The following is a 56880-nucleotide window of genomic DNA, read 5'->3' as shown; positions in this document are numbered from 1 at the left end:
GGATCGCGATGCCGCTGCGCCAAGAGCCCTGGGGCGAGCGGGTGTTCCACCTCGCGGACCCCAACGGCGTGCTGATCCAGCTGGTGGAGTGGGTGCCGCCCGCCGGTGCCTGACGGCCGTCGCGCCCCACACCCTCCTCTTGTTCCTCCTCCTTTCCTCCTGTTCCTCCTGTTCCTCCTTCTGTCGTGCAGGTCACTCAGCCGGACCTGTCACACGGATCGGGTCTCCGGTGTCTTGTGCCCGGAACCCCTTGAAACGATGGGAAGCACACCATGAACGAGAACACCGAAGTGACCGTCATCGGCGGCGGATACGCCGGCGTCATGGCCGCGAACCGTCTGACGAAGCGCGGCGACGTGACGGTGACGCTGGTCAATCCGCGTCCGGACTTCGTCCACCGGATCCGCCTGCACCAGCTGGTGGGCGGCTCGGACGCGGCGGTCATCGCCTACCGGGACGTGCTGGCCGAGGACGTCCGGCTGGTGGTCGACACCGTGGCGCGGATCGACGCGGAGGACCACAGCCTGGCGCTGGCCTCGGGCGGCACGCTCGGCTACGACTACCTGGTCTACGCCGTGGGCAGCGGCAGCGCCGACCCGGGCGTTCCCGGAGCGGCCGAGTTCGCCTACCCGCTCGCCACCCTCGAGGACGCGCAGCGGCTGCGCCCGGCCCTCGACGCGGCCCCGCCAAGAGCCGCGGTGACCGTGGTCGGGGCCGGACCGACCGGCATCGAGACCGCCGCCGAGCTGGCCGAGCAGGGCCGTGCCGTCACCCTGGTCTGCGGCGGGGTGCTCGGCCCGTACCTCCACGCCCGGGGGCGCCGCTCGGTCGCCGGGCGGCTGAACCGGCTCGGTGTGCGCGTCCTGGACGGCCCCGGCACGGAGGTGACCGCCGTCGGCCGCGACGCCGTGCAGCTCGCGGACGGACGCGAGGTGCCGAGCGGGGTGACCATCTGGGCCGCCGGGTTCGCCGTGCCGGACCTGGCCGTGCGCAGCGGGCTGAGCACCGACGCGGTGGGCCGGCTGCTCACGGACGAGACGCTGACGAGCGTGGACGACGTACGCATCGTCGCGGCCGGCGACTCGGCGGCCCCGTCGGGCCTGCCGCTGCGGATGAGCTGCCAGGCCGCGATGCCCTTGGGTGCGCGCGCCGCCGACACGGTGCTCAGCCGGATCGCGGGCGAGGAACCGGCCACCCTCAACCAGCCGTTCGGTGCCCAGTGCATCAGCCTGGGCCGGGGTGACGGCATCTTCCAGTTCGCCAAGCGGTCGGACGTCGCGGTGTGGTTCAAGGTCGACGGCCTCCTGGGCGCCAAGCTCAAGGAGACCGTGTGCAAGTACGTCCCCAAGCACCTGGCCGACGAGGCGGAGAAGCCCGGCTCGTACAGCCTGCACCTCAAGTCAGGAGGTGCAACGCGCCGGCAGCTGCTGGAGGCCCGAGCGGACGGGGCGCAGGCCGCCCCGGAGCGGGTCGCCTAGGCCCCTCAACCCCCCTTGAGGATCGCAATGATGATCAAGGTAGACTCCCGCGCTGTTCGATAACCGCCGGGTTATCGCCGGGGAATTGGGGGAGCCGGTGGAGCTGCGGGACATCGAGATCTTCCTGGTGCTGGCCGAAGAACTCCATTTCGGCCGGACCGCGGAGCGGTTGCGCGTCTCCCCGGCGCGCGTGAGCCAGGCCATCAAGAAGCAGGAGCGGCGCATCGGCGCCGAACTGTTCAGCCGCACCAGCCGGACCGTGCGCCTGACCGAGATCGGCCGGCAGCTCCGTGACGACCTGCAACCGGTGTACGCGGGCCTGCACGCATCCCTGGATCGGGCCAGGCTGGCCGGCCGCGGCATCACCGCGCAGCTCCGCGTGAGCATGCTGCCCTTCAACGTCGCGGATCTGCACCCCTATTGGAAGGCATTCAGGTCCCGATACCCGCAATGGGGACTGCAGATCCGCCAGACGACCTTCACCGACGTGTTCGGCCAGCTCCGTTCCGGGGCCATGGACGTCGTCGTCGCCTGGCTACCGGTGGACGAGCCGGACTTCACCGTCGGCCCGACGCTGTGCACCGACTCTCGTGTCCTTGCCGTGGCCGCCGGCCATCAGCTCGTGGGACGGGACTCCGTGCCCCTCGAGCTGCTCGCCGACTTCCCGCACAGCACGGCCCTCGGCCTGCCGGACTACTGGGAGGACAGCTACCTGCCCTTCCACACCCCGCGGGGCCGGACGATCGAACGCATCACGTCCGCGGACACCGCCCATGACCTGATCAGCATGGTCGGCATGGGCGAGATCATCCACAGCTTTCCCGGCCATGTCACCCGGTACTGGGGTGGCATGCCGAACATCCGGTGGATTCCCATCCCCGACCTGCCGGTCATGTCCTTCGCCCTGGTCTGGCGGACCGAAGCCGAGAACGACCTCGTCCGCGCCCTGGCCGACACGGTGAACGATCTCGGCACGTTCCGCTTCTGACCCGGCGCGCAGCAGATCCGGCCCGCAGCCGACCCTGCCCACGGCAGGCCCGGTCCACAACCGCCCCTGCCCACCGCACGCCCGGTCCACAGCCGCCTCTGCCCACCGCAGGCCCGGCCCGCAGCCGACCCGTCCCCGGCGCGCCCCCGGCGGACCGGCCTGCGACGCGACGTAGCGTGGGCCGGGGCCGATCGCCGAGGGCCCCATCACCCTGAAGCGAAGGTGACCGCGCATGATGCGGGAGCAGGGAAACAGCCCGGACGTGATCGTGGTCGGTGCGGGCGCCGCCGGCCTCGCCTGCACCGCGGACCTGCTGGCAGGAGGGCTCCGCGTCGGCCTGTTGGAGGCCTCGGACGCCGTCGGCGGGCGCATGCGCACCGACCGTTCCTCCGGCTTCGTCACCGACCGCGGTTTCCAGGTGCTCAACACCGCGTACCCGCAAGTCAAACGCCGCCTCGCACTCCGCCCCCTGCGCCTGCGGCCCTTCACCCCGGGCGTGCTCGTGCACACGGGTGGTGGCCGGCTGCTGCGCTTCACGGATCCCACCCGGCGGCCGCGCGAGAGCCGCGACCTGCTTCCGGGCCGGCTGGCCACGGCCCGTGACCTCGCGGCGCTCGGAATCCTCACGGCGCAGGACACGCTCCTGCCTCCGCGTCTGCTGCGCGCCCGGCCCGACCGGACGACCCTCACCGCGCTGGCCGAGGCCGGGATCTCCGACGGGCTGGTCGAGACCTTCTTCAGGCCGTTCCTGTCCGGGGTGTTCCTCGAAGACGGCTTGGAGACCTCGTCCCGGTTCTTCCACCTGGTCTGGCGCAGCATGGTGCGCGGCACTCTGTGCCTGCCCGCCGACGGCATCGGAGCCGTCCCCGCCCAGCTCGCCGGCCTCCTTCCCCCGGGCGTTCTCAGCACCGAGACCCCTGTTTCCCGGCTGACCGACGACGGGGTGGCCCTGGCGGACGGTACGGAACACCGTGCCCGGGCCGTCGTCGTCGCCACCAACCCGGCAGCGGCGGTCCGGCTGCTGCCCGGGCTGAGCGTGCCCGCGGGGCGTACGGTCACCACCCTGTACCACGCCGCCGACCGCTCGCCGCTTCGAGAGCCCACGCTGCTGGTCGACACGAAGCGCCGGTTCCTCAACACCTGCGTGCTCAGCGAGGTGCACCCCGGCCACGCCCCCGACGGCCGCGCACTCATCGCCACCTCCGTCCTCGGGGCACCCGATCCCACGGAGGAGGCGGTGGTCCGGTCCGCGCTCGCAGAAGCGTACGGAGCCGACACGGACACCTGGCAGCTGGTGAGCCGGCACACGGTGCGCGATGCGCTGCCCGCCATGGCCCCGCCCCTTCCGCTGATCCGGACGACCAGGTGCGGCCCACACCGGTACGTCTGCGGTGACCACCGGGCGACCGGCTCGCTCCAGGGCGCTCTGGCTTCCGGGTCCAGGGCCGCCCGCGAGGTCCTCGCGGACTTCGCCCGCTGAACCCGTCACACGCCCCGGACGGTTCGTCACTTCGCGGGCCGCCCGAATGCTTCTATACGCTGGCCCGGTGGCCAATACGGATGTGCGAAATTCCAGCGGAGGTGTCCCGGAAGGGAACGGTGAGGTGGGCCTGCACGCGTTCGCCGTGCAGTTGAGGCGGCTGAACGGGGAGGTCAACCGCCTGGTCCACGGATTCGCGCACGATCAAGGACTGCACCCCACGGACGTCCAGGCCCTGTCCGTCATCCTCGACAGTCCCGCACCCCTCACTCCCGGCCGGCTGCGCGAGCACCTCGGCCTCACCTCGGGCGCCGTCACGGCCTGCCTCGACAGGCTCGAGCGCGCCGGCCACATCACCCGCTCCAGGGAGAGTGCGGACCGCCGCGTCGTCCACATCCGCTACGCGGAGGGGGGCAGGGCAGCGGCCCGCTCGTCCTTCATGCCCCTGGCCGAGGCCACCGACAGCGCCCGCCACCGGTTCAGCGAGGAGGAACTCGCGATCGCCCTGAGGTTCCTCACCGCCTTGAACGAGGAACTCGGCGACCTGCGGGCTCCGGGGCGCTGAGTCCTCGGGCCGCCCGGCCCGCATCCGCGCATCCGCATCCGCACATCCGCGTCTGCATCCGCACCGGCCCTTCCCGGAGAAGAACAGAAGTACGCGCACGCAGCGGCGGCCCTCCTGACCTCCGTGATGCCGTCGCCCGCTAATCTATTTCAATCATTGAGATTGTTAACTGTTGAGATAAATCCACAGGAGCGCCATGTCCGCCTCTTCACGGTCCACCCGATGGCTGATCCCTGTCGTCCTGCTCGTCGCCTGGCTGCTCATCGGAGGCGGACTGGGCCCGTACGCGGGCAAGCTCGGCGAGGTGGCCACCAACGATCAGACGGCCTTCCTGCCCCGCAGCGCGGAATCCACCCGGGTCGTCGAGGCGCAGAAGGCCTTCAGGCAGAACGAGAGCCTGCCCGCGGTCGTGGTGTGGACCGCGAAGACGCCGGGCGGGAAGCTGGGGCCCCGGCAACAGGACGACGCCACACGGGCCTTGACCGGTCTCGGCAACGGCGGCCTCGCGGCCGGCCCGTCCTCCCCCGCCGTCCTCTCCGCCGACGGGCAGGCGCTCCAAGGCGTCGTACAGCTCGAGCCCGACCTCGGAGAGGAGCTGCCCCGGGCCCTGGAGGAGATCTCGGCGGCCGCGGCGACGGTCCCCGGGACCGTCGCGCAGGTGGCCGGCCCGGCGGCGAGTCAGGCCGATCTCGCCGACGCCTTCGCCGGGATCGACGGACTCCTGCTGGGCGTCGCCCTCGCCGCCGTCCTGCTGATCCTCCTGCTGGTCTACCGCAGCCTGCTGCTCCCCCTGGTGATCATCGTCGGTGCCGTCTTCTCCCTGGGACTCGCCTGCGCGATCGTCTACGTACTCGCCGACCGTGGCATCGTCCGCGTCGACGGGCAGGTGCAGGGCATCCTCTCGATCCTCGTGATCGGCGCGGCCACCGACTACGCCCTTCTGCTCACGGCGCGCTTCCGCGAGGAACTCCAGGCCCGCTCGGACCGGTTCGCCGCGGTACGGGCGGCCCTGCGGCGGTCGGTCGGCCCCATCACGGCGAGCGTGGGCACCGTCGCCCTCGGCCTGCTCGCCCTGCTCCTGAGCGACCTGACCAACAACCGCGCCCTCGGTCCCGTGGGGGCCATCGGCATCGTGTGCGCGGTGCTGAGCACCCTCACCTTCCTGCCCGCCGCCCTCGTCCTGCTCGGCCGCGCCGCCTACTGGCCCGCCAAGATCGGCCACACCGCCGACGACAGCACCGGCCACGGAATCTGGAAGACCGTGGCGGCCGTGGTGGACCGTGCCCCGCGCAAGGTCTGGGCCCTCAGCCTCGCCGTACTCCTGGCCTGCGCCGCCTTCGCCCCCACGCTCAACGCCAAGGGCGTGCCGCTGGAGGAGATCTTCGTGAACGACGCCCCGTCGGTGGCCGCCCAGCAGACCCTGAGCGAGCACTTCCCCGGCGGATCGGGCAACCCGGCCGTCGTGATCGCGGACGCCGGCCGGATCGACCAGGTCAAGCGGGCGGCCGAGCAGACCGAAGGCGTCGACGCCGTCACCCCCCTCACCGCACCGGGGCCGGCGGGCGGCCCCCCGCTCGTGGCGGACGGGAGGGTCCGCCTCAACGCCACGCTCGAAGCACCCGCGGACAGCAGGTCGGCACAGCAGACCGTCGTCCGACTGCGCCAGGCGGTCCACTCCGTACCGGACGCCCACGCGATCGTCGGCGGCTACAGCGCACAGCAGTACGACACCCAGCGCACCGCCGAGAACGACCGCAAGCTCATCATCCCCGTGGTGCTCGTGATCATCCTGATCATCCTCGCCGGACTGCTGCGCTCGGTGCTGATGCCCGTGCTCCTCGTCGCCACCGTCGCCCTCAGCTTCGTCGCGACCCTGGGCATCTCCGCGATCGTGTTCCAGCAGCTCCTCGGGTTCAGCGGCACCGACTCCTCCGTCCCGCTGTACGGCTTCGTCTTCCTGGTGGCCCTCGGGGTCGACTACAACATCTTCCTGATGACCCGGGTCCGCGAGGAATCCCTTCTGCACGGCACCCGCCGGGGAGTACTGAGAGGACTCGTGGCCACCGGCGGCGTGATCACCTCCGCAGGTGTCGTCCTCGCCGCCACGTTCGCCGCGCTCGGCGTCATCCCGCTGGCGTTCATGCTCCAGATCGCCTTCATCGTGGCCTTCGGTGTGCTCCTCGACACCCTCGTCGTCCGGTCGCTCCTGGTACCGGCCCTCGTCAGGGACATCGGCCCGGCGGCATGGTGGCCCGGATCGCTCAGCCGCGCCACCGGCGAGAAGCATTGAACCGGGCACCGGGCGGGCAGGACACCACCATGGACAAGTCCTCTGCCGGAGACCGGAACCTACGGGCCCGGCTCGGCTCGACGCTGTTCAGCCGGGTGGCGGGTCCATCCGGCCCCGCCAACCGCGCACGGATCCACACCGCACCCGGCCCCAGGTGGTTCGGCCCCGACCGCCCCATCCGCACGGTCCACGGCGACGCCTCGATGTTCATCGGAGGGCTCGGCGCCCTCCTGCTCCAGTCCCTGCATCCGCTCGCCATGACCGCCGTGGCGGCACACTCCGACTTCCGCGGCGACCCGTGGGGCCGGCTCCAGCGCACCAGCACCTTCCTGGCCGTCACCACCTACGGCACGGCTCAGGACGCACAGCTCGCCGTCGACAGGGTCCGAGCGGTCCACGAACGGGTGAGGGGCACCACAGCGGAGGGCGACCCCTATCGCGCGGCCGACCCCCACCTCCTGGGCTGGGTGCACGCCGCGGAGGTCGACAGCTTCCTGCGCGCACACGAGCGCTTCGGAGCGCACCCGCTCGACGCGGCCGGATACGACGCCTACGTCGCGGACACCGCGCGGGTGGCGACGGCCCTCGGCGTACTGGACCCACCACGCGACAGGGCGTCGCTACAGTCCCTTCTGGCGCGGTACCGGCCGGAGTTGCGGGCCACGCCCGAAGCCCTCGACGCGGCACACTTCCTGCTCCGCCGTCCGCCGCTGCCCTGGCCGGCCAGGGCCCCGTACGCCCTGCTCGCCGCGAACGCGATCGCCCTGCTGCCCCCGTGGGCCCCGGGCATGCTCGGCCTGCGCCCCGCGACCGGCCCGGTGGAGATCTGCGTATCCCTGTCGGGGCACGCCCTGACACGGACCATCCGGTGGGCGATGTCCCCGCCGCCCCCATCGCCCCGACCGCCCCCACCGCCTAGCTGAGCCATCGCGCGCGGACTGGTCGACAGCTCCGCCCTCCTCCCCCGGGACTCCCTGAACTCCCTGAACTCCCTGAACTCCCTGAACTCCCCCCGGCAGCCGCCGCCATGCGGGGTACTCGTCCGCAGCGTCGCCCTCCCCGGGACCGGCCCAGGCGCTAGTCATAGGAACATGAGCAACGAAAATGCACCCCCCGACGCCCTGAAGGCGAAGCACCGCGCGATGTGGGCACTGGGCGACTACCCCTCCGTGGCGTCGAACGTCGTCAACGAGCTGGGTGGCGAGCTGGTACGGGCGTGCGGCATCCGCCAGGGTGACCGCGTCCTCGATGTCGCGGCGGGGTCCGGGAACGCGTCCATCCCCGCGGCCCTCCTCGGCGCCGAGGTCATCGCCTCCGACCTCACGCCCGAGCTCCTGGAAGCCGGCCGCCGGCTCGCGGAGACGCACGGCGCCCGGCTGGAATGGCGGGAAGCGGACGCGGAGGCCCTGCCCTTCGCGGACGGCGAGTTCGACACGGTGATGTCCTGCGTCGGCGTCATGTTCGCCCCGCACCACCAGGAGACGGCCGACGAACTGGTCCGGGTCTGCCGACCGGGCGGCACCATCGGGCTGATCAACTGGACCCCCGAGGGGTTCATCGGGCAGATGTTCGCCACGATGCGCCCCTACGCTCCACCGCCGCCGCCCGGTGTCCAGCCGCCGCCCCTGTGGGGCGACCCGGACCACGTGCGCACCCTGCTCGGGGACCGGGTGATCGACTTCGACGCCCGGCGGCAGACGCTGCGGGTGGACCGGTTCGGGCGGCCGGAGGAGTTCCGGGAGTACTTCAAGGCCCGCTACGGGCCGACCATCGCCACGTACCGCTTCGTGTCCGAAGACCCCGAGCGGGTGTCCGCCCTCGACGCGGCCCTCGACGACCTGGTCACGAGGCACCTCGTCGACGGAGCCATGGACTGGGAGTACCTCCTGGTGACGGCCCGGCGGGCCGACTAGGCCGCCTCCCCGGGCCGCCCGGAGGCTACTGGTGGTCGGGCACGTACTTGTAGCCCACGCTCCGCACCGTGGAGATGCGGCCCCGATAGAGGGGGCCGAGCTTGCGGCGCAGCCGGGCCACGTGGACGTCGACGGTGCGGCCGTCGCCGACGTGCCCGTACCCCCAGATGCCCGAGATGAGCGCATCCCGCGTGTGAACGGTGTGCGGGTGCGTCACGAAGTGGGACAGAAGGTCGAACTCCAGGTAGGTCAGCTCCAGTTCGCGCCCTGCGACCTCGACCAGCCGACGTTCCCGATCGACCTGGATGGCATCGTCGGAGCGGACGGGCCCGGAGTGGGGAGCCAGGTCCGGATCGGGAGCCTGCGACGCCCTCCGCTCGAAGGGACGGATCTCCGGGCGCACACCGTGCGAGCGCATCAGCGCCACCGGGTCCACGTCCGCCGGGAGGAACACGAGGTACCCGACGCGGCCGCCGTCCGTTCCATGGGCGGGTACGACGGCCGGGCGGTCACCGACCAGCTGGAGTCGGGGGGCAGGGGAACGCCGGATGGCGGATGCGGGAAGTGCGGTGGTCACGATGAGCCCCTTCGGCTGCTCGGAGTGGACTGCGGATGCCGGGCGTTCGGCCACGACCGGGCATGGCGGATCCATGACGGATCCGACGGGGAGGGCCGGGCATGCCGTACACGCGGCGGACCCCAGCGGCTCGGCGGGAGGGTCGGCGGGACCAGCGCCAGGAGAACCGCTGCCGGGAGGAGAGGGCATACGGAGAGAAGCGGTGGCCGGAACGCCTGCGCGCGACGCGGAAATGCCCTGTCGGAAACCCTAGACGGGTCGGCAGACGGCGCTGGCCACGAGACGGAAGTCAACGTGCCTGCGGCGTACGAGCAACGGCTGCGACGGGGACATGGGCACATCGTGGGGTGCTCCACGCGCCCGCGTCAACACTTCCCTACTGATTGCATGGGAAACGGCACCCTCCGGCCGCACCTTCACCGGGCCCCGACCCTGCGTCATCTCCCATGCCGAGACGGGACTGTCCGCCATACGGTCGCGCACTTGCCTGGAAGGCCGCTTCCGACAAGTATCCCTATCAATCCGATGGGAAAGGTGGGGATACGGTGAAGCCCCGCCCGAGCGCCTCCCGCTCCACCTGGCGAGCAACCGGCCGACACGCCCAACGACTTTCCGGAGTAGCCGACATGACCACCGCCACCCCCCATGGCACCGCTGTCCGCCCAGCCCCAGCGCCACGCGGCGATGCCCGGGCGTGTCGGTGACTCCCATGCCGACGACACCGAGCACCGTGGGCCGCCGGTCCGCCGACGAGCAGCGCCGGGCAGCGCTCCTGCGCACCGCCCACGACGTGGCGGACGATCTCGCCGCGGACGCCATCTTCCGCGACCGGGCGGGCAGGCCGCCGACCGACGAGGTGGCCCGGCTGCGGGAGGCCGGCCTGCCGGCCGCCCTCACCCCGCCCGGGCCGGGCCGCGGAGCGGACTGGCGCACCGGATGCACCGTCATCCGGAAGCTCTCCACAGCGGACAGCTCCGTCGGCGACGTACTCGCCCGCCACTACGTACACGCGTGGAGCGGACGCTTCTACGCGAGCCATCACCACGCGACCGCCCTCGAGGAGCAGTCGGTTCGCGAGCAGTGGCTGTGGACCGGCGCCATCCGCACCGCGGCACCCGACGAGGACACCGGCGGGCCGGACCTCACACTGCAGCCCCGCAACACCGGCTACGTTCTGAGCGGGCGCCGTTTCGTGGACACGGCGGTGTCCATCGCCGACCAGATCGTGGTGGACGCCGTCTGCGGGGTGACCGGAGACGTCCTGGTCGTACGGATCCCACCCGGCGTTCCGCGCATGACCATCGAACCCGCCCACGACCGCCTCGGGCAGCGCGTGGTCGGCGCCGGCGAAGTGGACTTCGACCGGGTCACCGTGACGCCCGGTCAGGTACTGGGCCGCCGCCCGTACGACGAGGAGCCGACCGCTCCCTTCACCGCACTCGCCGATCCGGCGCTCCGGCTCGCCCTGTGCCACGTGGGCCTCGGCATCGTCGAGGGCGCCCTCACCGAAGCACGCGACCTCAGCAGGGGCGGTCACGCATACCGACTGCCCGGTGCGGACCCGGACCTCTTCCTGACGTACGGCGAACTCGCCTCCGCCGCCCAGACGGCCACCGCCGTGGTCGACCGGGCGACCGAGGTGATGGCGCAGGCCCTCGAAAGGGGTGCGCAGCTCGATGCCGAGGAGCCCGCGGGCATCGCCGCCCTGGTCGCCACGGCCGAGACGGTGACGTCGAAGGCCGCCCTGCACATCACGGCGCGCGTGCTGGAACTCGCCGATGCCCCCGGCCTGGACCGCTTCTGGCGCAACGCCCGCGTCCTGACGGCCCACCACCCTGCCGCGCACCGTCTGCGCTCCATCGGCGAGCACTACCTCAACGGCTCCCACCGTGCGGTGGCGGCGGCCTTCCACTGACGCGAGGCACCCGTGCGGGGTACGGATCCCCTGCCGCGGGGGGGATGCTCGCACCCGCCCCGCGGCAGGCGGCTCACCCGCGGCGGACGCCGGACGCGGGCATGCGGGATAATGGCCGCATGCGGATCTCAGCCAGGGCGGACTACGCGGTACGTGCCGCACTGCAGCTTGCCGCGTCACAGGATGACGGGCCGCTGAAGGCCGAGGCCATTGCCGACGCCCAGGACATCCCGCACAAGTTCCTCGAAGGCATCCTGAACGACATGCGCCGAGGCGGTCTCGTGCTGAGCCAGCGCGGCGGCAACGGCGGCTACTGGCTGGCCAAGCCCGCCGGATCCATCAGCATCGCGGACGTCATCCGCGTCGTGGACGGACCGCTCGTCTCGGTGCGCGGGGTTCGCCCTCCCGACCTGGCGTACACCGGCCCCGCCCAGGCCCTCCTCCCCCTGTGGATCGCGCTGCGGGCCAACGTGCGCGAGATCCTCGACGGCGTGACGCTCGCGGACGTCGCGTCCTCCGACCTGCCTCCGGCCGTGTCCGCCCTGTCCCGCGCCCCTGACGCCTGGACCAATCCTTAAATCTCACCCCCCGCCCCACCTGCGGTTTCTCACATCTAGAGATCAATCGGTCCAGCATGTGGTCGTTCTCTTGGGGTGCGGCTTCCTGTCTGCCAATATGCCTACCAACCAGGTGGGAAAACTAGGAATCAGGAGGTGAGGCGGCCGTGCAGACACTGCGACGCGCTGGCCGGATCCTGTCCCTGACCTCCCGCCGGCACATCGACCTGGTCCGTACCTCCAGCGCCATCTGTCAGCCTTCCTGACACCGGCCAAAGGGGCCCGGTATCCCGTGTGGAGCACCACCGGGGCACTGAGCGCCCCTCACGGCCGGCAGGCTCGGCCCCTCGGCCGACATCGCCACCCGCATGCTCGAGCGACAGCGATCCCGCCGACCGGCCGGGTGCGACTGCCGCGCGTGCCGACGGCTCCGCGTCGCCGCCTGCGTACCGCTTCGTCCCCGTACTTCCCGTCTCCGTCATTCCCTCCGTGCCTCCTCGGCCGCCCGTGAAAGGACACCTCCGTGTCTGCCGCCAGACCGCTCACCGCCCTGCGTGCCGTAGCCCTCACAGCTGCGCTCCCCCTGCTGCTCACCGCCTGCGGCTACGGTTCCGAGGCCAAGAAGGACGACGCTCCGAAGGCGAACGTCGCCGCCGACGCCGGCAAGAAGCTGTCGGCCTCCGAGGTCCGCATCGGCTACTTCCCGAACCTGACCCACGCCACCGCGCTGGTCGGTCTCCAGGAGGGCCTGATCGCCAAGGAACTCGGCGCCACCGCCATCAAGCCGCAGTCCTTCAACGCCGGCCCCTCCGAGATCGAAGCCCTCAACGGCGGCTCTCTCGACATCGGCTTCATCGGCCCCTCCCCCTCGATCAACGCCTACGTGAAGTCCAAGGGCTCCAACCTGCGGATCATCTCCGGCTCCGCCTCCGGCGGCGTCAAGCTCGTCGTGAACCCGGCGAAGATCAAGACCCTGGACGACCTCAAGGGCAAGAAGATCGCCACCCCCCAGAAGGGGAACACCCAGGACGTCGCGTTCCTCAACTGGATCGCCGAAAAGGGCTGGACGGTCGACCCCGAGTCCGGCAAGGGCGACGTCTCCGTCGTCCGCACCGACAACAAGGTCACCCCCGACGCCTTCAAGTCCGGCTCCATCGACGGCGCCTGGGTCCCCGAGCCCACCGCCTCCAAGCTCGTCTCCGACGGCGGCGCCGTGCTCCTCGACGAGACCACCCTGTGGCCCGACAAGAAGTTCGTGATCACGAACATCATCGTGTCCCAGAAGTTCCTCAAGGAACACCCGGACGTCGTCGAGGCCGTGCTCAAGGGCACCGTCAAGACCAACGAGTGGATCAACGCCAACCCGGACAAGGCCAAGGCCTCCGCCAACGCCAAGCTCGCAGCCGAAGGCGGCAAGCCCCTCGACGCCAAGGTCATCGACCCCGCCTGGCCCAGCATCCTCATCACCAACGACCCGCTGGCCGCAACGCTGAAGACCCAGTCCGAGTGGGCCGTCAAGGCCAAGCTCATCGAGAAGCCCGACCTCAACGGCATCTACGACCTGACGCTCCTCAACAAGGTCCTCAAGGCCGCCGGCCAGCCCGAGGTCTCCGACGCCGGCCTCGGCGCCAAGTAACCCCGTAATCCAGCAACCCCAGGAGGTGACGACCATGGCCACCACGCTCGCCAAGGCTGCCGAGGGCACGGTAGCGGAGCAGACGCACGCCGCACGCATCGAGCACGTCTCGAAGTCCTTCTCCGGCCCGGCCGGATCGCAGCTCGTCCTGGACGACATCAGCCTCGATGTCGCTCCCGGAGAGTTCGTCACCATCCTGGGTGCCTCGGGGTGTGGAAAGTCCACCCTGCTCAACCTGGTCGCCGGCCTGGACAAGCCGTCCGCGGGGTCCATCGAGACCCCCGGCGGCCGTCCGTCGCTCATGTTCCAGGAGCACGCCCTCTTCCCGTGGCTCACCGCGGGCAAGAACATCGAACTCGCCCTGCGCCTGCGCGGGGTGCCCAAGGCCGAGCGCCGTCCGGAGGCCGAGCGGCTGCTGGAGCTGGTCCGGCTCTCCGGCTCGTACGGCAAGCGGGTCCACGAGCTGTCCGGCGGCATGCGCCAGCGCGTGGCCCTGGCCCGGGCGCTCGCCCAGGACAGCCAGCTGCTGCTGATGGACGAGCCGTTCGCGGCGCTCGACGCCATCACCCGCGACGTGCTGCACGGCGAGCTCACCCGCATCTGGGAAGAGACGAACCTGTCCGTCCTGTTCGTCACGCACAACGTCCGCGAGGCCGTACGGCTCGCGCAGCGCGTGGTCCTGCTGTCCTCGCGCCCCGGCCGGGTCGCCAAGGAGTGGACCGTGGGCATCCCGCAGCCGCGCCGCATCGAGGACGCGGACGTCGCGGAGCTGTCCCTTGAGATCACTGAACACCTGCGTGGGGAGATCCGCCGCCATGGCCAGCACTGAAACGAAGGCGAAGACGGACGACCTCGCGGGACTTGAGGCCGGCCTCGACGCGCTCGACGCCGTCCAGACCCACCGCACCCCGGTCCGCGAGGTCCTCGTCAAGAAGGTCCTGCCGCCGGTCATCGCCGTCGGCCTGGTCCTCCTCGTCTGGCAGATCCTCGTCGCGGCGAAGGTCACCGACGAGACCAAGCTCCCCGCCCTGTCCTCCGTCTTGGACAGCCTGTCCGACATGTGGGCGAAGGGCACCCTGCTCGAGGTCATCTGGACCAGCGTCTCGCGCGGTCTGCTCGGCTTCCTGATGGCCCTGGCCATCGGCACCCCGCTCGGCCTGCTCGTCGCCCGGGTGAAGTTCGTCCGTGCCGCGATCGGCCCGATCCTGCAGGGGCTGCAGTCGCTGCCCTCGGTCGCCTGGGTGCCGCCGGCGGTGCTCTGGTTCGGGCTCAACGACGCGATGATGTACACCGTCATCCTGCTCGGCGCCGTCCCGTCGATCGCCAACGGCCTCGTCTCCGGCATCGACCAGATCCCGCCGCTGTTCCTGCGGGCCGGCCGCACCCTGGGCGCCACCGGCCTGCGCGGTGCCTGGCACGTGGTCATGCCGGCCGCGCTGCCCGGCTACCTGGCCGGCCTCAAGCAGGGCTGGGCCTTCTCCTGGCGCTCCCTGATGGCCGCCGAGATCATCGCCAGCTCGCCCGACCTGGGCCTGGGCCTGGGCCAGCTCCTCGAAAACGGCCGCAACAACATCGACCTGCCCGGCGTGTTCCTCGCGATCATCCTGATCCTGGTCGTCGGCATCGCGATCGACCTGCTGATCTTCAGCCCCGTCGAGCGGTGGGTGCTGCGCACCCGCGGCCTGCTGGTCAAGAGCTGACCACCGTGCCGGCGCGCTCCGCTCACTCCCCCGCCCTGCTGGTCATCGCCCACGGCAGCCGCGACCCGCGGCACGCGGCGACCGTGCACGCCCTCACCCGGCGGGTACGGGCGCTGCGGCCGGGGCTGCGTGTGGAGACCGCGTTCCTGGACTTCGACACCCCGACCGTCGACCAGGCGGTGGCCTCGCTCTACCTGTCGGGCGTACGCGAGATCGTGGCGCTCCCGCTCCTCCTGACGCGGGCGTTCCACGCGAAGTCCGACATCCCGGCGGTACTCGCCGGAGCCACGTCCCACCTGCCGGACCTCTCGGTCCGGATCGCGGATGTGCTCGGCCCGTCGCCGCTGCTGCTGGCGACCCTGGAGCGCCGGCTGTGGGAAGCCGGCCTCACCCCGGCGGACCGCGCCACCACCGGTGTGGTGCTCGCGTCCGCCGGTTCCTCAGACCCGGAGGCGATCGCAGTGATCGCTGAAACCGCGCGGGAGTGGCGGCACACCGGTTGGTGCGCCGTGCGGCCTGCGTTCGCCTCCGCTGCTCTTCCCCGGACGGAGGACGCCGTACGCGCACTGCGCGCGGAGGGCGTCCGCCGGATCGCGGTGGCCCCCTACGTCATCGCCCCCGGCCGGCTCCCCGACCGCATCGCGGCGGGCGCCGAAGCCGCGGGCGCCGACGTGATCTCGGCCGTCCTGGGCCCCTCCCCGGAACTGGCCCGCCTGCTGCTCCGCAGGTTCGACACGGCCACCGCGTCCCCGGCCCGCATCCCGGCCCTGGCGGCGTAGCCGGGACCGTCCGAGCGGCGCCCGGTGCGAGGCCCGGACGCCGCTCGCGGGTCATTGGGCGGGGCAGACCGACATGATCACCCGCAGGGTCGAGATCTTGTTCTGCAGCGCGGCACCAGACGCGAAGCCTGCGGTGACCTCAGGATGCGGGGGGAAACTCGCGTTCATCCGTTCGTCGTTCTCGCGCACATCCGCCGCCGTCTTGGTGTCGAGGGCATCCGCCTGCCGGTTGAGCTCCGACCGGATGCCCGCCTCGGACGCCTCCCCGGCGGCGGCCCTGAGCCTTGAGGCCAGCACCCCGGTCTTTTGCGACAGTTCGTCATACGTACGCTGAGCAACGCTGTCATACGCCTCCACCGCCGCGTACGCCGGTTCGCAGCCCGCGGGCATGTCGTTCGCATTCGCCACCACGACCACCGTGGTCGCCGCCACCACCACGGCAGCGGCGGCCGCGGAGGCACCGGCCTTGGTGGAGACGGTGGCGACGATCTTCCCGAAGAAGCCGAACGTCTTCCCGCTCTCGACCGCGACCGCCCCGAGCGCCGGGGCGAGCAGCACAGCGGCGCCCGCGGCGGTGCCCGCCTTGTCGCCGTCGAGGAGGTCGCGGGTCAGCTTCTCGGCCCGGTCGTGGAACGTGACGTCCTTGCTCATGCCGCCCCGCGCGGCCGCCATCCGGCCCAGCCCGTAGAGCTGGAGCGCCAGCTGCCCGCGCCCTTCGGTCAGGGCCCGGGGTCCGGCGGTCCGCACGAATCGCGAGGCGAGCGCCCACTGCTCCTCGCGGACCAGCGCGCGGGCGACGGTCAGGAAGAGGTACGCGTCCGGCCCGGGGCCCGACGGTCCGTCCTGGCGCGCCAGCGCCGCGAGCAGGCCCTCCGCCGCCGCGGTCGCCGCGGCCGGAGCCCACTCCTGGTGGTGGACGGCCGCGGCGGCGTCCTCGGTGATCCAGTACCTCCCGCCGAACTGCTTGACCATGCGCCGGTCGTCCAGCTCCTCAACGGCGGCGCCGTCCTGTGGATAGCCGGTGACCGGAGCGATCCAGGCGGCGGGAAGCGCCGTGCCGAACGTCGCCAGTGCGAGCAGTACGCGACGTGCGGGCTCGCTCAAGGCGACGGCCAGCGCTTCCGCCTGGCGTCGTGGACTCAGCAGCGCCGGATCGATGGGAGCCGGCTCGTCCCACGGTTCGCCGTCCCCGCGGACGCGCCGCTCCCACTGGTCGAAACCCTTGATGAACTGGGCGTACTGGCAGATCCGTTGGGGCGCGCCACCCGACTCGTTCCACACGTGGTCGAACTGCAGGTTCTGCAACCCCGCCGGGCCGAGCGGGAGCCCCACTTCGGCACTGAGCAGTTCGACGGCGGCGGTACGGGACAGAGGCCGGACGAGATGGGTCGCGCCGGTGTCGGGCAGCGTCGCGTAGGGGGAGGTGAACAGGAACGTGCAGCCGGAGAAGGTCTCGAGGAGCCGCGTCAGATCGCTCTGCGGCAGGACGCAGTCGACGACGGTGACGTGCACGCCGGAGAAGTCCGCGGCGGACAGGGCCGCGCGCAGCTGCGTCTCGTCGACGGACCGCAGAAAGTGCGTGCCGAAGAACGCCCCGGCGAGTCGCCCGTACAGCGCCGGCAGTGACTCCGCCTCTTCCGCCCCGGTGCGCGGGTACAGGACGTGGCCGCGACGCCCCCGGGCGGCCAGCTCCCGGTGCACCGCCGCGGCCAAGGCCTTCTTCCCGACCCCCGGCTTCCCGTGCAGCTGCACGCTGCGGCCGTCGTCGAGCTGCGCGACCACGTCGTTCACCAGCGTGTCCCTGCCGAACAGCTTGCTCCGGCCCGCGGCCGGCAGCAGCGGCGGCTGATGCGGAGTGATGTCACGGAGGCTGGTGATCTCGACGAGGGCGTTCCCGTCGTAGATGACGCTGATGCTGTGGGAGCCGGTGTTGACTATGCCCTTCACGTCGCCGTGCACGACGACTCCCGCGTGGTCATGGCCGGCCTCCACGCGGCCCCCGGAAGCCGGCACGCCGCTGTCGCCCGTCACCGGCGCTGGATGTTCGTCGCGCCGTCTCCGGTCGAGACGATTCCCGAGACGTTCCCGCTCACCGCCACGCCTCCGGCTCCGCTGCTCAGGGCGGGGCCGGGCGCGGGGAGCAGCGCGGCGATCTCGTCGACGAGCGCGGGGTCAGCGGCGAGGGCGCGCCTGATCTGCAAGCGCAACGCTGCGAGCGCGTCCGGATCGGCGGGATCGGCGGCGAGGTCCGTCACGGCCCCGTCGATCGCGGCCGGATCGGCGGCTCCACTCCGAATGCGGGCGAGCAGCCGCCGGCCGAGCCGTACGGTGGCTCCTGCCGCCTCGTCCTCGGCCCGTCGCAGCACAGCAGCGCCGTACACGGCCACCGCCGCCCCCGCGGCAGGAACGATCTGACCGAGCATGACTTCGATGTTCGACACGTAGACCCCCGTCTGATGGCGCGTTCACCGAGTTCTGATTGCGCCTGGCTGAGTGAAGTCACCCTTGGAATAAGGGGAGTTCACCAGTACAGCCCCTGACGCCTCACAGTGCCAGCCGAATCGCGCCACCATGCCGCCGCGTGACGGACAAGTCCTCGTGGAGACGAGCCCGGGCCGATGCCGGTCCGAGGGGGGTCACACCCGCGCCGCGGCCTCGTCGGCCAGGGCCGTCAGGTCCGAGGCGGACATCGCCCCGGGCGGCAGGCCCTCCCGAGCGAAGATGTTCGCCGCGTGCCGCAGCGTGTCGTTGACCGGTGTCGCCACCCCGTGCAGCCGCCCCAGCAGCACGACCTCCCCGTTGAGGTAGTCCGCTTCCACCGACCCCGTCCCCCGCGCCAGGCTCTGCCAGGACGAGCCGCCCCGCACCGCCCCCGCCGGTACCTCGACCTTGCCGTCGCGCGCCGCCGACTGCTCCGCGTCCGAAGCCCAGTCGATCCCCGCGGCGGCGAAGGCGGCCTTCGCCTCCCGTACGGCCCGCAGCAGCAGCGCCGCCTTCGCGGGCTCGGGCTCGGGGCCGGTCGTCGCCTGGATCGCGTTGCCCAGGTTGCCCAGCAGCTTCGCGTACTTCCACCGCATCACGTCCTCGACGACCGGCGCCCCGAACCCGGCCTTCTCCAGGTCGGCCGCGATCCGCCGGACGGGCCCGTCGGCGCCTCCGGCGGCCTTGCCGAGGTGCAGGATCCCGGTCAGCGGCGCGCAGAGCGCCGAGACGACCCCCGGCTCCAGGAAGGTCGCCGGCAGCCACACGCAGACCCCGTACACGCGCGCGAAGCGCCGTAGGGCGAGGCGTTCGCTCTCCACGCCGTTCTGCGCGCACAGCACCGGCAGCCGCTGTGCGGCCGTACCGCCGCCCGCGACCTCCGCGTCGGCCCACGCGTCGAGCGCGGCGAGCGCGTCCTGGGTCTTCACGGTCAGCAACAGCACGTCGTCGGGGCGCAGTTCGCCCAGCTCGGCCGGCCCCGTGACGACGGGCAGCCGGTGCACCCGCTCCCCGTCCGCCGTGGTGAGCCGCAGCCCGTCGGTCCGCAGGGCCTGCGCGTGAGGCCCGCGCGCGACGAGGACGACCTCGTTGCCCGACTCCGAGAGCCGTCCGCCGATGGTCGCGCCGATCGCTCCGGCGCCGATGATGATGTAACGCATGCCCACGAGCCTGGCACATCCGCGGGCCTGGGTTACGGTCGGGCCATGTCTGTTGACGTGGTTGAGACGTTCGCCCTCGGCGGGGACCTTCCCGTACGCCGCCTCGGACTCGGCACCGGCGGCCTGGTCGGAGCCGGCTACTGGGGCCCGCGCGCCGCCCGCCCCGCATCGGTCGCGCTGCTGCGCACCGCCGTCGCACGCGGGGTCACCCTGATCGACACCGCCGACAACTACGGCCCGCACCTGGCCGAGGAGCTGGTCGCCGAGGCCCTCCACCCGTACGGGGAGCAGCTGGTGGTGTCCACCAAGGGCGGGGTGGTGCGCACCGGCCCCGACCAGTGGCACGCGGCGGGCCGCCCGGAGGACCTGCGCTCCATGTGCGAGGCGAGCCTGCGCAGGCTCCGCCTGGACCGGATCGACCTCTACCAGCTGCACCGCTTCGACCCGGCCGTCCCGCCGGCGGAGCAGCTGGGCACGCTGGCCGAGCTCCGGGCGGAGGGCAAGATCCGCCACATCGGGCTGAACACGGTGACGGCGGGCCAACTCGAGGAGGCCCTGTCCGTGGTCCCGGTGGCCTCGGTCCAGAACCCGTACAACCTCCTGGACCGCTCCTCTGCGGCGCTCCTCGCCCTGTGCGAGGAGCGCGGCATCGCCTTCCTCCCCTACTACCCGCTGGGCAGCGGCGCCCTGACCCGGGAAAGCGCCGCGGCAATGACGGCGGTCGCCGGCGAACACGGCGCGTCCACCGGCCAGATCGCCCTGGCCTGGCTCCTCCAGCACTCCCCGGTCCTCTGCCCCACCCCGGGCACCGGCTCCCCCGACCACCTTGCGGAGAACCTGGACGCGGCAACGGTCCACCTGACCCCGCAGGAGGTATCCCTGCTGGACGCGCTGACCGGCTAGTGCTGTGACCGGGAAGGTTTGCCGGCCACAGCACTAGGGCCTGTCGGGTGTGGACAACCGGTCACCGAGAGCGGCCCCGGCCATGGCCAGACCGCGCTCGGCGGCGCGTCGGAGCAGGAGCATCGCCGCGTCGCCGTCCTCGGTCCGTTGGGCAAGGTTGAAGGCCGCATGGGCGTCGCCACCTTCCGAGGCCGCACGGAACAACGCGACCGCCCGGGCGGGTTCCGCCTCCACGCCGACACCTTCGGCGAGCAGGTAGCCGTACGTCCGCTGCCCGGCCGGGTCGCCCGCTTCGGCCGCCGCCTTGGCGTACGAGACGGCCATCGGCAGGGCCGACTCGTGGAAGTACTCCAGGAAGATCCCGGCGAGCAGCGCGGCGGCCCGCGCGGATCCACCGTCGGCGAGTTGCCTGATCGGCCCGGCCACCTGACTCGCCAGCCGTGCGCCGTCCGCGCTGCCGCGCACGGCGGCGGCGACCCCGGCGTGTCCGGCGGCCACCCAGTCCTCCGCCTCCACGGCCGCACGGGCCAGCTCCAACAGCTCCGCCACGGCGGGCGGTATCGGCACGTCGCACGGCGGGTGCAGGGGCTCGCTCATGCGGAAAAGATACGCAGGATCCCGGTCTGATCGGCCTCCGCCCCGGCCCCGGGACCTCCGCCGTCCCGGTCTCAGGGCCTGGTCAGTTCGACGAGCTTGGCTACCGTGTTCCAGTTGCGGGTGGTCACGTCCAGGCCCTTGACCACCGCCGGCTTGGCGAGGGCCTCGCCGAGTTTGGAGCGGCCCAGGCCGTTCGGGGCGTAGAGGTAGATGACGCGGTCGCCCACGCGGTACTCCTCCGGGAGGAACGCGGGGGCGTCGATGGAGGCGAAGCGGGACTCGGCGGGCTGCTCGGAGCAGAAGGTGGCGTGGAGCTGTTTGCCTTCGAGGTCGGCGGCCGGGAAGGGGCAGGCGTCCGCGACGGCGCGCAGGTAGGCGCCGCCGGCCACCAGGCAGGGGACCCGGAAGCCGAAGTGGGCTTCGATGGCTGCCTCCAGGTCGCGGGCGAGGGCGGCCGGGGTCTTGTCCGTGGTCGTGGTGAAGACGGCGTTGCCGCTCTGGAGGTACGTCTGCGCGTCCTCGTGACCGAGGCCCTCCAGGACCTGGCGCAGCTCGGCCATCGGGACCTTCTTGTTCCCGCCGACATTGATGCCCCGGAGCAGCGCCGCGTACTTCGCCTTGGTCGTCTCGGCTGCCTTGGTCGTCTTGGTCATGCCTGCACGATAGGGCTCGCCCCTGACAGTGCCGGTCATGGTCACGCGGGCAGTTCGGCCTCGATCAGGTCGGCCGCCTGGCGCGTGCCGCCCTCCGTCGCCATCTCGCGGCGGATCCGGTCCGCGCGTGCGGCCACCTCCGGGTCGGCGACCAGGGCGAGCACGGCTTCGCGCAGGGTTGCGGCGTCGGCCTCGGCCATCGGGACGTGCCGGGCGACACCGAGGGCGGTCAGCATGTCGGCGTTGCCGAACTGGTCGACGGCCTGCGGGACCGCGACCATCGGGGTGCCGGTGGCCAGGCCCTCCTGGCAGCCGCCCGTGCCCGCGTGGGTGATGAAGGCGTCGGCCTGGCGCAGGATGTCGAGCTGGGGAACCCAGCGGTGGACTTCGACATTGGCGGGGATCTCGCCGATCTCGGCCCGGTCGGTGAACTTGCCGATCTGGAGCACCACGTGCCAGTCGGGCAGGTCCCCGAAGGCCTCCAGGCAGGCCCGGTAGAAGGCCGGCTGCTTGGTGAAGGTCGACCCGAAGGAGACCAGGAGGACCTTCTTCCCCTCGGCGTCCGCGGGCCGCGTCCAGGTGCCCTGGGTGGCACTGCGGTCGCCCTGGCAGGCGCCGACGAAGGTGTACACGGCCTCGTCGACCCGGTCGGCGTGGGGCTGGAGGGCGCGCGGCATGAGTACGACGCTGCGGCGGGGGCGGCCGACGAACCGGTCGCTGTCCTCGTCGATGCCGTTCTCGTCGAGCCAGGCCCGGAACCGGGCGTAGTACGCCCTTCCGCGCTCGGAGGCGCGCAGTTCGGCGGTCATCGGCTCGGCGACCTCCTCCTCGTAGCCGGTCCAGGCGACCAGGGTCGGGGAGAGGGAGACCGCGGGGACGCCCCAGCGGTGGGCGAGGACGATCGCAGGATAGGCCGTGATGTCGTGGAGGACGAGGTCCGGCTCGTCACCCTCGAAGGCGGCCGCGAGCTGCGGGAGGGCCTGGACGGCGTCGGCGAGGAAGGGCTCGATGTTGTCGATGAGCTCGGTGCCCCACGCGTCGGGGTCCTCGTCGGTGGGGAGGGTGGAGTTCCAGATCACCGGGGTGGCGCCGGTCCCGGAGATCTTGTCGGCGTACGCGGCGGGGATGGCGTAGCTGACGCGGTGGCCACGGGCGACCAGTTCGCGGATCACTTCGATGCTCGGGTTCACGTGGCCGGCGGCGGCGATCGAGAACATGGCGATGTGGGCGGGCTTCGGGGTCGTGGTCATGAGGGAACCATAACGAGACGAGACGTCTCGTGCAACCTGTTGGGGGAAGAAGTGGGACCTGCGTGCCGGATGCGAAACTTGTCCGGTCATGAGCACCCGGGTACGGCCCGGTGCCGCCCGGAGCACCCGGGAAACGGACGGACTGCGGAGACGGCATGGACGAGGCACGCGCCCGGGAAGCCCTGACGGCGGCGGGCCTGGCACGGGCGAGCACCGGGGCGGGGACCGGGGCGTCCGAGCCCCGGCTGCTGGCCCTCGGCGAGAACGCCGTCTTCGCGCTCCACGACGGCCTCGTCGCCAAGGTCGGCCGGGAGGCGGCGCTGCTGCCTCGCGCCGAGCTGGAGCTCGCGGTCGCGGCCTGGCTCGCGGAGTGCGGGGTCCCCGCGGTCCGCGCGGCCGAGCCGGAGCCCCGGCTGGTCGACGGGCACCCGGTGACCTTGTGGCACCGGCTCCCCGACGCGGTACGCCCGGCCGGCCCGGGGGACCTCGCCGCGCTGCTGCGGCAGATCCACGCCCTGCCCGCGCCCCCCTTCGCACTGCCGCCGCGCGATCTGCTGGGCGGGGTCGAGCGCTGGCTGCGGCTCGCGGGCGGGGCGATCGATCCGGCGGACGCGGCGTACCTGCGGGCCCGCCGTGACGGGTACGCCGCCCAGGTCGCCGCCCTCGCCCCGCACCTCGCGCCGGGCCCGATCCACGGCGACGCGCTGCCCCGCAACGTCCACGTGGGCCCGGACGGACCGGTGCTCGTCGACCTGGAGACGGTCTCCGCCGACCTGCGCGAGCACGACCTGGTGGTGATGGCCCTCTCCCGCGACCGGTACGGACTGCCCGGCGCGGCGTACGAGGAGTTCACGGCGGCCTACGGCTGGGACGTGCGCGACTGGGAGGGCTGCGCGGTCCTGCGCGGCGCCCGCGAGACGGCCAGCTGCGCCTGGGTCTCCCAGCACGCCCCGGCCAACCCGAAGGCCCTGGCCGAGTTCCGCCGCCGGGTGGCCTCCCTGCGCGAGGGCGACCCGGAAATCCGCTGGCACCCGTTCTAGGAGTGGCGTATCCCTTGGCCCCTATGAAACTTCTCCCTTTGCCCATATGAAACTGCCCCTCACCATCCACCGGGCCCGGCTCGGCCCGACCGGGTTCAAGGTGATCCGCCCGGCCCGCCCGCCGGCCCGCGCGGTCCTGTCGGACGGCAACTGGTACCTGGACGCCCAGGTCGACCAGGGCGCCGCGCAGCTCATCGCCGGACTGTGGTCGCTCGCGGCCACCTCCCCGCGCTCGCTGGTCCACGTCCCGCTGCGGCGCGCCGACCCGGAAACCGGGAAACCGGGCCTCGACCTGGTCCTCCTGCACCACTCGCTGCAGTTCGCGCCCTCGCGCTGGAAGGAGCTGCGGGCCCGGCTGGGCCCGGGCCGGCCGCAGACCGCGGACCTTCCCGGACCGGCCTCGCCCGCCATGGGAACCGACCCCTGGCCGGAGCGGCGTCACCAGGAGAACCGGGACCGGTTCCACCAGCACGTCCACGCCGGGACGCTGTTCATGACGGGCAGCGCCAAGCTCTTCGCCGACACCGCGTGGCTCTTCGCCGACGTCGCCCACCAGGGCTCCGGCTACGTCTTCGCCCACCCCGACCACCGGCACTACTGCGCGACGCTGGGCGACAACGACCACACCATCAGCGCCGGCAGCGGGATCCACATCGTCTACCGCGACCAGTGGCCGGCCGGATGAAAGACCCTCTCGCGGATCAGGCCGCGCCGGAGGCCGAACGGGTCTGCCATTCGCGGCCGATGCCGCGGATCAGCGCCGGGTACACGCCCAGGTACCGGAAGGGCTTGATGCCCGCCATGTACACGGCGCCGAGCAGCCCGTTGGGCTTGACCAGGACGGCCATCTGGCCGCGGTAGCCGCCGGTTCCGTCCGGGACCCAGCTGATGTGCATGACGCCGTGCACGGTCCGGTTCACCGTCTCCGCCGCCCACTCGTCGTGCGTCTGGTAAACGGAGGTGAACGGAACCGAGCCGAGGTCGGGCCCCCGGGGACCCTCGCGGAGGTCCGCCGGCAGCCGGTCGCGCAGCGTCGTCGCCCGACCCTCCGGGCCGTCGGCGGGCTTGTCCCAGCCGAACAGGGCCCCGAGCTTCCAGCGGATCGCGAAGAGCGCACGACCCACGAAGGACGGGACGGGATCCCCCTCGCCGTTCGCGAACTGGCGCACGAGCCGTTCGAGGTCGTCCGGGCCGCCCGGCGTCGGGAGCTCCCACACGTCCTCGACCCGGAAGTCGCCGGCGATCTCGTGGATCCGCCAGGGACGGTCGGTGTGTGCGGTGCTGGGGAGTCTCATGGGCAAGCCCCTGTCTATACGATGCCGTATACACAGCAGGCTAGCACCGATCTATACGGCACCGTATAGATCGGTGGATCGACGACGACCGCTCGAGGGGAGACGCATCGTGGGCGTGACCCGTACGCCGCGCGGCAGCTGGATCGAGGAGGGGCTGCGCGCGCTCGCCGCCGGAGGCCCGCAAGCCGTCCGGATCGAAGCGCTCGCGCAGGCCCTCGGTGTCAGCAAGGGCGGCTTCTACGGGTACTTCGGCAACCGGGACGCGCTGCTCACCGAGATGCTCGACACCTGGGAGCGCGAGGCCGCCGAGGCCGTGATCGAACAGGTCGAGGGCGCGGGCGGGGACCCCAGGGCCAGGCTGAAGCGGCTGTTCGCGATCGCCGCGGCCTCCGGCAGTCCGGCGCGGGGCGTCGCCACCGACCTCGCGATCCGCGACTGGGCGCGGCGCGACGGGTCCGTCGCGGAGCGGCTCCGGCGTGTCGACAACCGGCGCATGGACTACCTGCGCTCGCTGTTCGGCGCCTTCTGCCCCGACGAGGACGACGTCGAGGTCCGCTGCATGATCGTCTACTCCCTGCGGATCGGCGAATACTTCATCGCCGCCGACCACGGCCCCCGGAGCCGCTCCGAGGTCATGGAGCACACCCGGGACTGGCTGCTGCGCTGACGCGAGCGCGAACCCGAACCCGAACCCGCCGTCAGACCCGGTACGGCACGACGGGCCAGGCCCGCTCGACTATCGCCTCGGGGTCCGAGGTCCGCCGCAGGTAGCTCTGCAGCGAGGCCGCCTGCTCGGCCGCCGCACGGATCTGGAGTTCGTGCAGGTCCGGCAGGGCGACCGTCCCTATCGCCGCGTGCACGGCCCCCATCCGCCGTGCGGCGCGGGCCGCCGCCAGCGCGTCCGCGCCCGCGTCGTGCGCCGCCTCCAGGGTCACGCCGTAGTGCTCGCAGAGGGCCTGGAGGGTCCGCCTGCCCTTGCGGTACCGGTCCGCGTGCTTGTCCAGCACCAGCGGGTCGATGACGGGCGGCGCGGCATTCACCGGCCAGCGCTCGCCGAGCGGACGGATCCCGTGGCGGCGGCACTCGCGGTCCAGCAGGGTCAGGTCGTACCGCGCGTTCATCACCACCAGCGGGGTCCCCGAGCTCAGCGCCTCCACGAGCGTCCGGGCGATCTCCTCGATCGCCTCGGGCGCCGCCATCCCCCGCGAGCGGGCGTGGTCCGTGGAGATGCCGTGGATGGCCGAGGCCTGCTCCGGGATGGGCACGCCCGGGTCGACCAGCCAGGTCCGCTCCCGCGCCACCTGCCCGTCCGGGCCGAGCGTCACGACGGCCGCCGTCACGATCCGGTCGGACTCGATGTCGGTCCCCGTGGTCTCCAGATCGAAGGCCACCATCGGCCCGCCGTGCCAGTCCCCCATCCAGTCCCCCGCCCGATCCCCCGCCCAGTCCCCCATCACGTGCCCCCCGTACCGGTCCCTCTACGTCAACGGCTTTCAGCGTGCCACGGGCCACTGACAGCCCCGGAGCCGGGGGCGGCCGCCCGGGCTCGCGGCACCCCGCTCACGACACCGGGCGGGAGTCCTGCCAGATCGACTCGAATTCATCCCGGTACGTCGGGAACAGCCCGTGCTCGGCATCCCGTGCGGCCCGCCCGCCGCCGCGCAGGACCAGGACCGGCGCCTCCATGCCCCGGGCCCGGCGCAGGTACGACTGGACCACCGCGATGCCCGAGGACTCGCCCTCCACCAGGTACGCGGTGAAGCGCGGGGTCTCGTCGAAGACGTGGATCTCGAAGCCCGAGGCGTCGCGCAGGCCGGCCCGGACCCGTCGCACGTGCAGGATGTTCATCTCCACCGAGCGGCTCAGCTCGCCCTTGCGCAGGCCCAGCTCCCGCTCGCGCCGCTTGACCGCGCTGCTCGCCGGGTTCAGGAACAGCAGCCGCACCCGGCAGCCGGCCTCGGCGAGGCGTACGAGTCTTCGGCCCGAGAAGTTCTGGACCAGCAGGTTGAGCCCGATGCCGATGGCGTCGAGCCGCCGCGCGCCGCCGAAGAGGTCCTCCGCCGGGAGCTGGCGCTGCAGTCGCACCCGGTCCGGGTGGACGGAGATGACGTCGGCGTACCGGTCGCCGACCAGGTCCTCGACGGCGTCGATGGGCAGCCGGTCCGCGGCCGGCGAGCCCGCGCCGCCGCCCAGTACCTCCAGCAGCCGAGCCGACGCCCGCTCGGCCTGTTCCAGGACCGCCCGGGACAGGGCCCGGTTGCGCGAGACGACGTTGCGGGTGACCTCCAGCTCGTCCAGCGCCTGCTCGATCTCGCGCCGGTCGTCGAAGTACGGCTCGAAGCAGGGCCAGTGCTGGACCATCAGTTCGCGCAGCTGCGGCAGGGTGAGGAAGCTCAGCACGTTGTCGTCGGCGGAGTCCAGCAGGTAGCCCTTGCGGCGGCTGACCTCGCGTACGGCGACCGCGCGCTGCACCCATTCCTGGCCGGCGGGGCCCGCGGCCGCCACCACCCAGTCGTCCCCGCCGTGCACGGGCTCGTAGACCGGCCGGAGCACCGCCCCGACCACGGACCGCAGCCGCTGCTCGATCAGGTTCAGCCAGATGTACGCACGGCCGGCGCGCTGGGCCCGGGTCCGGACCTCGCTCCAGGCGTCCGCGCCCCAGTCCAGCTCGGCACCGGCTCCCGCCTGCGCCTTCCCGGTCCCACCGGCCTCCGGCGGGGCCAGCGACACGGCCCCGGCGGGGATCCCGCCGGCCGCACCGCCCGCGGCGTCCGCCGGGCCGCCCTCGTGACCGCTGTCACCAGGGGGCAGCTCCAGACCTCCCGAGCTCACCCGTGCACCGCCTCCTGCGTCTGGACGCCCGTCTCCAGTGATCACGGAAGGGTACTCCGCGCGTGCGGCACCCTGCAGCCCGATGCGCGGGCCCCGGGGCCCGACGCGGGCTCACGGTCCGTGCTCGGGCCGCCCGTTGGCTCATTATCCGCTCTGCCGACGATCCGATCTCCCCATGGTCCGCTCTACCCGTGGTCCGCTGACCCTCTTATCAGCTCTCCGGGTCACCCGGTAGGACCCTCCCAAGTCCCCGCGTGGAAGCCCTCTTTCGGGGAAGATCTGCCAGTGACGTGGTCCACGCCGGATCAGCCCTACACAGAGGGACAGAGGGGAAGAGTCGTTTTCTATGCAGGTCTGGCCGGGACAGGCGTATCCGCTCGGCGCCACGTATGACGGCGCCGGCACCAATTTCGCGGTCTATTCGGAGGCCGCCCGACGCATCGAACTGTGCCTGTTGCACGACGACGGTTCGGAGACCGCGATCGAACTGCGCGAGACCGACGCGTTCGTCCGGCACGCCTACCTGCCGGGCATCATGCCCGGCCAGCGGTACGGATTCCGGGTGCACGGCCCGTACGAGCCCGAGCGCGGCCGGCGCTGCAACGCGGCGAAGCTGCTCCTGGACCCGTACGCGCGGGCCGTCGCGGGGAGCGTGGACTGGGGCGAGGAGGTGTACGGCTACCACTTCGGCCGGCCCGACTCCCGCAACGATCTGGACTCCGCGCCCAAGAGCATGAGTTCGGTCGTGGTCAACCCGTACTTCGACTGGGCCAACGACCGGCCCCCGCGCCACGAGTACCACCACACCGTGCTCTACGAGGCCCACGTGAAGGGCCTGACCATGCGTCACCCGGACCTCCCCGAGGAGCTGCGCGGCACGTACGGGGCCCTCGCGCACCCGGCCGTCATCGGGCACCTGACCAAGCTGGGGGTGACGGCGCTGGAGCTGATGCCGGTCCACCAGTTCGTCAACGACCACCGCCTGGTCGACGACGGGCTCAGCAACTACTGGGGCTACAACACCATCGGCTTCTTCGCCCCGCACAACGGCTACGCCTCGGGCGACCGCGGCCAGCAGGTGCTGGAGTTCAAGTCGGCCGTCCGGGCCCTGCACGAGGCCGGCATCGAGGTGATCCTCGACGTGGTCTACAACCACACCGCCGAGGGCAACCACCTGGGCCCGACGCTGTCCTTCCGAGGCCTCGACAACGCCTCGTACTACCGGCTCGCGGACGACCCCCGGCACTACATGGACACCACGGGCACCGGGAACTCGCTGCTGATGCGCTCCCCGCACGTGCTCCAGCTGATCATGGACTCGCTGCGCTACTGGGTCACCGAGATGCACGTGGACGGCTTCCGCTTCGACCTGGCGGCCACGCTCGCCCGCCAGTTCCACGAGGTGGACCGGCTGTCCTCGTTCTTCGACCTGGTCCAGCAGGATCCGGTGGTCAGCCAGGTCAAGCTGATCGCGGAGCCGTGGGACCTGGGCGAGGGCGGCTACCAGGTGGGCAACTTCCCGCCGCTGTGGACCGAGTGGAACGGCAAGTACCGGGATACCGTACGGGATTTGTGGCGCGGGCAGCCGCGCACGCTCGCGGAGTTCGCGGGCCGGCTGACGGGCTCCTCCGACCTCTACCAGGACGACGGCCGGCGGCCGCTGGCCTCGATCAACTTCACCACCTGCCACGACGGTTTCACCCTGAACGACCTGGTCTCGTACAACGACAAGCACAACGAGGCCAACCGCGAGGGCAATCGGGACGGCGAGACCCACAACCGCTCCTGGAACTGCGGGACGGAGGGGCCGACGGAGGACCCGGCGACCGTGGAGCTGCGCGAGCGCCAGATGCGCAACTTCATCGCCACGCTGATGCTGTCGCAGGGCGTGCCGATGATCAGTCACGGAGACGAGTTCGCCCGCACCCAGGGCGGCAACAACAACGCCTACTGCCAGGACAACGAGCTGTCGTGGGTGAACTGGCCGGAGCCGGGCAAACCGGCGCCCGCACTGCTGGAGTTCACCCGGCGGATGGTGTGGCTGCGGCGGGAGCACCCGGTGTTCCGGCGGCGCCGGTTCTTCCACGGCCGGCCGGTGGAGGGGACGCACGACGAGCTCTCGGACATCGCCTGGTTCACCCCGCACGGCGAGGAGATGCGGGCCCGCGACTGGCAGGCCCAGCACGCGCGGGCGCTCACGGTGTTCCTGAACGGGGAGGCCATCTCGGAGCCCGGCACCCGCGGGGAGCGGATCACCGACGACTCGTTCCTGCTGATGTTCAACGCGGGCGCCGAGGCACAGGACTTCACGGTGCCGGCCGGGCACGGAGCTCAGTGGCGCCTGGTCGTGGACACGGCGCGGCCGGAGGTGCTGGCACCCGGTACCGGGCCGCAGTACGCGGCCGGGGACCGGGTGACACTGACAGGAAGGTGTCTGGTGGTGCTTCAGCGCCCGGCATAGCCGGCCGCTTCAGCGCCCGGCGTAGGCGGCGCCTTCCAGGACGGCGTCCGTACGGGCGCCCCCGCCGGAAGCCACCGGAGCGTGCGCACGGGCCGCGGGCACCTTGGTGACAAGGGCCAGGACCAGACACAGGGCGGCGGCCCCCACGGCCACCGCGAAGGCGGCCCAGGGCCCGTACCACTCGGCGAGCCGCCCGGAGACGGCGAGCGAGGCGGCCTGGCCGGCGACGAGCGAGCTGGCGGCGAAAGCCATCGACTCGGCGAGCCGGCTGGGCTCCACCGCACGCTCGGTGAGCGCGAAGGCGGTGATCAGGTGCGGGGCGTAGGCGGCTCCGAGCACGGTGACGACCACGTACAGCGGCCACAGGGTCTGCGTGAAGAGCAGCGGTACGGAGAGCACGAGCGCGGCGGCCGTGGCCACCCGCCAGCGCAGCCGCAGCCCGAAGCGGGCGGGCAGCGCGCCGAGCGAGAGCCCGACGGCGGCGCTGACGACGCCCATGGCCGCGTACACGATGCCGGCCTGGCCGGGGACGCCCAACTGGAGGGTGAGGGCGGCGATTCCGGCCTGGCAGGCGCCGAACATGGCGCCCTGGAGGGCGAGGGAGCCCCGTACCGCGAGGACCACGCGCGGCGGGCGGACCCGGGAGCGCCCCTTGTCCCGGCGGACTCCGGCGGGCACTCCGGCCGTGACGGCGGCGGTCGGGTGCAGCGCGTAGAGGGTGCCGAAGACGGCGACGAGGGCGGCCGCGCCGCCCAGTGCGATGGCCGGGTGCAGCGCCAGGGTGGCCAGGCCCACGAGGGCGGGTCCGAAGACGAACGAGACCTCGTCCAGGGTGCCTTCGAGGGAGTGGATGGCGCCCACGACGCCCTCGTCGGACTTGGCGCGGTGCGCCAGGGCCACGGAGCGGGTACGGGCGAGCGGTCCGATCAGCGGGACGGAGGCCCCGGTGACGAAGCCGATCGCGGCGAGCGGGACCGTGGCGAGGTCGGCGAGCGCCCCGGCCACCAGGGCGGCGGTCGCCACCGCGTTGACGGCGGCGGCCGCGAGGACGACGGAACGCTGCCCGTGCCGGTCGGCGAGCCGGCCCAGGACGGGTCCGAAGACCACCTGTCCGGCGGAGAGGGTGCCGCCGACTATGCCGGCGGTGGCGAGGGAGCCACTGGTCTCGGCGACCAGGAGGACGCTGCCGAACTGCGACATCGCGACGGGCAGTCGGGCGAGGAAGGAAATGAGCGGGAGTAGGGGCCCGGTCAGGGCAATTACTTTTCGATAGGTGTTGACGGTTCCAAACACTTGAGCAACGTTAACCCGGCGCAGTCACCCGGATGCATTGGGTAATGGCACGGAATCCCGCATCCTGGGTACGTACGTTCTCATGAGCCTGCCCCCGCGCACCGGTCGCACGAGTCCCGAGTTCAACCGTCCGGAAACCGATGGACCACCGGCCTTCACCCCGGCGTCGACCTACCGCCTCCAGCTGCGGCCCGAGTTCACCTTCGGCGACGCGCGGGCCGTCGTACCGTACCTCGCCTCGCTCGGGGTCTCCCACCTGCACCTCTCTCCCGTCCTGGAGGCGGTGCCCGGTTCGTCCCACGGGTACGACGTCACCGATCACACCCGGGTCCGGGTGGAGCTGGGCGGGGAGGGCGGGCTGCGGGCCCTGGCCGCCGAGGCCCGGGCGCACGGGCTCGCACTGGTGCTCGACATCGTGCCGAACCACATGGCGCTGCCGGCGCCGCTCGGCCTCAACCGGCCCCTGTGGGAGGTGGCCAGGGAGGGTCCCGGCTCGCCGTACGCGCGCTGGTTCGACATCGACTGGGAGGCGGGCGGAGGGCAGCTGCTGCTGCCCGTGCTCGCGGAGCCGCTGGATCCGCAGGCCGTCGAGGTCTCGGTCGAGCCGGGGACCGCACCCGGGCAGGACGACCGGGCCGTGCTGCGGATCGGGGAGCTGGAGTTCCCGGTCCGGGAGGGCACGGCCGGGCTGGAGCCGGCGGCGCTGCTCGCCGCCCAGTGGTACCGGCCGGCGCACTGGCGGGAGGCCCGCACCGGGCTCAACTACCGTCGATTCTTCACCATTTCGGAGCTGATCGGGGTCCGCGTCGAGGACCCGGAAGTATTCGAAGCCACCCACACCAAGGTGCTGGAGCTGGTCCGCGACGGGGTCGCCGAAGGGCTGCGCATCGACCACGTGGACGGCCTGGCCGACCCCGCGGGTTACCTGCGGCGGCTGCGGGACGCCGTCGGCGGGGACTGCTGGGTGGTGGTCGAGAAGATCCTCGCGCGCGAGGAGCGGCTGGCTCCCGACTGGCCGGTGGCCGGGACCACCGGGTACGACGCGCTGTACCGGGTCGACGGGGTGCTGACCGACCCGGCCGGGGCCGCGCGGCTCGACGCCCGCTTCCGCGAGGCGACCGGGCAGCCCCACTGGGAGCGGACGGCAGCGGCGGGCGCCCGGGAGGTCCTGACCGGCGACCTGGCCGCCGAGCTGGCCGCTCTGGAACGACTGGCGGGCCCAGAACTCGCCCCCGCTGTACGCGAGTTGCTCATCGCCTACCCCGTCTACCGGCCCTACCCCGGCGACCCCCGGCTCGCACCCGAGGCCCTGGAACGGGCCGCCGCGCAGGCCGGCGCGGCGCCGGTGGCCGGCGTACGCGCACTGCTGCTGCGGGACCCGGCCTTCGCCGCCCGCTTCTCCCAGACCTCGGCGGCCCTGCGCGCCAAGTCCCTGGAGGACAGGGCGTTCTACCGGTACGCCCCGCTGCTGTCGGCCACGGAGGTGGGCGGGGACCCGGGGACTCCGGCGGTCACGGTGGCGGAGTTCCACGCGTACTGCGCCGAGCAGGCGAGGCTGTGGCCCCGCGCCGGGACCGTGCTGACCACGCACGACACGAAGCGCAGCGCCGACGTCCGGGCACGGATCTCGGTGCTCTCGCAGGACCCGGAGTCCGTACCGGAACCGGCCGGAGCGGATCCCCAACTCGCCTGGGTGGCCTGGCAGACGGCATTTGGACTCGGGGGCGGCGGCAACGCCATGGTGCGCCGCGACCGCCTCTGGCAGGCCCTGCTGAAGGCCGTGCGCGAAGCCGCCCTGCACACCACGTGGACCGAGAGGAACCCCGCGTACGAGGCCACGGTCCCGGAGCACGTCCCGCGTGACGCGCTCGAGCCGTCCGGGCCCCTGGCCGCCGCGGCCCGCGCCAACCTGCTCGGCGCAGCGCTGCTGCACCTGGCCATGCCCGGGGTCCCGGAGGTCTACCAGGGCGCGGAGACGGAGTACCGGGCCCTGGTCGACCCGGACAACCGGCGGCCCGCCCGCTTCCCCCGGGAGGCCCTGGCCCGGCTGGACGCGGGGGCCGCGCCGTCCGGCACGGCCGAGGAGAAGCTCTCCCTCACCGCCGCCCTGCTGCGGCTGCGGCGGAGCCGGCCCGGGCTGTTCGCCGGCTACGCGCCGCTGCTCGCCCGGGGCCCGGCGGCGGAGCACTGCGTGGCCTTCGCCCGCTCCGCCGGGCTGGTGGCGGTGGCCACCCGCCTGTCGCACGGCCTGGCGGGGGCCGGCGGCTGGCGGAACACGACCCTGCCCCTCCCGCCGGGGCGCTGGCGGCACCTGCCGCTCCTCGGGGCGCCGCCCGAAGCCTCGTACACGGGCGAGCTGCCGCTCGCGGAACTCCTGGGCGGCACCTCCCCGGTGGCCGTCCTCCTCAGGGAGACCCCGGCCCAGGGATGACCCCCGGCCCGGGCACGCCCCGGGTCGGGCACGCCCCGGGTCGGGCACGCCGGCCCGGGCACGCCCCGGGTCGGGCACGCCCCCCGGCTCGGGCCTCCCGCGCGGAGCTGCTGCCCGGCGAGCGGCGGCGTGCGGGGCCGCTGCGCGGGACGAAGTCCCCTACCCGCCCTTCCACCGTTCCCCGGGGCTCCGCCCGGACCCGCGCCTCAGACGCCGGCGAGGCTGGAAGATCCAGCCCGTCCGGCGTTTGAGGACCGGGGTCTGGGGCGGAGCCCCGGGAAACGGTGAAAGGGCGGGGCGGGGGGCAGCTCTGCCCAGCGGACCGGAAGGCGGCGCCCGGACCAGGCAAAGACGGCTAGGGCAGTCTCGGGGCGGGAATGGGATCACCTGTGACCCTCATCCGTGACATGTGCTACCCCACCCCCCACGAACTGACCCTGGCCGCCCGCGCCCTGGTCGATGAACACCCCGCCCTGGCCCGGCTCCGCCAGATCGGCGCGTCCCGGTCCGGGGAGCCCCTGTGGCTGCTCTCCGTGGGCTCCACGGGCTCTGTGGGCTCCGCGGGCTCCGTGGGCTCCACGACGTCCGCTCCGAACGTGCTCGTCGTCGCCGGCGCCCACGCCAACGAGCCCGTCGGCGGCGCCACCGTCCTCGCGCTCGCCCGGCACCTGATCCGCGTACCCGCCGCCGGAACGACCTGGCACTTCCTGCTCTGCGCCGACCCCGACGGCGCGGCCCTGCACCGCACGCCCCGCCCGTACTCCCTGCTCGACTACCACCGGAACTTCTTCCGGCCGCCCGGCCCCGAACAGCCCGAGTGGGCGCCGTCTTTACTGCCCCCGGACCGCCTCCCGCCCGAGACGCTCGCCCTGACCCGGCTCATCGACGAGCTCCGCCCCGCCCTCCAGGTTTCCCTGCACGGCACCGATCTCGGCGGCTCCTGGGTGCAGCTGACCCGGGACATACCCGGCCTCGCCGAGCCCTTCGGCAAATCGGCCGCCGAGCTGCGCATCCCGGTCGAGACCAGCGCCTCCGACGCCTCGGGCTGGCCCTCGCCGGGGGCGGGGATCTTCGTGATGCCCCAGCCCGGGACCACGGCCGACGGGCCGTTCCACCCCGAGGACACCCGGCTCAGCACCTGGTACCACGCCCACCGCCACGCGGGTACCACGGCGATCGTCGAAGTCCCCATGTGGGCCTCGGACCTGGTCGACGACCCGGCCCCGCACCCCGACCCCCGCGCCGCCCTGCGCATCCTGGCCGGCCGGCTCACCGCCGACGCCGCGCGGGTGGCGGCCCTGCGGGAGGGGGCGGACGACAGTACGGACCCGGCCGCCGCGGCCCTGCTGCGCGCCGTGGACTGGACGCTCGCGCTGATCCCCCGGATCACCGCCGAGTGGACGGGTCCCGGGGCTCCCGCCGAGGCGACGGCGGCGTACATCGGGAGCATCGACGCCTTCGGGCGGCGGCTCTCGCTGCGCGCCGCGGCGATGCTGCTCCGGGTGCTGCGCGCCCAGGCGCAGCCGACGGCGCCGGCCGTGGACCGGCTCGTCACGGGGTGGTGCGAGGAGTTCGCCGACCGCTTCCAGGCGCGCTGGGTCCCGGTGGCCACGCAGGTGGAGCACCAGTCGCGGGTCGTCCTGGCGGCTTACGACCGCCTCGTGGCGGCGGGCCGGTAGCCGCAGCGGGATCGGGCGCGGGATCGGGCGCGGGCTACTCCACCGGCAGGGCGTACCGCAGCTTCGGCTTGCCGGTGGCCCCGAGCCGGTCGTAGAAGCGGATCGCGCCCTCGTTCCAGTCGGGCGTCTGCCACTCGACGTGGCCGAGGCCCAGCTCGCGGGCGAGCACGGCCACCCCGTCCATCAGGGCGGCCCCGAGGCCGTGTCCGCGGGCCTCCTCGGCAAGGTAGAGGCAGTCCATGTGGAGGTAGTGGCGGGCCTCCCAGAAGGAGAACTCGGCCGAGCAGGCGGCGTACCCGGCGATCTCGCCCCGCGGGGTCTCGGCCAGCAGCACCCACAGCCGGGCCCCGTCGGCGAACAGCTGCGCGCCGAGCCGGTCGGCGAGCCCGGCCGGGCGGGGCGCCGACTTCTCGTACACCATGTGCTCGCGCATGAGCTCGACCAGACGGGGCAGGTCCTCGGGGCGCGCGGGCCGTACGACGGGGGCGGCAGACGTGTGTTCCATGATTGACATCCTCCGCACGGCCCGCATCCCCCCGGCAACCGGGTCCGGGAGCGGGTCCGGGAGCGGGTCCGGGGAGCGGTTCCCGGCAGCGGGTCGCGCCCGCGCCCCGCACGCCCGGGCCTCCCGCCCGGATCCTCAGCCGCCCGACAGCCTGAAGCTCATCCGTCCGAAGCCGATCTGGTCCCCGTCCCGCACCACCGCCGAGCCCGTCACCCGGCGCCCGTTCACCGTGGTCCCGTTCGTCGAGCCGAGGTCCTTCACCACCCAGACCCCGTCCCGGATGCCCAGTTCCGCGTGAGCGCGCGAGACGGTCTCGTGGCTCAGCCGGAGCCCGTTGCCCGGGTCGCGGCCGATCCGCAGCGGTCCGGCGCCCGGGGGCGGAAGGAGCAGCGTGGGCAGCTTCTCCACGGCCCAGGCCCGCCGTACGCCCACGGACACCGCCGAGACGCGTCCCACCCAGCCGAACAGCCGACGGGTCCACGGGCTCTCCGCGCCCTCCCGGCCCTCCAGGTCGGCGGTGAGCACGGCGAGGTCCTCGGAGCGGCGGGCGACGAGGGCGAGTTCCATGCGGCGCAGGAAGGTGTCGTGCGAGAGCTTGCCGACGGCGGCGCCCTCCCTGAGCTGGCCCAGGGCGCGGTCGCGCTCGGCATCGGAGAGCCGTGGGGCGGGGTATGCGGAGAACTCGAAACTCGACGTCACCAGGTGATTGTCGGCCTGTCGGGGGCAGAGTGTCCAGAACTCCCGCGACCGGGCGGGGATGATGGCCCGGACACGCAGGTTGGGTAGCGCCGCCAGACGAGGGGACCGTCCGTGCAGTTCGAGGTGTGGGCACCGCTGACAGACCGGGTCGCACTGCGGCTCGACGGGGCCGCGTACGCGATGGAGCGCGATCCGCAGCGCCCCGGCTGGTGGGTCGTGGAGGCCGGGGCGCGGGACGGATCCCATTACGGGTTCCAGCTGGGCGGCGGCCCGGAGGCGTACGTTCCCGGGGACGATCCGCGCGACCCGGTACACCCCGGACAGCACGCGGAGCACCCGGACCACACGCGCCACGAATCCCCCGTACGCCCCGATCCGCGCGGCCGGCGCCTGCCGGAAGGCCCCGACGGGCTGTCGGCCGTGGTCGACTTCGCCGCCCTCACCCCCGACGAGCCGGCGCCCTCCCCCCGGGTGTCGCTGCAGGACGCCGTCCTGTACGAGCTGCACATCGGCACCTTCACCCCCGAGGGCACCTTCGACGCGGCCGCCGCCCGCCTCGGCCACCTCACCGCCCTCGGCGTCACCCACGTCGAGCTGATGCCGGTGTGCTCCTTCCCCGGGCGGCACGGCTGGGGGTACGACGGGGTCGCGCCCTGGGCGGTGCACGAGCCGTACGGGGGCCCGGCCGGGCTGGTCCGGTTCGTGGAGGCCGCGCACGCCGCCGGCCTCGGCGTGGTGCTCGACGTGGTCCACAACCACCTCGGCCCCTCCGGCAACCACCTCCCCGTCTTCGGCCCGTACTTCACCGGGACCCACCACACCCCCTGGGGCGCGGCGGTGAATCTCGACGCACCCGGCTCCGACGAGGTGCGCGCGTACTTCCTGGGCAGCGCGCTGGCCTGGCTGCGCGACTACCGGATCGACGGGCTGCGGCTGGACGCGGTGCACGCGCTCGCCGACGACCGGGCGCTGACCTTCCTGGAGGAGCTGTCCGCGGCGGTGGACGAGCTGGCCGCCGAGACGGGCCGCCCGCTGTTCCTGATCGCGGAGTCGGACCGCTGCGATCCGCGCACCACGACCCCGCGCGCCGCCGGGGGCCTGGGCCTGCACGCGCAGTGGAACGACGACTTCCACCACGCCCTGCACTGCGCTCTGACCGGTGAGTCCCAGGCGTACTACGCGGACTTCGCCGAGGCCCCGCTCGGGGCCCTGGCCAAGACCATGACCCGGGCCTTCTTCCACGACGGGACCTGGTCCTCCTTCCGGGGCCGCCACCACGGCCGCGCGGTGGACCGCGGCCGCACCCCGGCCCACCGCTTCCTCGGCTACACCCAGACCCACGACCAGATCGGCAACCGCGCGCTGGGCGACCGGCTCTCGGCCTCCCTGTCTCCCGGGCTGCTGGCGTGCGCGGCGACGGTGGCACTGACCGGGCCGTTCGTGCCGATGCTGTTCATGGGCGAGGAGTGGGGCGCCGGAACACCGTGGCAGTACTTCACGGACCATCCCGACGAGGAGCTCGCCGAGGCCGTACGGGTGGGCCGGCGAAGGGAGTTCGCGGAGCACGGCTGGAAGGCGGAGGAGATCCCCGACCCCCAGGACCCGGCCACCCGCAACCGCTCCTGCCTGGACTGGGCCGAGCCGGACCGGGAGGCCCACGCCCGCCTGCTGGACTGGTACCGCACCCTGATCGCGCTCCGCCGGACCCACGCCGACCTGCGCGATCCCGATCTGGCGGCGCTGCGGATCGCCCATGACGAGGAGCGCCGCTGGCTGACGTTCCGCCGGGGCGACGTCCGCGTGGTGGTGAACCTCTCCGGGGAACCGACCACCGTCGCGCTCGGCCGCAACGGCGTCCGGGTACTGGCCGCCTGGCTCCCCGTCGAGCATCCGGACGCCGACGGCCGGGTCCACGTACCGGCCGAGTCGGCGGTGGTCCTGGGCCCTTAGGGCCCTTAGGGCCCTTAAACCCGGTCGCGGTGGCCCGGAGCCGTCTGATGGGATCGGCCCCATGAAGATCGAACCTGTCGAATCATCCGCGGCCGGCGGCGGTCACGCGGCCAAGTACGACCGCATCGGGGTGGGGTACCGGGAGGTCCGGCGGCCCGATCCCCGGCTGGCCGCGCTGATCGCGGGCGCCCTCGGGGACGCCCGGACGGTCGTCAACGTCGGGGCGGGCGCCGGTTCCTACGAGCCAAAGGACCGTGAGGTGACCGCCGTGGACCCGTCCCAGGTCATGCTCGACCAGCACCCGGGGGCCCGCAAGGTCAAGACCGGGGCCGAGGAACTGCCCTTCGAGGACGGGCAGTTCGACGCCGCGATGGCGGTGATGACCGTCCATCACTGGCCGGACCCCGCGCGCGGGCTGGCGGAACTGCGGCGGGTGTCCCGGCGCCAGGCCGTCTTCACCTGGGATCCGGGGCACAGCACGGAGCTGTGGTTCTTCGAGGAGTACCTGCCGGAGATCGGGGAGCGGGAGCGCTCGACGTTCGTCCCGCTGTCCGTGGTGACCGGGGCGCTGGACGCGCACACCGTGCTGCCCTTCCCCGTCCCGCACGATTTCACCGACGGGTTCCGGGCCGCCTTCTGGCGCCGGCCCGAGTCCTACCTCGACCCGGTCGTACGGGCCGCCAGCTCCACCTTCGCGAGCCTGCCGGCCTCCGTCGTGGAACCGGCGGTCGCCCGGCTGCGCGAGGACCTGCGGTCGGGGGCCTGGCAGCGGCGCCACGCCGACCTGCTGGAGCGGGAGAGCGTCGACTACGGCTACCGCCTGGTCCTCGCCGGGGCCTGAGTCCCGGCGAGGAGGCTGCGTCCCGCCGCCGCGCGGCTACTCCACGAGGGCCAGCTCCCGGGAGGCGTTGTTGAAGCTCCGGCAGCCGTTGTCGGTGACCGTGATGATGTCCTCGATGCGGACCCCGAACCGCCCCGGCAGGTAGATCCCCGGCTCCACGGAGAAGCACATGCCGGGGACGAGGACCTGCTCCTCGCCTTCCACCATGTACGGCGGCTCGTGCGTGGTGACTCCGATGCCGTGGCCCGTGCGGTGGATGAACTGCTCGCCGTAGCCGAACTCCTTGATCACCGCGCGGGCCGCCCGGTCCACGTCCTGGCAGGCGGCCTCCGGCCGGGCGGCCGCCACGCCCGCCAACTGGGCCTCGCGCACGATGTCGTGGATGCGCTGCTCCTCCTCCGTGGGCTCGCCGACGTGGACGGTACGGGAGATGTCGGAGCCGTAGCCGTGCTTGAGGCCGCCGAAGTCGAGGACCACCATGTCCCCGTGCCGGATGACCCGGTCACCGGCCTCGTGGTGCGGGTTGGCGCCGTTCGGGCCGGAGCCGACGACGGTGAAGTCCACCTGGGAGTGGCCGTGCACGCGCAGCAGCGCGGCCAGGTCGGCGGCGACGTCGCTCTCCCTGCGCCCGGCGAAGGGGACATGGAGGATCTGGGCGTACGCGGCGTCCGCCGCCTCGCCGGCCGCCGCGAGCCGGGCCAGCTCGCGCTCGTCCTTGACCGCGCGCAGCATCGGCAGCGCATCGGTCAGCGAGACGTACGAGGTCGCCGGCAACTCCCTCTGCAGTCCGAGCAGATGCAGCGCCCAGGCGTTGTCGCTGACCCCGAAGCGGCCGGCCACGTCCAGCAGCGGGGAGGTGACGGCGTACGGGTTCCTCCCGTCGGCCCAGTCCCGCAGGGTCAGCGCGCCCGCGCCGGGGGACTTCGCCGCGTCGGGGGCTTCCAGCGCGGGGACGACGAGGACGGGGTCCTGCCCTGCGGCGAGGACGAGCAGGGTCATCCGCTCGGTGTCGACGGGCCGGTACCCGGTGAGGTGGGCCAGGTCGGGCCCGGGGGCGACCAGCAGGCCGGCCAGCCCCGCGTCGGCGGCGGCCTGCGCGGCGGCGGCCATCCGGGCGGCGTAGTCGGCGGTCGTGAAGGGATCGGAGTCATGGTCCATGACTCCGATCCTCCCGCGCCCCGCCCCCCGCACGGCAGGGGCCGCGCCGACCGCTTCGCGGGGCGAAGTCCCCCACCCGCCCTTCGCCCGTTCCCCGGGGCTGCGCCCCGGACCCGCCGGCGAGGCTGGACGGATCCAGCCCGTCCGGCGTTTGAGGACCGGGTCCGGGCAGAGCCCGGGGACGGAGGGAGGGCGGGTAGGGGACCTCGGCCCCGCAGGACCGCCCCGCCCGCCCCGCCCGCCCCAGGGCGTCAGCCCGCCGCCCGCCCCGCCGGGACCGCCGCCCGCAGAGCCCACTCCAGGGGCCCCCGGTACAGCTCCGTGCCGCGCAGCAGCCGCCGCCAGGCGACGCACCCGATCAGCGCGCAGGCCGAGAACCCGGCCAGCACCTCCCACCCGCTCCAGCCCCGCAGGAACACCGCCAGCGCGAGCGCGTGCGCCACGTACACCGTCAGGGCCATCGCCCCGACGGCGGCGAGCGGCCGCAGCAGCCGCGTCGTCGCCCGGCCCGCGCCGTGCGCGGCCAGGGCGAGCAGGCCTATGAGGGCCGCCCCGACCCCGGAGTTGCCGAGGGTCTCCAGCGGGGTCTGGCTGTAGGGGCCGGCCACCAGCAGCCAGTCCCAGGAGGTGCTGGGGACGGCACCGAACTGTCCGCCCAGCACCGCCGCGACCGGGTCGGGCTCCGCCACCGCCCAGGGGTGCTCCCGTGCGATGGCCTCCAGCAGCGGCCCGCGTCGGCCCCCGGGCCCCAGCGCGAGCCAGGAGGCGCCGTAGCCGGCGGCGGCGGCGGCCGCACCGAAGCCGGTCAGCAGCCGCAGCGACCGCCCGCTCCGCAGGTCGGCGAGGCGGCCGAGGGCCATGCCGACCAGGATGTACGGGAAGTAGGTGAGCAGCGGGTACGCGCCCGAGAGCAGCAGCTCCCGCAGCATCCCCCCGGCCCCCGCCCAGCTCGCCAGGTCGGCGGGGACCGGTGTGGCCCCGCGCCCGCCGGTGCGCAGCCCGAGGGCCGGGCCCAGGAGGTAGGAGAGGACCGGTCCCAGCACCACCGAGGCGCCGGCGACGGCCGCCAGGGTGCGGGTGCGCAGCCGGGTGAAGGGTTCGGCGGCCAGGAAGTAGACGGCGTAGAAGGCCAGGATCACGAGGATGCCGGGCGAGAGCGCGGCGAGGCACAGGCCGAGCACGGCGAGGATCGCGCAGCGGGTCAGGGTGGCCCGCAGGGGTGGCGGGCCGGCGGCTCGGGCGCGGGCGAGCGCGAGGGAGAACCCGGCGATGAGCGTGAAGACGGCGGGCGCCCGGCCGTCGGCGGCGACGAGCAGCCAGCCGGGGCCCTCGGGCGTGGGCGGTGGGCCGACGTGTACGGCGAACATGCCGAGGACGGCGATGCCGCGGGCGGCGTCCAGGCCGGTGAGTCGGTTTGTTCCCATACGGATAGTGATGACGATCCGGGGCGCGGGGTTGCCTGCGCCCTCGCCCGGAGCCGCGCCCCGGGTCGACTCACCAGGGTCGCCTTCCCAGGGTCGCCTCCCGGGGCCCCGGAAAAGGCGTCGCGGGAGCACCCCGCTGATCAGCTATGCTGTGCTTGCACATCGAACGGGTGGTCCGCCGCCCTTCGTGGTGGGTGTAGCTCAGTTGGTAGAGCACCTGGTTGTGGTCCAGGTGGCCGCGGGTTCAAGTCCCGTCACTCACCCTGTTGATCCCGTGGGGGTTACGAGTTTTCCTCGTAGCCCCCACGGGTTTTTTCGTTCCCCCCGCGGGAGCGGTACGTCGCGACCGGCCGGGCCCGCCCACCCGGGTCCTGGCAGGATCGCACTCATGAAATGGGACATCGGGGGCGCTCCGGCCCTGCTCCTCGCCGTCCTCGTGGCGGCCGCGGTGTTCGGGGGCACGGTGTGGCTGTGGCCCCGGCTCGCGGGGTCCGGGGTACGGCCGGTGCTGGGGCGGGCCGGGCTCCAGCTCGCGATCACCCTGACGGCCGGGTCGGCGCTGCTCCTCGCGGTGAACTCCTCGTACGGCTTCTACGGCTCCTGGCGCGACCTGCTGTCCCTGCGCCGCGAGGACCCGGCGCCGACGGGCGCGCAGGCCCCGGGGCGGGAGGCGCTGCTGGTGCGGGGGATCCACTCCTGGCGGCACGCGGGCTCCGACGACCCGGCGGTGATCGGCCGGATCGAGGCGGTGACCGTGCGCGGGGCGCGCAGCGGGCTGTCGGGGCAGGGGTACGTGTACCTGCCGCCGCAGTACGTGCACGCGTCGGCCGGGCGGCGGGCGGAGTTCCCGGTGGTGCTGGCGCTGAGCGGGTTCCCGAGTACGCCGGGGGTGCTGATCGACCGGCTGCGCTATCCGCAGCTGGCGCTGGAGGCGGTCCGGGCGGGGCGGATGCGGCCGGCGGTGCTGATCCTGATGACGCCGACGGTGGCGCCGCCCAGGGACACGCAGTGCGTGGACGTGCCGGGCGGGCCGCGGGCGGAGACCTTCTTCGCCCGGGACCTGCGGGCGGCGGTCTCCTCTTACTACGGCCTCGCCCGGGATGCCCGGGGGTGGGGCGTGATGGGCAATTCGGTGGGCGGCTACTGCGCGCTGAAGCTGGCCCTGCGCACGCCGGACGCCTACCGGGCGGCGGCGGCGCTGTCGGCCCCGTACGCGGCGGCGCGGGACGCGGACACCGGCGACCTGTTCGGCGGGGACGCGGGCCGCCGCCAGGAGAACGACCTGCTGTGGCGACTGCGGAACCTGCCGCAGCCGCCGGTGTCCCTGCTGGTGGCGAGCAGCCGCAGGGGCGAGCACCAGTACCCGGCGACGCTGGAGTTCATCGAGGCGGTACGGCCGCCCGCACGGGTGTCCTCGATCCTCCTCCCGGGCGGCGGGCACAACTACGAGACGTGGGCCCGCGAGGTACCGTCGGCCCTGGAGTGGCTGGTGGGACGGCTGAGCCCGCGCTGAGCGGTGGAGCGGGGCTTCGCACACTCCGCCCGGACCGGCCGGCGGGCCAGGCAAGATCCCAAAGAGGCGGCCTACCCGCGCAGGAAGGCCTCCACCTCGGTGGCGAAGGCCACCGGGCTCTCGTGCGGCGGGTAGTGGCCCGCGCCGGGCAGGAGCCGGATGCGGCAGTTCGGGTACGAGACCTGCCAGGTGGCCCGCATGAAGTCGGCGGTGAGCGCGAGGTCGTACTCGCCGACGAGGACCAGCACCGGGACGGTGCTGCCCTTCACGGCGGCGGACAGGTCGAGCGGCTGCCAGCTCGCGAGGTACCCGGCGAAGGCCTCCGGCCGGGACACGGCGAGCGAGTGCGCGACCATCCGGTCCAGCCAGTACGGGCTCGCGCGGCGGCCGGTGACGATGTCGAGGATGGCGCGGCGGTTCTCCGCGCTGCCGGCGGCCCCGTAGAAGAGCCCGTGGGTGGCGTCGTCCATCTCGTAGGGGCCGGCGGGGACCGGGTTGATGCCGATCAGCTTCTCGACGCGCTCGGGGGCGCGCACCAGGACCTGCTGCACGGCCTTGCCGCCCATGGAGTGGCCGAGGAGGGAGAAGGTGTCCCAGCCGAGCTCGTCGGCGAGGGCGAGGACGTCGTCGGCGATCTCGGGGAGGGTGTAGCGGCCGGGGACGTCCCTGCGGTCGCCGTAGCCGCGGTAGTCGAGGAAGGCGTACGAGAACTCCCCCGGGTCCAGGTAGTCCAGTACGGAGCCCCAGTTGGCGGACGTGCCGAACCAGTCGTGGAGCACGATGACGCGGACGGGGCCGGTACCGATCCTGCGGTGGGCGATGGCCATGCGTTCTCCCTCGGTGGCGGGGGCGGAAAGAATTGCCGCCGTACGTTCTGCCCACCACGCCTACCATCACACCGTGAAGCCGACACCTTCCGTCGCCGTGGAGCGCATCCGGGTCCGCGACGCCCGATCCCCGGACCGTCACCCGTACCATCCGGCGCGCTACGAGATCACGCACCCGGCCGAGATCGCCGAACTCCTCGCCGTCTGGACCCCCGAGCCCGTCCCCGAGCGGCCGACCGGACCGGACCCGCGGGACTCTTTCGTCTGCATGTGCCTGGAGCACGAAGCCGAACCCGACCCGTTCGACGCCACGGACGATCCAGCGATCCTGCACGTACCGCCCGTCCGGCCCGAGCCGCTCGTCCGGCTGCTCGACCCGGGCGCCCCGGACGGCATCCCGGCCCGGCACCGGGCCCGGTGGGTGGCCGCCGCGCCCGAGGTGCTGCGCGGCTACGCCGGGGCCATGGCCGGGGGCGAGGATCCGCCGCGCCCGGACCGGGTCTCGCTGGCCGCCGCCTTCTCCTGGCAGGGAGCCGTGCGCGAGGATCCCACCGACGCGGCCTCGCTCTTGGCGGAGCTGGCCCCTCCGCGGCTGCTCGTGGGGGCCTCCACGGAGGATTTGGCCTGGGCGGTCCGCGAGACCGACCGCGCCGGGCTCGACGTGGCCGTGCAGTTCTTCGCGAGCGAGGAGTTCACCACCCGACACCCCAAGCGGCGCCGCGTCCCGGACACCGCCCGGGACCTGTTGCTCCGGCACGCCCGCAGCCACCGTCCCCGCGACCTCCCGGTCCTGGAACGGCGGCTGCTGCGTGCGCCGGACGACCGCGTCAGACGGTCTTGATCGCCGGGTCCGAGACTCCGGCCGCGCCGGTTTCCACGTGGCCGGCGAAGCGGCGCAGGAAGGTGGCGTCCGCGTCGGAGACGACGCTGACGTCGTACCAGCGGGCCGTGCCGGACAGGGCCACGGTGTGCGCGACGGTGCCGCCCGCCGCGACGCGCACGATCTGGGCCGTGCCGCCGTAGGCGTTGGTGACGGTCAGGTTGACGGCCGCCGTACCCCCGTTGGTCAGGGACAGCACCAGGTTGCCGGTGGCCTTGTCGTGGCGCGCCGTGGCCTCGGGGCCGGCCTTCTTCGCCGGGCCCTTCCAGGTGCGCAGGAAGCCGTTCGGGCCCCAGACCGTGAGGTTGATCTGGTTGCCGGTGGAGGCGCTCGTGCTCCAGGTGTCCGACAGGGTCTTGCCCGCCTCGACCGTGTAGGGCCACGGGCCGTCCGTACGGTTGCCCGAGGTGCTGTGGAAGTGGGCGCCGAGGGTCGGACCCGAGGAGAAGGTCAGGGTGAACTTGCCCGTGGAGACCGTGGCCTTGCCGTCCACGTACGGGGCGTAGCCCAGTGCGCGGGTCGGCTTGGAGCCCGCTTCCTGCTTGGGCAGGGTGCCCGTGGCCGGCGGGGTCGGGTTGTAGGACGAGTGGCGGTTCTTGTCCGGCGGTACGTACGCGGCCGTGGACGGCAGGGCGGCGGGCGCGGCGTCGGCCTGCGTGAAGTCGAAGGCCGAGGTCAGGTCGCCGCAGACCGCGCGGCGCCACGGGGAGATGTTGGGCTCCTGCACGCCGAAGCGCTTCTCCATGAAGCGGATCACCGAGGTGTGGTCGAAGGTCTCGGAGCAGACGTAGCCGCCCTTGCTCCACGGGGAGACCACGATCATCGGGACGCGGGGGCCGAGGCCGTACGGGCCGGCCGCGTAGCCGGAGACGCCGCCGGTGTACAGGTCGCCGGTGACGCTCGCCGTGGACAGGCCCCAGGTGGAGGAGGCCGGCGGGTACGGCGGGACGACGTGGTCGAAGAAGCCGTCGTTCTCGTCGTAGGTGATGAACAGGGCCGTCTTCGCCCACACGGCCGGGTTCGCGGTCAGCGAGTCCAGGACCTGCGAGATGTACCAGGCGCCGAAGTTCGTGGGCCAGTTGGAGTGCTCGCTGAAGGCCTCGGGGGCGGCTATCCAGGAGACCTGCGGGAGGGTGCCGTTCACCACGTCCGCGCGCAGCTTGTCGAAGTAGCCGCCGCCCGCCTTGACGTTGGTGCCGGTACGGGCCTTCTCGTACAGGGGGCTGCCGGGCTGGGCGTTGCGGTAGGTGTTGAAGTAGAGCAGCGAGTTGTCGCCGTAGTTGCCGCGGAAGGCGTCGTTGATCCAGCCCCAGGATCCGGCGGCGTTCAGGCCGTCGCCGATGTCCTGGTAGACCTTCCAGGAGACTCCGGCCGTCTCCAGGCGCTCGGGGTAGGTCTTCCAGCCGTAGCCGGCTTCCTGGTTGCCGAGGACCGGGCCGCCGCCCACTCCGTCGTTGCCCGTGTAACCCGTCCACATGTAGTAGCGGTTGGGGTCGGTGGCGCCGATGAAGGAGCAGTGGTAGGCGTCGCACACCGTGAAGGCGTCGGCGAGCGCGTAGTGGAACGGGATGTCGTTCCGGGTCATGTACGCCATGGTCGTGGCCGTCTTGGCCGGGACCCACTTGTCGTACTTGCCCTTGTTGTAGGCCTGCTGACCGCCCGCCCAGTCGTGGTTCAGGCCCGTCAGGAACTGCATGCCCAGGTCGTTGATCTGGGGGTTGAAGGGCAGGATGTCCTTCGTGCCGTTGGACTGGTGGAAGACGGACTTGCCGTTGTCCTGGAGGACCGGCCTCGGGTCTCCGAAGCCCCGGACCCCCTTCATCGCACCGAAGTAGTGGTCGAAGGAACGGTTCTCCTGCATGAGGACGACGATGTGCTCGATGTCCTGGATCGTGCCGGTACTTCCCTCGGCCGAGATGGCGGCGGCTCGCGCGATGCTCTCGTTGAGCATCGTCATGGCGGCGGCGCCACCGGCGATCTGCAGGAACCGGCGCCGGTTGAATTCAGTCATGGAGGACGACCTCTGCGGGTGAGACGGGTGCGGGGGGTGTCGAGGGGCGCCCCAAGAACAGCGGTCCCGGGGTACCGGTCGGCGTTGCTTTCATGACAGTGGGCCGTACACCTGGAGAACGGAATACCTCGTCAGACGGTTCGTGCCCCACCCGCCCCATCTCTTCGCGATCCCTTCGCGATCCCTTCGCGGCCGTGGTCACCGTCCGGCGGGCCGGAGGTCCCGGGTACTCACGGCGCCGGCGGGCGGGATGAGCATCCGTACTCAGGACCGGGGCCCGCCCGCGCGTCATCGTGAGGACATGCCGAATCACCCACCCGTACCGCGCCCACGGCTCCGCGCCGGGATCACCGCCGTCGCCGGCATCCTGCCCGGCGACGTCCTCACCTCCGACCGGCTCCAGCGCGAGATCGCCGACCGGACCGGACTCGCGCTGCCGCCAAGGCTGTTGACCCAGGCCACGGGGATCCGCAGCCGCCGGGTCGCGGGCGACGGGGTGTACGCGTCCACGCTCGCGGTGGGCGCGGCCCGCCGGGTGCTGGACAGCGCCGGGCTCGGGACCGCCGACATCGACCTGCTGCTCTTCGCCTCCGCCTCCCGCGATGTCGCCGAGCCCGCCACCGCGCACATCGTGCAGGCCGAACTCGGCACGAAGGCACACGCCCTGGACGTCACCAACGCGTGCAACAGCTTCGTCAACGGCATCGACCTCGCCCGCGCCATGATCCTCGCCGGCCGGGCCCGGCGGGCCCTGGTGGTCACCGGCGAGACCCCGAGCCGGGCCGTGCGGACGGCGCCCGCCGACTTCGCCGAGTTCCGCGCCGGCTTCGCCGGGTACACCTTCGGCGACGCGGGGGCCGCCGTGATCGTGGAGCCGGTGGAGCGCGGCGGGATCCTCGACGTGGACACCGAGACCCACTCCGAGCACTGGGAGGTCGGGGGCATCCCGGGCGGCGGGTCGCGCCACCCGCGCGGGGACGCGTACACGTACTTCCGCGGCGACGGCCACGAACTGCGCGGGGTCTTCGAGAAGGTGGGGACCGCCGTCATCGACCGGACCCTGCACCGTACGGGCATGGGCTGGGACGACTTCTCGAAGGTGCTGGTGCACCAGGTGACGGTGCCCTACCTGGAGCGGTTCGCCGAGCTGACCGGGGTGCCGGCCGGGAAGCTGGTGGTGACCGTGCCCGAGCTCGGCAACATCGCGAGCGCGACGATCGGGGTGCAGCTGGACCGAATATTCGGCGAACTCTCTTCTGGAGACCGAGTGTTGTTCGTGGGGCTCGGCGGCGGTATCAGCATCATGACGATGGTCTGGGAGAAGTCGTGAGCGCGTCCGGGCGGCTGTGGGTGGTGGTGCCCGCGCACGAGGAGGAGGCCCGGATCGCCGGGACCCTCGCCGCGCTCGCCCGTCAACGGGACCGGGATTTCACCCTGTTGGTCGTCGACAACGCCTCGGCCGACCGGACGGCCGCCGTGGCGCGGGAGTTCGCGGCGGGCGCCCCCTTCGCGGTGGAGGTCATCGAGGAGCCGGAGAAGGGCGTCGGCTCCGCCGTGGACACCGGCTTCCGGTACGCGATCGGGCGCGGCGCGACCCTGCTCGCCCGCACCGACGCCGACTGCCTGCCCCACCCGGGCTGGACGGGCGCGGCGCGGGCGGCGCTGGTCCGCAGCCCCGGGCTGGTGTGCGGGCGGATCGTGGCCCGCCGCGACGAGCACGGGCCGCTGGGCCGGGCCGGGTTCGGGGTGCTCGTACGGCTCGCCGGACTCTTCGGCCGGCTGCGGCCCGAGCACGCGCGGCGCCGCGGGTACCGCGCCCCGTACCGGATGCACGCCGGGAACAACATGGCCATCACCGCCGAGCTGTACCTGGCCGTCGGCGGGATGCCCCGGCGCCCCTCCCCCACCGACCGGCTCTTCCTCAACGCGGTGCGCCGCCACACCGACCGGATCACGCGCTGCCGGACGATGGTCGTGGAGAACTCCACGCGCCGGCTGCGGGCGTACGGGATCGCCGGCACGGCCCGCTGGTACCTCGGCCGCGGCAGCGGCCCGCACGGAACGGACGACCCCCGCTGATGCTGGACCGCCTCGACCACGCGCTGCGCGCCCACCCCGAGCGGCCCGCGGTCCTCACCGCCACCCGTACGGGAGCCACCCGGACCGCCGCCACGCGCGGGCAACTCGTAGAAATGGCCGACGCGTTCGCCGCCGCGCTGTACGCGCGCGGACTGCGCGCCGGGGACACCGTCGGGGTCGCCGTACGCCCCGGGCCGCGCGCGCTCGCCGTCCTGCTCGCGCTGTGGCGGCTCGGCCTGCGCGGGGCCGTCCTCGACCCGGGGGCCGGACCCGACGTGCTCCGCGCCCGGCTGGCCTCGGCGCGGCCCGCGCTGGTGCTGGCCGACGCCGCCGCGCAGGCCGTCGCCGGGTGGGCGCGGCCGCTGGCCCGGCGGGCGGCCGGGCTGGAACTGCCGGACCTGGCCGGGCTGGGCGCGCCGGTGGCCACGGTCGGGCGGCGGCTGCCGGGGTGCGCGCCCGGACTGGACCGGCATGCGGGGCGGCTCGGCGTTCCCCCGCGGTTCACCGGTGACCAGGACGCCGACGCGGTCATCGTGTTCACCTCCGGGACCACTTCGCGGCCCAGGGCGGTGGTGCACACGCGGGCGAGCCTGGCCGCCGGGATGGAGACGGTGTCGGCGCTGTTCTCCCCCGCGCCCTCCCCCGCTCCGGGGAAGTCCTGGGCTTCCCCCGCGGCTGCCGAGCCCGTGCTCGGCGGCACCTTCTTCGTGCTCGTCCCCGCCCTCGTGCGCGGCGCCGCCGTGGCCCTCCCGGCGCGTTCACCACGGGTGCTGGCCCGCCAACTGGCCCGGCTGGCACCGCGGGACACCTACCTCACCCCGCCGCAGCTGCGGGACGCACTGCGCGCGGGGGCCCGATTCCGGGGCCGGGTGTGGACCGGATCGGCTCCGGCGAGCGCGGAACTGCTGGGACGTGTAAGGGAGTCGGGGGCCGATGAGGCCTGGGGGGTGTACGCGCTCACCGAGTTGTTCCCGGCCGCCGCGGTGGAGTCCCGGGAGAAGACCGCCCACGAGGGACCCGGCGACCTGGTCGGCGCCCCGCTGCCCGGTGTGCGCGCCGAGTGCGACGCGGACGGGCAACTGCTGCTGACCGGTCCCGGGGCCCACCGCCGCTACCTCGGCGAGGACCCCGATCCGTGGGTGCGTACGGGCGACCGGGCACGCCTGGACGGCTCGGGCCGGATCGTGCTGGAGGGCAGGGCCAAGGACATGGTGCTGCGCAGGGCCGAGAACATCTACCCGGGCCTGTACGAACCGGCCCTGCACGTGCCCGGGGTGGAACTGGCGCTGCTCGTCGGGATACCCGCCGACCCCGGCGACCGGCACGGCTACGGCGACGAGCGGCTCGTGGCGGTCGTACAGCCCTGCCACGGCGCCGACGGGCCCGCGCTGCGGTCCGCGCTGGCGGGCCCGCTGCGCCGCATGGGCACGGCCGCGCCCGACGCCCTGCTGTTCGCGCGGATCCCGCTGTCGGGACGTTCCCGCAAACCGGACCGCGCGGCAACGGCGGCCCTGGCGGCCCACCGGCTGGGCTCCGCGTCCGGCACGAGAAACGGCACTGACACTGGCTCGGGCTCCGGCTCCGGCTCCGGCTCCGCACGGAACGGCGCGCCCCGACCGTGAACCGCCACCTCGGCCGAGGTCACCCGCGCGCGGCGGCAGCGCACCCGGTGACGGCCGCACGCGCGTGGCGAGCCCGTGTCCGCGCCGTCCGGTCCCGGGCCTCGGCCGCCCGGCTCCGCCCCGGGGCGGGGCCCCGCTCCCCCATGGCCGCCGCCACCCCGTGGCGGGCCGTCCGGGAGCGGGTCATGGCCTCCCACCGCCGCTACACCCGGGCCAACGGCGACGCGCTCGCGGGCTCGCTCACGTACGCCCTGCTCGTCGGCACGGCCCCGGCCGTGCTGCTGCTCGGCTCGCTGGCCGCCCGGGCCGGGGCGGGTGCCGGCGGGGCCGGGCGGGCCGTGGACGGGCTGGCCGCGGCCCTGCTGCCCGCCGCCGCGGCTCCGCTGGCCGGACGGCTGCCCACCGCGGCCCCGCACTGGCGGCCGCTGCTCGTCCTCGCCCTCGGCTGGTCGGTGGTGCGGCTGACCCGGGCGCTGCGTACGGGCATCCGGGCCATGTGCGGGCAGAACGCGGGCAGCGGAAACCCCGTGCGCGACGCGGCCCGGGACATCGCGGGGGCGGCCGTGCTCTGCCTCGCGGGCGCCGCCGTCGCCGCCGTGGTGACGGCGGGCGGTCCGGGCTGCGCGGTCCCGGCGCTGTGGGCGCTGTTCGCGGCCGTCCTGTGGCTCGCCCCGCGCCGGGCCCCCGGCAGGCCCCGGCCTGCCGCCGTCGCGGGTCCGGCGCTGGCGGCCGCGCTGGCCTGCCGACTGCTCGCCCTCGCCGCGGGCCCCTACCTCGCCGCCACCGCCGAACTGCACGGCGACCTCTACCACGGGGCCGGGCCGCTGATCGGACTGCTCGTCTGGGGCAGCCTGTGCGCCCGGGTGCTGCTCCGCGCCGCATCCTGGGCGGCCACCGCCAACCAACCCGAAGGAGCGCGCAGTTGACGAAGCCGAACCTGTGGGTGGTCGTCCCCGCCTACAACGAGGCGGCGGCCATCGGGGCCACCCTGGCCGCGCTCGCCGCCCAGCACGACACCGGTTTCACGCTCGCGGTCGTCGACAACGCCTCCACCGACCGGACGGCCCAGGCCGTACGGGACTTCGCGCGCTCGGCACCCTTTCCCGTCGAGCTGGCCCGGGAGGAGCGGCCCGGCGCCGGGACCGCCGCCGACACGGGCTTCCGGTACGCCATCGCCGCCGGCGCCACCCACCTGCTGCGCACCGACGCCGACTGCCTGCCCGCCCCGGACTGGACGGCCGTCGCGAAGGCGGAGTTCGGGCGGGGCGCCGAGATGCTGTGCGGCCGCAGCGTGCCGCGCCACGACGAGCGGCCCACCCTCCTCGAAGCCCGGCTGCTGCCGGCGCTGATCCGGCTCACCTCGCTCTACGGCCGCTACCGGCGGGCCCACCGCCACCCGCGCTACCGCACCCCGTACGTCCTGTGCCACGGCCACAACCTGGGCATCACCGCCGGCCTCTACCTGCGCTGCGGCGGCGCCCTGCGGGTGCCGCTGCACGAACGCTCCGAGGACGTGGCCCTGCTGAACCGGGCCCGCGAGCACAGCGGGCGGATCGTGCGCGCGGAGCACCTGGTGGTGCAGAACAGCTTGCGCAGGCTGCGGAGTTGGGGACCCCGCCGCACCCTGCTCTGGTACTGGGACCGGCGCTACCGGCCCGCCGACACCGCGGAGGCACACGTCCGATGACCACCGACCCGAAGATCGGCATCCAGGCCCGCGCGGATGCCCGCACCGAGGCCCACACGGGTGCCCGTACGAAGGCGCACGCCGAGGCCCGCACGGGTGCCCTCACGGCAGCCCCCGCGGATGCCCGTCCGCAAGCCCGCGCCGCGGCCCGCGCGAAGGCGCGCCGCCGGGACCGGCGGGTCTACCTGCGCGCCCACCCGCTCCTGTTCGCGCTGCTCGCCGCCACCCGCGGGCGGCCCGTGCGCCGGCTCGGCCGCGGCACGCTGATCGTCCACGGCACGGCGGCCTACCGGGAGGCGCTGACCCGGCTGCCGCTGGACCGCACCGCGCCCGGCACCACGGGCGGCGCGGCCCGGGCCGCCCGGGTGGAGGGCGTGCTCTTCGACCAGGAGGGCTCCGGCCACCGGACCGCCCGGCGGGAGCTCGCCGAGCAGCTCGGCGCGGCCGGGACCCGGGAACTGCGGCCGGTATGGCACCCGTTGCTCCTGCGGCGGCTCGCGCCGCTGCCGCTCGGGGGCACGGTGGACCTGGTCCCGCTGGCCCGGGAACTGGCCGGCTCGGTGGTGTGCGCGCTCCTGCGGTCCGGCTCCTCGGACGGCGCCTCCCCCCTCGCCCTCGCGGAGGCCGCCGCCGAGGCCGCGGCCGCCTCCGTGCGCAGCCATCTCCCCGGCCCGCCCCGCCCCGGCGCCGAGGCCGCGGCGATCCGCACCGCCGAACGGCTCCGCGGGCTCCTGGGCCCGGGGGCGGGCGACCGGTCCGCGATGCTGGCGGTCGCGGCCGTCAACACCACCGTCGCGGCGCTGCCCCGGGCCGTGGCCTGGTGCGCCGACGCGGGCCTGTGGGACCAGGCGGCGGACCCGGCGCTGTGCCCCGCCCTGGCGGATGAACTCCTGCGCGTGACGGCGGCCTCCCCCCTCCTGCCCCGGGTGGCCGCGGCCGGCGGCTCGGTCGGGGGCTGCCCGGTCCGGGCCGGGGACCGATTGCTCCTGGTGGCCCGGCACGCGGCCGGGGCCCACCTGCGGGACCCCGACGGGCGCAGCCCCGCCGAGCCCGGCGTCGCCCGCCTGGTCTTCGGCGCCGGGCCGCACGCCTGCCCCGGAGCCCGGCTGGCGCGGGAGCAACTGGTCGGAGTACTGGCGGCGCTGGCTCCGTACCGGCCGGTCGTGACCCGGGCCCGGGTGGACCGCCGGGCCGCTCTGCCCGGGTGGCGTTCGCTGGTCGTACGGGCGGCGGCATGAGGTCCCGTAGCGCGGACGGGGTCCGGATCGCCGTCACGGGCGCGAGCGGCTTCTGCGGCGGGCACGTGGCCCGCGCCGCGGCGGCGGCCGGGGCGCGGGTGGTGTGCGTGGGCCGCAGGCCCGGACCGCTCGGGGAACACCGCTTCTGGGACGCGTCCCTCGGGGAGCCGGACCTCTCGGGCGTGGACCTCGTCGTGCACTGCGCGGCGGCGGTCGGCGATCCGGCGCCGGGCTCCCCCGCGGAGGCCGTCATGCACGCGGTCAACGTGACCGGCACCGAACGGCTGCTGCGCGCGGCGGGCGCCCGCCCGGTGGTCTGGGTGAGCAGTGCCAGCGTCTACGACCCCCGCCCCGACCGCACGCTCGTCCGCGAGGACCACCCGCGCACGGGGCACCTGAACGCCTACGGCCGTACGAAGGCGGCCGGCGAGGCCCTGGCGCTGGCCGCAGGCGCGGTGGTGCTGCGCCCGCGCGCCGTGTACGGCCCCGGCGACACCCAGCTCCTGCCCCGGCTGCTCTCCCGGATCCGTGCCGGGACCCTGTTCCTGCCGGGCCCGGACGTCCCGCTGAGCCTGACGGCGGTGGAGAACCTGGCCGGGGCCTGCCTGGCGGCTCCCGCCTGGCCCGCGGGCGCGTACAACATCGCCGACGCCCTCCCGTACCGCCGCGACGCGGCCGTCGCCGAGGTCCTGCGCGCCCACGGCGTCCGCGCCCGCGTACGGCACCTCCCGCCGGCCCTGGCGCGGACCGCGGCAAGGATCTCGGAATCCCTGTCCTGCGGCGAACCGGCCCTCAGCCGCTACGCGGTGGACCAGCTGGCACACCCCGTGGTCCTGGACCTGACCCGGGCCCGCGCCCAGGGCTGGACCCCGTCCCGAACCCTGTCGGACCACCTCGGCGAGCTGCGGAGGTGAACCACGGAGCTGCCCCGGGTATCGCCCTCGCCGGGCACCAGGTTCATGCCGCTCTCGTCGGACGTCGGCCGTAGGCTGCTGTCCGCATACAAGGGGAGAAGATGACCGACGACCGCAAGGCAGTAATTCCGGTGTGGACGCTGGCGACCGGGGACGTCCGGGTGCCCGCATTGGCCGGAGACGAGCCGATGACGGCTGCGCGCCTGGCCGAACTGCGCAGTGTGCTGGCCGGCCTGGCCGACGAGCCGATTGCCACACTCGAGGCGCATCCGCTGCCCGACAGGCTCGAACGCAGCCGGGGTATCCCGCTCGACGCCGCGAGTCCCTTGGCGAAGCACCTGTCGAAGCTCATCACGCAATCGGCGCGGGACTCCTCCGTGGCGGCCGGGGCGGCCGCTGCCGGCGACGGCCTGTACCGCATGGTGGTTCCGGCGAAGGTCGTCTCCCAGCTCGGTCAGGGCATCGTCCGCCCGATGGCGTCGAAGGCGGCGGCCGGCGGCATCCACGGAGCGCTCGTGAGCTCGACGGGCATCACCGCCCAGGCGACGTTCGTGCCGGTCGGCAAGGCGGCGACAGCGAGCGCGGCCGGTGGAGCGGGTGCGACGGCCGGTGTCGCGGCCGCCGGCGGCGCGGCGCTTACCTTGGCCGCACCGCTCGTACTCCTGGCCATAGCCGTGGGGGTGAGCGCGCATGCCGACCACGCGCGCCAGCAGGCCGTCGAGCGGATCACGGAACTGCTGGAGGAACTGCACGAACAGAAGCTCGCCGACGAGCGCAATGAACTCGACGGCTGCCGCGATGCCATCGAGAAGGCCACCGCCGTCCTGCTCGACCAGGGCAGCCTCGGGGTCTCGCTGGGACTGGACTCGGCGGTGCATGCCATCAGCAAGGCGCTGGCCGCCGCCGACCGCCGCCTTGCCAAGTGGCAGAGCGCACTCGACAAGCTGCCCGAAGGCGAGCCCGTCCAGATCGGCACGCTGAACAAGTCGTTCCCCGGCGTCGACGACCAGGGCGGCGAGTTCCGCACCCACCTCGAACTCGCCGCCCTGGCGATCGCGTTGAAGCGGCGGGTCATCATCCTGCAGGCCGTCGAGCACGCCCAGAACGACTCGGGCAACGTGTTCGCGAACTTCACCCGCGCGCTCAAGGCCGACCAGCAGCGCCTCGGCACACTGGAGTCGGGCATCGCCGGGGTCCTGGAGCGCCTGTCGACGCTGGAGCTGGCGCGCACATCCGGTTTGGTGCCCGTGATGCACATCGGTGACGTCGATCGCCTGCTGCGCGCGGTGAACGGGCTCCACAGGCTGGGCGACGGCGTCGTCGTCAACGGCCCCACGACCGACATGGCGATCGAGATCGCCCGCGACAAGGACGGCTCGCTGGTCGTGTTCCCCGCGCTGCCCGCGTACGCGTAGGCCCGCCCGGGCCGCGGCCGGTGTCCGGCCGCGCCCGATCGGCAGGAGGCGCGGGACATGCCCGTGACCTGCCGGGGGGGAACACCGCGAGCCGGCTAGTCGCCCAAGCCCTCGGGGCCGGCTTCCTCCCTCGCCTCAGAATACGGCACCCCCAATGAAAAAAA

Annotated in this window: 50 protein-coding genes, 1 tRNA gene and 1 pseudogene (1 of these 52 only partly in view); 35 read left to right on the top strand and 17 right to left on the bottom strand. The window is 73.5% G+C overall.

The genetic code is table 11. From position 1 onward, the window contains the following. From ACFWBW_RS03080 to ACFWBW_RS03045, 8 genes are all read left to right on the top strand, one after another. Positions 1 to 113 carry the final stretch of a VOC family protein gene (locus ACFWBW_RS03080; RefSeq protein ID WP_385367791.1) on the top strand. The gene continues 277 nt to the left of window position 1, outside the view, so the window shows 113 of its 390 coding nt (coding positions 278–390); its start codon lies beyond the left edge, outside the window; it ends in the stop codon at positions 111 to 113. A gap of 159 nt (positions 114 to 272) precedes the next feature. Beyond that, complete coding sequence (locus ACFWBW_RS03075) at positions 273 to 1478, top strand: NAD(P)/FAD-dependent oxidoreductase (protein WP_385367789.1); 1206 nt, start codon at positions 273 to 275, stop codon at positions 1476 to 1478. An 85-nt stretch (positions 1479 to 1563) separates the two neighbouring features. Continuing rightward, positions 1564 to 2466: a LysR family transcriptional regulator gene (locus ACFWBW_RS03070; RefSeq protein ID WP_385367787.1), complete on the top strand. Its 903-nt coding sequence runs from the start codon at positions 1564 to 1566 to the stop codon at positions 2464 to 2466. 232 nt (positions 2467 to 2698) lie between these two features. Then, positions 2699 to 3946: an NAD(P)/FAD-dependent oxidoreductase gene (locus tag ACFWBW_RS03065; RefSeq protein WP_385367785.1), complete on the top strand. Its 1248-nt coding sequence runs from the start codon at positions 2699 to 2701 to the stop codon at positions 3944 to 3946. 124 nt (positions 3947 to 4070) lie between these two features. Next, a complete protein-coding gene (locus ACFWBW_RS03060) occupies positions 4071 to 4511 on the top strand; it encodes a MarR family winged helix-turn-helix transcriptional regulator (protein WP_385367783.1) in 441 nt (146 codons plus the stop codon). Positions 4512 to 4707: 196 nt separating this feature from the next. Continuing rightward, entirely contained in the window at positions 4708 to 6801 is a 2094-nt protein-coding gene (locus ACFWBW_RS03055; protein ID WP_385367781.1) for an MMPL family transporter, read from the top strand. 29 nt (positions 6802 to 6830) lie between these two features. After that, positions 6831 to 7724, top strand: coding sequence for an oxygenase MpaB family protein (locus tag ACFWBW_RS03050; protein ID WP_385367779.1), 894 nt, complete (start codon positions 6831 to 6833; stop codon positions 7722 to 7724). A gap of 168 nt (positions 7725 to 7892) precedes the next feature. Then, positions 7893 to 8714, top strand: coding sequence for a class I SAM-dependent methyltransferase (locus tag ACFWBW_RS03045; protein WP_385367777.1), 822 nt, complete (start codon positions 7893 to 7895; stop codon positions 8712 to 8714). Positions 8715 to 8739: 25 nt separating this feature from the next. Here the strand turns inward: ACFWBW_RS03045 and ACFWBW_RS03040 are convergent, their stop codons facing one another. Then, the gene (locus ACFWBW_RS03040) at positions 8740 to 9291 is read right to left on the bottom strand and encodes a winged helix-turn-helix domain-containing protein (RefSeq protein ID WP_385367775.1); all 552 of its coding nucleotides are present in this window, start codon (positions 9289 to 9291) and stop codon (positions 8740 to 8742) included. A gap of 709 nt (positions 9292 to 10000) precedes the next feature. Here ACFWBW_RS03040 and ACFWBW_RS03035 point away from each other — a divergent pair. The 7 genes from ACFWBW_RS03035 (at position 10001) to ACFWBW_RS03005 (ending at position 15878) form a co-directional block, all read left to right on the top strand. Beyond that, positions 10001 to 11206, top strand: coding sequence for an acyl-CoA dehydrogenase (locus ACFWBW_RS03035; RefSeq protein ID WP_385367773.1), 1206 nt, complete (start codon positions 10001 to 10003; stop codon positions 11204 to 11206). Positions 11207 to 11325: 119 nt separating this feature from the next. Continuing rightward, positions 11326 to 11784, top strand: a complete 459-nt coding sequence (locus tag ACFWBW_RS03030; RefSeq protein WP_385367772.1) for an RrF2 family transcriptional regulator — start codon at positions 11326 to 11328, stop codon at positions 11782 to 11784. A 146-nt stretch (positions 11785 to 11930) separates the two neighbouring features. After that, on the top strand, positions 11931 to 12029 hold the full coding sequence (locus ACFWBW_RS03025) for a putative leader peptide (RefSeq protein ID WP_385367770.1): 99 nt from the start codon (positions 11931 to 11933) through the stop codon (positions 12027 to 12029). A 257-nt stretch (positions 12030 to 12286) separates the two neighbouring features. Next, positions 12287 to 13399 (top strand): aliphatic sulfonate ABC transporter substrate-binding protein, encoded by a 1113-nt coding sequence (locus tag ACFWBW_RS03020; protein ID WP_385367768.1) that lies wholly within the window; start codon positions 12287 to 12289, stop codon positions 13397 to 13399. 34 nt (positions 13400 to 13433) lie between these two features. Then, a complete protein-coding gene (locus ACFWBW_RS03015) occupies positions 13434 to 14228 on the top strand; it encodes an ABC transporter ATP-binding protein (RefSeq protein WP_266903612.1) in 795 nt (264 codons plus the stop codon). Next, positions 14215 to 15099, top strand: a complete 885-nt coding sequence (locus ACFWBW_RS03010) for an ABC transporter permease (protein ID WP_385367765.1) — start codon at positions 14215 to 14217, stop codon at positions 15097 to 15099. The genes ACFWBW_RS03015 and ACFWBW_RS03010 overlap by 14 nt, the downstream gene beginning before the upstream one ends. Positions 15100 to 15104: 5 nt before the next feature. Continuing rightward, entirely contained in the window at positions 15105 to 15878 is a 774-nt protein-coding gene (locus tag ACFWBW_RS03005) for a sirohydrochlorin chelatase (RefSeq protein ID WP_385367763.1), read from the top strand. A gap of 51 nt (positions 15879 to 15929) precedes the next feature. On the opposite strand, the gene ACFWBW_RS03000 is transcribed toward ACFWBW_RS03005, so the two are convergent. The 3 genes from ACFWBW_RS03000 to ACFWBW_RS02990 form a co-directional block, all read right to left on the bottom strand. After that, on the bottom strand, positions 15930 to 17909 hold the full coding sequence (locus ACFWBW_RS03000) for a hypothetical protein (RefSeq protein ID WP_385367761.1): 1980 nt from the start codon (positions 17907 to 17909) through the stop codon (positions 15930 to 15932). Next, entirely contained in the window at positions 17906 to 18319 is a 414-nt protein-coding gene (locus ACFWBW_RS02995; protein WP_385367759.1) for a hypothetical protein, read from the bottom strand. Before ACFWBW_RS02995 ends, ACFWBW_RS03000 begins: the two co-directional genes overlap by 4 nt. Before the next feature lie 195 nt (positions 18320 to 18514). Further along, positions 18515 to 19519, bottom strand: coding sequence for a ketopantoate reductase family protein (locus ACFWBW_RS02990; RefSeq protein WP_385367757.1), 1005 nt, complete (start codon positions 19517 to 19519; stop codon positions 18515 to 18517). 45 nt (positions 19520 to 19564) lie between these two features. On the opposite strand from ACFWBW_RS02990, the gene ACFWBW_RS02985 reads away from it, so the two are divergent. Then, the gene (locus ACFWBW_RS02985; RefSeq protein WP_385367755.1) at positions 19565 to 20422 is read left to right on the top strand and encodes an aldo/keto reductase; all 858 of its coding nucleotides are present in this window, start codon (positions 19565 to 19567) and stop codon (positions 20420 to 20422) included. 33 nt (positions 20423 to 20455) lie between these two features. Here ACFWBW_RS02985 and ACFWBW_RS02980 read toward each other — a convergent pair whose 3' ends face one another. From ACFWBW_RS02980 to mgt, 3 genes and pseudogenes are all read right to left on the bottom strand, one after another. Then, the gene (locus ACFWBW_RS02980; protein WP_385367753.1) at positions 20456 to 21019 is read right to left on the bottom strand and encodes a tetratricopeptide repeat protein; all 564 of its coding nucleotides are present in this window, start codon (positions 21017 to 21019) and stop codon (positions 20456 to 20458) included. 71 nt (positions 21020 to 21090) lie between these two features. Next, positions 21091 to 21672 (bottom strand): DUF1697 domain-containing protein, encoded by a 582-nt coding sequence (locus ACFWBW_RS02975; RefSeq protein WP_385367751.1) that lies wholly within the window; start codon positions 21670 to 21672, stop codon positions 21091 to 21093. Between the two features lie 41 nt (positions 21673 to 21713). Next, a pseudogene (mgt, locus tag ACFWBW_RS02970) lies at positions 21714 to 22957 on the bottom strand (macrolide-inactivating glycosyltransferase). Positions 22958 to 23077: 120 nt separating this feature from the next. On the opposite strand from mgt, the gene ACFWBW_RS02965 reads away from it, so the two are divergent. Further along, the gene (locus ACFWBW_RS02965; RefSeq protein ID WP_385367749.1) at positions 23078 to 23962 is read left to right on the top strand and encodes a phosphotransferase enzyme family protein; all 885 of its coding nucleotides are present in this window, start codon (positions 23078 to 23080) and stop codon (positions 23960 to 23962) included. Positions 23963 to 24008: 46 nt separating this feature from the next. Further along, entirely contained in the window at positions 24009 to 24647 is a 639-nt protein-coding gene (locus ACFWBW_RS02960; RefSeq protein WP_385367747.1) for a hypothetical protein, read from the top strand. A 16-nt stretch (positions 24648 to 24663) separates the two neighbouring features. Here the strand turns inward: ACFWBW_RS02960 and ACFWBW_RS02955 are convergent, their stop codons facing one another. Beyond that, the gene (locus ACFWBW_RS02955) at positions 24664 to 25257 is read right to left on the bottom strand and encodes a DUF2867 domain-containing protein (protein WP_385367745.1); all 594 of its coding nucleotides are present in this window, start codon (positions 25255 to 25257) and stop codon (positions 24664 to 24666) included. Between the two features lie 109 nt (positions 25258 to 25366). Here ACFWBW_RS02955 and ACFWBW_RS02950 point away from each other — a divergent pair, with 109 nt between their 5' ends. Further along, positions 25367 to 25924 carry a TetR/AcrR family transcriptional regulator gene (locus tag ACFWBW_RS02950; protein ID WP_385367743.1) on the top strand — a complete coding sequence of 186 codons (558 nt, stop codon included), beginning with the start codon at positions 25367 to 25369 and terminating at the stop codon, positions 25922 to 25924. Between the two features lie 31 nt (positions 25925 to 25955). Here the strand turns inward: ACFWBW_RS02950 and ACFWBW_RS02945 are convergent, their stop codons facing one another. Next, complete coding sequence (locus tag ACFWBW_RS02945; protein ID WP_385367741.1) at positions 25956 to 26675, bottom strand: exonuclease domain-containing protein; 720 nt, start codon at positions 26673 to 26675, stop codon at positions 25956 to 25958. Between the two features lie 142 nt (positions 26676 to 26817). Further along, the gene (locus ACFWBW_RS02940) at positions 26818 to 28089 is read right to left on the bottom strand and encodes an SAV2148 family HEPN domain-containing protein (protein ID WP_385367739.1); all 1272 of its coding nucleotides are present in this window, start codon (positions 28087 to 28089) and stop codon (positions 26818 to 26820) included. Between the two features lie 346 nt (positions 28090 to 28435). On the opposite strand from ACFWBW_RS02940, the gene glgX reads away from it, so the two are divergent. Continuing rightward, a complete protein-coding gene (glgX, locus tag ACFWBW_RS02935; protein WP_385367737.1) occupies positions 28436 to 30550 on the top strand; it encodes a glycogen debranching protein GlgX in 2115 nt (704 codons plus the stop codon). A gap of 9 nt (positions 30551 to 30559) precedes the next feature. Here glgX and ACFWBW_RS02930 read toward each other — a convergent pair whose 3' ends face one another. Beyond that, a complete protein-coding gene (locus ACFWBW_RS02930; RefSeq protein WP_385367735.1) occupies positions 30560 to 31843 on the bottom strand; it encodes an MFS transporter in 1284 nt (427 codons plus the stop codon). An 82-nt stretch (positions 31844 to 31925) separates the two neighbouring features. On the opposite strand from ACFWBW_RS02930, the gene treY reads away from it, so the two are divergent. Together treY and ACFWBW_RS02920 are read left to right on the top strand one after the other, a co-directional pair. After that, positions 31926 to 34274, top strand: a complete 2349-nt coding sequence (gene treY, locus ACFWBW_RS02925; protein WP_385367733.1) for a malto-oligosyltrehalose synthase — start codon at positions 31926 to 31928, stop codon at positions 34272 to 34274. 389 nt (positions 34275 to 34663) lie between these two features. Continuing rightward, on the top strand, positions 34664 to 35953 hold the full coding sequence (locus tag ACFWBW_RS02920) for a M14 family zinc carboxypeptidase (protein ID WP_385367731.1): 1290 nt from the start codon (positions 34664 to 34666) through the stop codon (positions 35951 to 35953). A 34-nt stretch (positions 35954 to 35987) separates the two neighbouring features. On the opposite strand, the gene ACFWBW_RS02915 is transcribed toward ACFWBW_RS02920, so the two are convergent. After that, positions 35988 to 36458, bottom strand: a complete 471-nt coding sequence (locus tag ACFWBW_RS02915) for a GNAT family N-acetyltransferase (protein ID WP_385367729.1) — start codon at positions 36456 to 36458, stop codon at positions 35988 to 35990. 135 nt (positions 36459 to 36593) lie between these two features. Beyond that, entirely contained in the window at positions 36594 to 37157 is a 564-nt protein-coding gene (locus tag ACFWBW_RS02910; RefSeq protein WP_385367727.1) for a DUF1707 and FHA domain-containing protein, read from the bottom strand. 111 nt (positions 37158 to 37268) lie between these two features. Here ACFWBW_RS02910 and treZ point away from each other — a divergent pair, with 111 nt between their 5' ends. Together treZ and ACFWBW_RS02900 are read left to right on the top strand one after the other, a co-directional pair. Further along, a complete protein-coding gene (treZ, locus tag ACFWBW_RS02905) occupies positions 37269 to 39107 on the top strand; it encodes a malto-oligosyltrehalose trehalohydrolase (protein ID WP_385367725.1) in 1839 nt (612 codons plus the stop codon). A 61-nt stretch (positions 39108 to 39168) separates the two neighbouring features. After that, positions 39169 to 39948 (top strand): class I SAM-dependent methyltransferase, encoded by a 780-nt coding sequence (locus ACFWBW_RS02900; protein WP_385367723.1) that lies wholly within the window; start codon positions 39169 to 39171, stop codon positions 39946 to 39948. 36 nt (positions 39949 to 39984) lie between these two features. Here ACFWBW_RS02900 and ACFWBW_RS02895 read toward each other — a convergent pair whose 3' ends face one another. Both ACFWBW_RS02895 and ACFWBW_RS02890 read right to left on the bottom strand, forming a co-directional pair. Further along, positions 39985 to 41106: a M24 family metallopeptidase gene (locus tag ACFWBW_RS02895; protein WP_385367721.1), complete on the bottom strand. Its 1122-nt coding sequence runs from the start codon at positions 41104 to 41106 to the stop codon at positions 39985 to 39987. Between the two features lie 251 nt (positions 41107 to 41357). Further along, positions 41358 to 42530 (bottom strand): heparan-alpha-glucosaminide N-acetyltransferase domain-containing protein, encoded by a 1173-nt coding sequence (locus ACFWBW_RS02890; RefSeq protein WP_385367719.1) that lies wholly within the window; start codon positions 42528 to 42530, stop codon positions 41358 to 41360. Positions 42531 to 42720: 190 nt separating this feature from the next. Between ACFWBW_RS02890 and ACFWBW_RS02885 the strand changes: the two genes are divergently transcribed. Both ACFWBW_RS02885 and ACFWBW_RS02880 read left to right on the top strand, forming a co-directional pair. Further along, positions 42721 to 42793, top strand: a tRNA-His gene (locus tag ACFWBW_RS02885). Between the two features lie 125 nt (positions 42794 to 42918). Continuing rightward, on the top strand, positions 42919 to 44043 hold the full coding sequence (locus ACFWBW_RS02880; RefSeq protein WP_385367717.1) for an alpha/beta hydrolase: 1125 nt from the start codon (positions 42919 to 42921) through the stop codon (positions 44041 to 44043). Between the two features lie 71 nt (positions 44044 to 44114). Here the strand turns inward: ACFWBW_RS02880 and ACFWBW_RS02875 are convergent, their stop codons facing one another. Beyond that, positions 44115 to 44870, bottom strand: coding sequence for an alpha/beta fold hydrolase (locus ACFWBW_RS02875; protein ID WP_385367716.1), 756 nt, complete (start codon positions 44868 to 44870; stop codon positions 44115 to 44117). Positions 44871 to 44943: 73 nt separating this feature from the next. Here ACFWBW_RS02875 and ACFWBW_RS02870 point away from each other — a divergent pair, with 73 nt between their 5' ends. Beyond that, positions 44944 to 45711: a hypothetical protein gene (locus ACFWBW_RS02870; protein WP_385367714.1), complete on the top strand. Its 768-nt coding sequence runs from the start codon at positions 44944 to 44946 to the stop codon at positions 45709 to 45711. Here ACFWBW_RS02870 and ACFWBW_RS02865 read toward each other — a convergent pair. After that, positions 45698 to 47761, bottom strand: coding sequence for a phosphocholine-specific phospholipase C (locus ACFWBW_RS02865; RefSeq protein ID WP_385367712.1), 2064 nt, complete (start codon positions 47759 to 47761; stop codon positions 45698 to 45700). The genes ACFWBW_RS02870 and ACFWBW_RS02865 overlap by 14 nt on opposite strands. Positions 47762 to 48062: 301 nt before the next feature. On the opposite strand from ACFWBW_RS02865, the gene ACFWBW_RS02860 reads away from it, so the two are divergent. From ACFWBW_RS02860 to ACFWBW_RS02825, 8 genes are all read left to right on the top strand, one after another. Continuing rightward, the gene (locus ACFWBW_RS02860; RefSeq protein WP_385367710.1) at positions 48063 to 49091 is read left to right on the top strand and encodes a 3-oxoacyl-ACP synthase III family protein; all 1029 of its coding nucleotides are present in this window, start codon (positions 48063 to 48065) and stop codon (positions 49089 to 49091) included. After that, positions 49088 to 49840, top strand: coding sequence for a glycosyltransferase family 2 protein (locus ACFWBW_RS02855; RefSeq protein WP_385367708.1), 753 nt, complete (start codon positions 49088 to 49090; stop codon positions 49838 to 49840). Before ACFWBW_RS02860 ends, ACFWBW_RS02855 begins: the two co-directional genes overlap by 4 nt. Continuing rightward, positions 49840 to 51462, top strand: a complete 1623-nt coding sequence (locus ACFWBW_RS02850) for an AMP-binding protein (RefSeq protein ID WP_385367707.1) — start codon at positions 49840 to 49842, stop codon at positions 51460 to 51462. Before ACFWBW_RS02855 ends, ACFWBW_RS02850 begins: the two co-directional genes overlap by 1 nt. A 143-nt stretch (positions 51463 to 51605) precedes the next feature. After that, complete coding sequence (locus ACFWBW_RS02845) at positions 51606 to 52388, top strand: YhjD/YihY/BrkB family envelope integrity protein (RefSeq protein ID WP_385367706.1); 783 nt, start codon at positions 51606 to 51608, stop codon at positions 52386 to 52388. After that, positions 52385 to 53149 (top strand): glycosyltransferase family 2 protein, encoded by a 765-nt coding sequence (locus ACFWBW_RS02840; RefSeq protein ID WP_385367705.1) that lies wholly within the window; start codon positions 52385 to 52387, stop codon positions 53147 to 53149. The genes ACFWBW_RS02845 and ACFWBW_RS02840 overlap by 4 nt, the downstream gene beginning before the upstream one ends. After that, positions 53146 to 54387, top strand: a complete 1242-nt coding sequence (locus ACFWBW_RS02835; protein ID WP_385367704.1) for a cytochrome P450 — start codon at positions 53146 to 53148, stop codon at positions 54385 to 54387. Before ACFWBW_RS02840 ends, ACFWBW_RS02835 begins: the two co-directional genes overlap by 4 nt. Next, positions 54384 to 55301, top strand: coding sequence for an NAD-dependent epimerase/dehydratase family protein (locus ACFWBW_RS02830; protein ID WP_385367703.1), 918 nt, complete (start codon positions 54384 to 54386; stop codon positions 55299 to 55301). The genes ACFWBW_RS02835 and ACFWBW_RS02830 overlap by 4 nt, the downstream gene beginning before the upstream one ends. Positions 55302 to 55402: 101 nt before the next feature. Continuing rightward, positions 55403 to 56716, top strand: coding sequence for a hypothetical protein (locus tag ACFWBW_RS02825; RefSeq protein ID WP_385367702.1), 1314 nt, complete (start codon positions 55403 to 55405; stop codon positions 56714 to 56716). Positions 56717 to 56880 lie beyond the last annotated feature (164 nt).

The sequence above is a fragment of the Streptomyces sp. NPDC059957 genome, from assembly GCF_042730015.1.
Classification (GTDB): Bacteria; Actinomycetota; Actinomycetes; order Streptomycetales; family Streptomycetaceae; genus Streptomyces.
The sequence above is the reverse complement of the archived record's forward strand: the minus strand, read 5'-3'. Positions and strand labels throughout refer to the sequence as shown.

Coding starts and splice junctions, on each gene's coding strand:
- ACFWBW_RS03075 (WP_385367789.1), top strand. CDS start 273: ATGAACGAGAACACCGAAGTGACCGTCATCGGCGGCGGATACGCCGGC.
- ACFWBW_RS03065 (WP_385367785.1), top strand. CDS start 2,699: ATGATGCGGGAGCAGGGAAACAGCCCGGACGTGATCGTGGTCGGTGCG.
- ACFWBW_RS03055 (WP_385367781.1), top strand. CDS start 4,708: ATGTCCGCCTCTTCACGGTCCACCCGATGGCTGATCCCTGTCGTCCTG.
- ACFWBW_RS03050 (WP_385367779.1), top strand. CDS start 6,831: ATGGACAAGTCCTCTGCCGGAGACCGGAACCTACGGGCCCGGCTCGGC.
- ACFWBW_RS03045 (WP_385367777.1), top strand. CDS start 7,893: ATGAGCAACGAAAATGCACCCCCCGACGCCCTGAAGGCGAAGCACCGC.
- ACFWBW_RS03035 (WP_385367773.1), top strand. CDS start 10,001: ATGCCGACGACACCGAGCACCGTGGGCCGCCGGTCCGCCGACGAGCAG.
- ACFWBW_RS03030 (WP_385367772.1), top strand. CDS start 11,326: ATGCGGATCTCAGCCAGGGCGGACTACGCGGTACGTGCCGCACTGCAG.
- ACFWBW_RS03015 (WP_266903612.1), top strand. CDS start 13,434: ATGGCCACCACGCTCGCCAAGGCTGCCGAGGGCACGGTAGCGGAGCAG.
- ACFWBW_RS03010 (WP_385367765.1), top strand. CDS start 14,215: ATGGCCAGCACTGAAACGAAGGCGAAGACGGACGACCTCGCGGGACTT.
- ACFWBW_RS02990 (WP_385367757.1), bottom strand. CDS start 19,519: ATGCGTTACATCATCATCGGCGCCGGAGCGATCGGCGCGACCATCGGC.
- ACFWBW_RS02985 (WP_385367755.1), top strand. CDS start 19,565: ATGTCTGTTGACGTGGTTGAGACGTTCGCCCTCGGCGGGGACCTTCCC.
- ACFWBW_RS02980 (WP_385367753.1), bottom strand. CDS start 21,019: ATGAGCGAGCCCCTGCACCCGCCGTGCGACGTGCCGATACCGCCCGCC.
- ACFWBW_RS02975 (WP_385367751.1), bottom strand. CDS start 21,672: ATGACCAAGACGACCAAGGCAGCCGAGACGACCAAGGCGAAGTACGCG.
- ACFWBW_RS02965 (WP_385367749.1), top strand. CDS start 23,078: ATGGACGAGGCACGCGCCCGGGAAGCCCTGACGGCGGCGGGCCTGGCA.
- ACFWBW_RS02960 (WP_385367747.1), top strand. CDS start 24,009: ATGAAACTGCCCCTCACCATCCACCGGGCCCGGCTCGGCCCGACCGGG.
- ACFWBW_RS02955 (WP_385367745.1), bottom strand. CDS start 25,257: ATGAGACTCCCCAGCACCGCACACACCGACCGTCCCTGGCGGATCCAC.
- ACFWBW_RS02945 (WP_385367741.1), bottom strand. CDS start 26,675: ATGGGGGACTGGCACGGCGGGCCGATGGTGGCCTTCGATCTGGAGACC.
- glgX (WP_385367737.1), top strand. CDS start 28,436: ATGCAGGTCTGGCCGGGACAGGCGTATCCGCTCGGCGCCACGTATGAC.
- treY (WP_385367733.1), top strand. CDS start 31,926: ATGAGCCTGCCCCCGCGCACCGGTCGCACGAGTCCCGAGTTCAACCGT.
- ACFWBW_RS02915 (WP_385367729.1), bottom strand. CDS start 36,458: ATGGAACACACGTCTGCCGCCCCCGTCGTACGGCCCGCGCGCCCCGAG.
- ACFWBW_RS02900 (WP_385367723.1), top strand. CDS start 39,169: ATGAAGATCGAACCTGTCGAATCATCCGCGGCCGGCGGCGGTCACGCG.
- ACFWBW_RS02895 (WP_385367721.1), bottom strand. CDS start 41,106: ATGGACCATGACTCCGATCCCTTCACGACCGCCGACTACGCCGCCCGG.
- ACFWBW_RS02890 (WP_385367719.1), bottom strand. CDS start 42,530: ATGGGAACAAACCGACTCACCGGCCTGGACGCCGCCCGCGGCATCGCC.
- ACFWBW_RS02880 (WP_385367717.1), top strand. CDS start 42,919: ATGAAATGGGACATCGGGGGCGCTCCGGCCCTGCTCCTCGCCGTCCTC.
- ACFWBW_RS02875 (WP_385367716.1), bottom strand. CDS start 44,870: ATGGCCATCGCCCACCGCAGGATCGGTACCGGCCCCGTCCGCGTCATC.
- ACFWBW_RS02865 (WP_385367712.1), bottom strand. CDS start 47,761: ATGACTGAATTCAACCGGCGCCGGTTCCTGCAGATCGCCGGTGGCGCC.
- ACFWBW_RS02860 (WP_385367710.1), top strand. CDS start 48,063: ATGCCGAATCACCCACCCGTACCGCGCCCACGGCTCCGCGCCGGGATC.
- ACFWBW_RS02850 (WP_385367707.1), top strand. CDS start 49,840: ATGCTGGACCGCCTCGACCACGCGCTGCGCGCCCACCCCGAGCGGCCC.
- ACFWBW_RS02845 (WP_385367706.1), top strand. CDS start 51,606: ATGGCCGCCGCCACCCCGTGGCGGGCCGTCCGGGAGCGGGTCATGGCC.
- ACFWBW_RS02835 (WP_385367704.1), top strand. CDS start 53,146: ATGACCACCGACCCGAAGATCGGCATCCAGGCCCGCGCGGATGCCCGC.
- ACFWBW_RS02830 (WP_385367703.1), top strand. CDS start 54,384: ATGAGGTCCCGTAGCGCGGACGGGGTCCGGATCGCCGTCACGGGCGCG.
- ACFWBW_RS02825 (WP_385367702.1), top strand. CDS start 55,403: ATGACCGACGACCGCAAGGCAGTAATTCCGGTGTGGACGCTGGCGACC.